The organism is Phenylobacterium sp. (assembly GCF_965284355.1).
Classification (GTDB): Bacteria; Pseudomonadota; Alphaproteobacteria; order Caulobacterales; family Caulobacteraceae; genus Phenylobacterium.
Map to the genome: position 1 here is coordinate 4485131 of NZ_OZ260078.1, position 53820 is coordinate 4538950.

Here is a 53820-nt window from a genome sequence, read left to right on the forward strand (position 1 = left end):
GAAGCGGCGAAATGTGGCGGCTGTGCGGAGGATGGGCTGACCCTTGTTCCGCCCGCGGAGCGACTGACCGTTGGCGGGGTGTTCGCCGACGCCGCCCTGGAGATGCAGGTGCTGCTCGCGCTGTTGATCCTCGCGGCTTTAGCGTCTCTGGCGATCTGGGCGCTGAACCTGCCGAAAGTTGGCAAGGGCGACGCCCGCGCGCTGGCCGGCGCGTTGGGCCGGCTGCGGATCGTGCGGTCGGGCGGCGCGCCGCTGGGCGCGTTGGGGGCGAGCTACGTGCTGTTCGCCGGCTTCGTGGGTCTTGCGAACGTGCGCCCGACGCCCAGCATCGGGGTGCTTGCGCCAGGCTGGGCCGAGGCGGCGCTGGCGCTCATGCTGGGCCTGCTGGCCACCACGGTGGGGGTGCTGTGCGAACGCCACCTCGAAGCGCGGATCCGGCGAGCGGCGGCTTAAGGGCGCCATGGCCATGCGCATCACCGAAGCGGAAATGCGGGTGATGGAGACGGTCTGGGCGGCGGGGTCCGAGGGACTTTCCGCCGCCGACCTGCTGGGCGCCGTGCTGCCGCAGACAGGGTGGAGCGAGAGCACGTGTCGCACGCTGGTCCACCGGCTGATGCTGAAGGGCGCTTTGGCCTCGACCCGGGCGCCGGGCGGCGGGGCGTCGTATGCGGCGCAGCTGACGCGTGACGCCTGGCTGACGGCCGAGAGCCAGGGTGTGGTCGACCGGCTGTTCGGCGGCCAGGTGGCGGCGATGGTGGCCCACGTCACCCATGAGCGACGACCGTCGCCCGACGACCTGGCGCGGCTGCGGCGGCTGGTGGCCGAGCTGGACGCCGGCGAGGACGAGTAGCGGCGCCGACCGCGCGGCGATGCCGATCTGAATGTCCGGAGGCGGATGCAGCGGGGCGGCCCAGGGGGGCGGCTCGGGACTGATCGGTGCGGACGCGTGGGCCTGAGGGGCGGGCGGTCCGATCCAGTGACATTTGACGCGGCGCTTCGGGGCCGCCTTCACCCGCCGGGCCTGGCCTTTCGCGGGCCTTAGCGCATGGGGCGAAGCCATTGTCTGACGACGACATTCTCGAGGGATTCATGGCTGTCGTGGCGGCCGCGTCGGAGTTGCGAACCCGCTGGCGCGACAGGGATGGGTCCGATGACCCAAGATGGCCCCCTACACTGGCGCCGGCGCTTTCAGGTCTCCGCGCAAGACCTGGCAGACCTTCGCCGAGGTTGGGCGGATGTGGGACGTCAGGTCTGGCAGTCCGGCACACGCGCGGGACGCGATATCAAGGCCCGAACGGAGCTTGAGCTTGAAGCGCTTGGACGCGCTCATGAACGGCAGGTCGAGCAAGCCCAACGAGCCGGCGATCGAGTGAAGGAAGCTGTGGGCGAAGGACTGCGAAGGGGTGAGCGCGCTGTCCGGCAATTCACAGCGGTTGCAGGTTCCGCCGTCACGTCGGCCGCTCGAGCGCAGACGCGTATGGCGCAGGTCCAGGAAGCCCAGCGGGTACGCGCGGCCGAGACTGGTGCTCGCCTTGTCACTATGCCGCCCGCACCGTTCCTGCGGCAAGGCGCCGTGGGCGATCCAGGGCCCGGTCGTCTCTACGAGGAGTTTCGCAGGGGCGACGGGCCGCAACGCCGCGTACTCGGGCCGCAATCCGCATTCTCAAGAGAATTTGCGATGGCGCCGAGTGTGCAAGAGCACGTTCAGGACACGCTTGGGCTCTGGAAACAGAGAAACGGAGGCGTGGACATGTTCGTCAACCCAAGGCGGGCGGATTTCGGCGTGAGCGAGTTCATTGAAGACGCTGTCGCGGGCAACCAGGCGTCGCATGTGATCGGCACCTTTGCCCTGGCGGGCCAGAGGCGAGGCGACGAGATCGACTGGTGGGCCGAGAACGACATGGATCGTACCTCCTTCTATGCTGGCCGGATCGCGCGCAAGGTCGGGCTCCCTGTCGTCCCGAAGCGGTCGCGCCCGGGCCCTCAGGGATCGACCGAGCAGACCATCCTGTTTCGTACCGATCTGCGAGGTCGCCCGCTCCGTTGATGCCCATTGCGCCGCGGATTAGTTCATGGTGTGTTCTGCGCATGACTGCAGGCCAACCGGACGAACTGGCGCTTCTGTTCAGCCGTGTTCGACGTTTCCTGGCCTGTTGGTTGGTGCTGCTTGCCGCCTTGGGTCTCGCGCCTTTGGTATTGGCGCTCTTGCTGGAACTCGCGGCCTTGATCGCGTTGGGCGGCGGCTGGGACGGCGGTGAACTTTACGCCCACCCTTTGGCGCTATCAGTATTCTGGTCCTACGGCGCAGTGATGGCTGGGCTGCTTCTGGGCGTCCCCGCAGTGCTGCTTCGCCAGCGCCTTATCCGACCGGATCCGCCTTTCCTGCGGCTTGGATATCTCGGCGCGGCGGCCACCCTCTTCATCGTCGAGACTGCGATCCATGGCTTGGAGCCTGACGGGTACGTGACCTCGGTCTACGTGCAGGTCGTCGCGCTGGCCGCGACGCTGATCTATGTCGCGCTGGCGCGAAGGTTCAGCCTGTTCGACGGTGATGACCACACGTCGTGATGTTCGCGCTTTGTTCTTGACATTTGCGCGCGAATTTGAGAGAGTTCTGTCAGAGTTGATTACTGCGTCCGGAGGCGGATGCGGCAGGGCGGCCCAAGGGGTGGCGGCCCGGGACTGATCGGTGCGGACGCATCGGCCTCAAGGGCGGGCGGTCTGGTTCAGTGACATTGGATGCGGCGTACGCAGCCGCCTTCACCCGCCGGGCCTGGCCCGCGCGGGCTTCTTCTTGACGCTTCGCCGGCAGGTCGAGCTTGCCGAGCTCCGCGATGATCTGAGTCCTTGGAGGACGGGATAGCGACATTTCTCGACGACGACTTGTCGACGGACGAATGGCAGAAGCGTCGAGGTCTGCAGGTCGGGAGCGGCGACCCCAATGGCGGCATCGATCCCGCCGCGCCGACTTGGGTGCTCGACGACGGGATGCCGACGGCGGAGTGGCAGCGTGTTCGTGCGCAACAGGCGGTAGGTGCGAAGCCGGTCGCTGGGCCTGCGACGTATTCGAAGCGGGACGCCGCCCGGGATCTGGGCGCGGGGACGCTCCTCGACCAGATCGGGATCGGAGAGCAGAAGGGTCGTACGCCGAGCTATGACGTGACCTACGGCTTCGGGGCCTTTGTGCCAGAAGGCTCCAAGAAGCTCACGGACATGACGTTTCGCGAGGTCGCGGCGCTTCAGAAGGAGATGCAGCGCCGTCAAGCCGGGGCCGATATGCGAAGCTCCGCCGTCGGCAAGTACCAGTTCCTCCAAGGCGAGGCCGAGCGGCTGAGGGTCAAACTGGGACTGAAAGAAACCGATCGCTTCACAGCCGGCGTCCAGGACATGATGGCGCGCGAGATCCTCGCCGAGAAGGGATATGGCGACTTCCTAACGGGGAAGATCGACGGGCCGACGTTCCAAGCGCGCATCGCGCCGAAGTGGTCGTCCATCCCGGAGCCCAGTACCGGGAAGTCTAGGCACCATCAGCCGCTCAGAATGACGACCCAAGACATGCAGAGGGTCTTGACGAAGAGCCGGCTGGAAGCCCAGGAGCGCATAACGACGTTCAACGCCGATCCTTACGCGCGCCGCTGGCGATGACGGCGTCATAGGGGATGTCGTCGAGCGTGGCCTTCTCGATCCCGTTGATGCGGATGCCGCGAAAGTCGGCGGGAAAGACCGCCGTGTCGGCTTCGCCAGACGTATGGACGATCAGCAGCTGCCCGTCGGACCGCCGACGGAACAGAAACATGCAGTGCTGCATCCAGCCCCCCACGCCGCACGCCACGATCTCCTTGTAGGTCTGGCAGAACAGCGTGTCGTAGGGGCAGGGCGCCAGGTGGCCGGGCCGCGGTCCGACGGGGACGGGATCGACGCCCGAGAGGATGAGGCGTCCGCGGGCTTCGGGGTATGGCGTGTTCTTGGGAATCGCCGGTAGCGGCTCCGCGACAGATGCGCGATGTGACGCAGGCTCCGCCGCGCCGGGGTTTGCGGCGCAGAGTGAAATCACCAGGGCAAGGGCCGTGAGCCGCATGTAACGGATCATCCGTGTGATGCGGCCGCAGAATAGCGAACCTCGCGCGTCGGCGCCACTGCCAATGTTCGTGATTCGTTCTTGATATCTGCGGGCGAATTTGAGAGAGCTCTGTCAGAGTTGATCCGTGCGTCCGGAGGTGGATGCGACGAAGCGGCCCAGGTGAGGGCGGCCCGGGACTGATCAGTGCGGACGCGCCGGCCTGAATGGCGGGCGGTCTGGTTCAGTGACATTCGATGCGGCGCTTCTGGGCCGTCTTCACCCGCCGGGCCTGGCTCGCGCGGGCTTTTTCTTGCTTCACCGGCAGATCGACTTTGCCGAGCTCCGCGATGATCTGACACCCTGGGAGGACTGGATGGCGACATTTCTCGACGACGACTTGGCGCCGGATGAATGGCAGAAGCGTCGGAGTCTGCAGGTCGGGAACGGCGATCCCAACGGCGGCATCGATCCCGCTGCACCGGTCTGGGTGCTGAATGATGGGATGCCGTCGGCCGAGTGGCAGCGTGTTCGTGCGCTTCAGCAAGGCGCTCCGGCGGCGACAGGGCCGGGACCCCGTCCACCGATGGTCGGCTCCGAGCCGTCGGGCGCCGTGAAGGCTCAAGTCCCGGGTACGAAACAGGGAATCTACACGAAGCGCGACGCCGCATTGGACCTGGGTGCGAGGTTCATCCTTGACCGGATCGCTGTTGGCGAGGCGCCCGACCAGCCGGTCAGTTACGACACCACGTATGGTTACGGGGCTTTCGTGCCGCCTGGATCCAAGCCTGTGACGCAGATGTCTTTCGCTGAACTCGCGGAACTGCAGGAAGAAATGCTGCGGCGGCAATCCGGCGCGAGCGGAAGGAAGAGCCGGCCCGTCGGCAAATATCAGTTCCAGCCCGAGACCGTCGAGCGCATGCGCAAGGCGCTGAGGCTCAAGTCGACGGACATCTTCACGCCTGGCGTACAGGACATGATGGCGCGCGAACTGCTCCAGCAGCGCGGTTACGGCGACTACTTGTCCGGCAAAATCGACGCGACAACTCTGCAGGAGAATCTCTCGGCCGAGTGGGCATCTGTCCCACAGATCAGCACCGGCAAGTCGCGGTACAACCAGCGCATCGGCACAACCACCGAGCAGATGCAGGCCGAACTGGCGAAAGCAAAAGCCGAGGCTCAGAGGCGGATCACCGAGACTGGGGCCGACCCTTACGCGCATCGTTGGCGATGACGACGTCCCGCAGATCATTCGAGGTCGCGGGAGACAGCAAGATGTAGCCGACCGTCGAGAAGTCCGGCGGTGTCTTGTAGTCAAGGGGTTCGCCGCCTGTGGTAACCAGGAACAGCCGTCCATCGGATCGCCGCTTGAAGAGCATCAAGCAGAAGAGCGCGCCGCCTCCGGTGCAGCTCACGATCTCCGGGAAGGTTCGGCACATCAGGTCCTCCGGCCAGCAGTTTACGTGGGCGCCGGGCCGGGTTCGAACGATCTGGGGCGTGTACCCCATCCGGATCAGCTGCGCACGCACGGTGGGGTAGGGTGTCTCCTCCCTGAATCGCGGCAGTCGCTCGGCCGCAAGCGGCGCCGTTGCGAAGGCAAGGGCGGATACCGCCACCAGGAATGCGCGCATGGGCCCTCGCTCGGATCATCTGCAGCATAGCGCGCAGGCGTTGGTGTCGCCAGCGAGTAGTTGCCAATTTGTTCTTGACGTTTGCGCGCGAATTTGAGAGAGTTCTGTCAGAGTTGATCAGTGCGTCCGGAGGCGGATGCGGCGGGGCGGCCCATGTGGCGATGACCCGGGATTGATCGGTGCGGACGCGTCGCCCTGAGGGGCGGCGGTCTGGTTCAGTGACATTCGATGCGGCGCTTCGGGGCCGCCTTCACCCGCCGGGCCTGGCCCGCTGCGGGCCTTAACGCATGGGGCCAAGCCATTGTCTGATGAAGATATTCTGGAGGAGGCCCGTGAGGCCTTTCAGCTGGCGGCGGACGCCGAGGCTGAGAACCGGCGCGAGGCCCTGGACGACCTGCGGTTCGCCCGGCTGGGCGAGCAGTGGCCCGAGCGGGTGCGGCGCGAGCGGGATCTGGAAGGGCGGCCGTGCCTGACGATCAACCGGCTGCCGGCCTTCATCCGCCAGGTCGTGAATGACGCGCGGCAGAACAAGCCGGCCATCGCGGTCCATCCGGTCGACAGCGCCGGCGACCCGGAGACGGCGGAGGTGTTCAACGGGCTGATCCGGCACATCGAGCAGTGCTCGGACGCCGAGGTGGCCTATGACACGGCGCTGGATTTCGCGGTGACGTGCGGGCTGGGCTATTTCCGGATCAACACCCGCTGGGCGCCCAACGACACCTTCAACCAGGACCTGGCGGTGGAGCGGGTGGCCAACCCGTTCTCGATCTATGGCGACCCGGACTCGACGGCTGCCGACAGCAGCGACTGGAACACGGCCTTCGTGGTGGACAGCCTACCGCGCGCCGCCTTCGAGGCGCGCTGGAAAGGCGCAGACGCGGTGGATTGGGCGGGCGATCGCGACGGCGGCGCCGTTTCGGCCGGCCGTGAAGCCGCAGACCGCGTCGCGGTCGCGGAGTTCTGGCGCCGCGAGCGGGTGACGCGGACGATCCTGGCGCTGTCGGACGGACAGGTGGTGGAGGAGGAAGCCTACGCCGCGCAGAAGGCGATGTTCGACGCCCTGGGCGTGACGGTGGTGGGCCGGCCCCGGGAGGTGGGCAGCCACCGGGTGACGCAGCGCATCCTGTCCGGCGCGCAGGTGCTGGAGACGGTGGACTGGGCCGGGCGGTTCATCCCGATCGTGCCGGTCTATGGCGAGGAGCTGATGATCGACGGGCGGCGTCGGCTGCGCAGCCTGGTGCGTGACGCCAAGGACCCCCAGCGGATGTTCAACTACTGGCGGACCACATCGACCGAGCTGGTGGCGCTGGCGCCCAAGGCGCCGTTCATCGGGCGCAAAGGCGCGTTCGAGACCGACGCGGAGAAGTGGGCGACGGCCAACGTCCAGAGCCACGCCTACATCGAGTACGACGGGCCCGAGCCGCCGATGCGGCAGGGGTTCGCCGGCGTACCGGCCGGGGCGCTGCAGGAGGCGATGAACGCCTCGGACGATATGAAATCGATCATGGGTCTGTACGACGCCAGCCTGGGCGCGCGATCCAACGAGACCTCGGGCCGGGCGATCATGGCCCGTCAGCGCGAGGGCGACACCTCGACCTTCCACTACATCGACAACCTGACGCGGGCGATCCGGCACGCCGGGCGCATCCTGCTGGACCTTATCCCCAAGGTGTACGGGACGGCGCGGGTGGTGCGGGTGCTGGGGCCGGACGGGACGGCGCAGAGCGTGGGGGTGGGGCAGGGCGTAGGAGGTGGGCAGGGCGGCCAGACCGGCGCGGGGCCGCTGAAGGCCGTCGCGCGGATCTACGACCTGAGCGCCGGGACTTACGATCTGACGGTGCGATCCGGGCCCAGTTTCACCAGCCGGCGGGAAGAGGCGGCGACCCAGATGGTCGAGCTGATCCGGGCCTATCCGGCGGCGGCGCCGCTGCTGGGCGACCTGCTCGCGCGGAACCTGGACTGGCCGGGCGCCGACGAGATCGCCCAGCGGTTGGGCGCGCTGTTGCCGCCGCAGCTGAAGGGCGCTTCGCCCGAGGCGCAGCAGGCGCAGGCGCAGATGGCGCGACTGGGCCAGGCGCTGGCGGCGGCGAAGGCCGAGATCGCCGCGCTGAAGCAGGACCGGGCGCATGAGGCGCGCAAGCTGGAGATCGAGGCGTTCGAGGCCGAGACGAACCGGATGCGGGCGATGCAGGCGCGGTCCTGACGGCGAAGCGGCCGCTCGCGAGGGGTGGCTAGTATTTGTAAGGCGTCCAGGGGCGCTGCGCCGAGAGCAGGACCATGACCGCAGCCAGGGCGGTCGCGCCGCTCAGCAGGACCAGGATCGGCGTGACGATGCGGGCTCCGATGCGGATGTCGGCCAGCAGGAAGAGCAGGAGGCCGGCCGCGACCACGGCATACGACAGTCCGCCGGCGACCAGGATCGCGGTGCGCCGACGCGGCGGCAGTCGCGCCGGCCACTGAAGCGCAGCCGCCGCCATCGCGCCGGCGCCCCAAAGGTACATCAGGGGAAAGCCGATCAGCGCCCCGGCGAGCGTGATCGGAGCGCTCGTGAGCGGGACCGCCACGACCCAGGGCAGGAGGCCCAGCCCCAGCACCGCGGCGGCGCGCGCCGTATCGCCCGTCGGTCGGCTCATCCGCACCCGCAGCACGATCCAGGGGGTCCAGATGACGACGGCGAGCAACCAGACCATGAGCCCAAACCCGATCGTTCCCGGGTCGCTGTCGAGCACACCGCCGAAGTCGCCGAACCAGGGCAGCAGCAGGACGCCGTCCAGCCGATTGTCCACGCGGGTGCGCGTCTGCTCCCAGGGCGGCTCATTGTTCGTCATTCGTTCACACTAGCTGCGCCGCTGCGAAGCTCAACCGCAATCCATGGAGGACAGATGGAACGACAAATTCAGACGCGAACTGACTGGGGACGTCGAAACGCGGACGCTTCGCGTTCGGCGGAACAGATCATCTCGCCCATCGCGCCGCCGCTGGTCAGGCCGCTGCTTCGATAACGCCCAGGCTTCAACGCCGCTCGACGGCGCAATCCCAAGGATACACATGCACAAGCACGACCCCATGATCGAGGGCGAGGATTTCGCGCGCCCGGACGACGCCACGCTCGAGGGCGAACTGATCGAGACCGACGGGCTCGAGGCTGAGCCGGAGATGTTCGAGCTGGACCTCGACGGCGAGGTCCACACGCTGCCGGCCTCGCTGAAGGGCGCGTTCCTTCGGCAGGCGGACTACACCCGCAAGACCCAGGAACTGGCCGAACATCGGCGCGGCCTGGACAGAGAGCGCGAGGCGTTCGGCCGAGAGGCGGCCGAAATGCGCGGCGCTCATCGCGATCAGCTACGCCTGATGGCCCTGGATGAGCAGCTGCTCGAGTTCGAACAGGTGGATTGGGAGGCCTTCGTCGAGGAAGACCCCAGCGCCGCCCACGGGCTGTGGGCGCGATATCAGGAGCTGGGCGACGCCCGGGATCGGCTGGCCTACGCCGTAAGCCACGCGAAGGAGCGTGAAGCCCTGAAAGCGGCGCGCGAAGCCGCCGACGCCATGGCCGCCACGGGCGCGAAGCTGCGCGAGGAGATCGAGGGCTGGTCGCCGGAGGTGGCGGCGAAGCTGGTGGACTACGCCCAGGCGTTCGGCGTCACGCTCGAGGAACTGGCGGAGATGGCCGACCCGAGGCTCTGGAAGCTGCTGCACAAGGCGTGGCGCGCGGATCAGGCCGGCGAGGCGGGCGCCAAGACTGAGGCGGTCGGTATTCGGCCGGCCATCACGCTGGCCGGCGGCGGCGCGGGCGGAGGCGGGGTGCGTGACGAACTGGGCACCCGGGAGTGGATGCGCCGACGCAACGCGCAGATGACGGGAGGCCGCTGACATGGCGAGGATCCTTTCCGACGTTCCGCCGCCTAGGTCGACCGGCGCGCTGACTACCGGTTCACCCCTCAGTCTTGAGACCTGGGCGGCGCTGCAGGCCGCGCCGCGCAAGACCGTTCCGCAAGGCACGATGGTAACCGTCCGCAGCTACAACATTCCCAGGAAGAACGGCGCGCCGCGCATGCCCAGAATCGTGGAGGACGCCTATCCCGAGCACATGTACGTGGAACTGGATGACGGTCACGAGCAGCTCATCGCCCGAGGCGGACCGAAAACCTCCGCCGGCGCCGCGCTGAGCGACGAGTGGACCGTTTCGGGCGGCGTGGGACCGGCGCGAGACAGCCGGGACTACGGGAAGGGCGAACGCGTAGTCCAGCGTGGATTTCTGCCCGATGTCGGCGCGCAGCGGGCCGCCGAAGTTGCTCGGCGGTTGGCGGCCGATCTCGCACGCGACCCTCGCCGCTATGGCGCGAACGCCAATTCCAACAGCTACGCGGCCGACGTGACCGAAGCTCTGACCGGCCAACGCCCGGGAGACGGGCGCACCTGGGGCTCCGGCCAACGCCTGAAGTCGGCCCATCGGGTCAGGTCTGAGCCGCTCGATATCTCGCCGGCGATGCGAGGCTCGCCCTACTGACGCGATGCAGAAGCCCTCTCAACGCGCCTTGTCATCGGGCGACCAGCTCGCCCGGAACAGCAGGACGAGAAGACCCGCGGGATCGGCGCCTATCGCCACCGCAAGCCACACCAAGCCGGCCAGCAGGACTGCCCCACAGAAGAGCGGCCCCCAGTCTGAGCCGTCTGCGACAAGCGTGATGACGAGGCCGGCCAGGGCGGCGACCGAGACGATCAAGGGAATACGGTAGCGCGTCATATCTTGTTCGCAATTTGTTCCGGAACGCTAGCCTCTGAAGCGCCGCTTGCGCAAGGGGGCGCCGCCACCTTGTGTTGTTCGTCGTCGCTTCGCTCGTGATCCGGGACGGCCGCCACGCTGCTTGTGCGCGCAGACCACTCCTGGCCGAACGGCGAGCGTTCCCGCGACGCCACCTCGCCAGCCGCCAAGTAAGACCTTCTTCGACCCGAGTTCGACCGCCTCCTCTCGCCCAATCGCGGGCGAGAACACCAGGCCTCGACTGCACACCTGCCCCGCCGCGCCGAACTTCGGCGGCGATCGAGCACGCGCGCATGCGCCTCGGACGCCGGTTCGCGGCCAGAACCCAACAATCCAAGGACATCACATGCCCAATACGATCCTGACCGCCACCGCCGTGACGCGGGAGGCGCTTCGCGTGCTGCACCAGAAGCTGAACTTCGTCGGCACCATCACCCGCGACTATGACGATCGCTTCGCCCAGCAAGGCGCGAAGGTGGGCGACACGCTCAAGATCCGCCTGCCCAACCAGTACAAGGTGCGCACCGGCGCCACGCTGGGCGTCGGGGCCGATGTCGACACCGTGGAATCGAGCGTCGACCTGAAGGTCCAGACGCAGAAGGGTGTCGACCTGAACTTCACCTCGATGGATCTGACCCTGGGCCTCGACGACTTCTCGGAGCGCATCCTGGAGCCTGCCATGAGCGTGCTGGCCGCCAACATCGAGGCGGACGCCATGAGCATGTACAAGGACGTCTACAACCAGGTGAACAACCACGGCGTGGCGGCTTCGTTCACGAAGGTGCTCGAGGGCCGCAAGATCCTCGTGGACAACCTGGCGCCGCTGAACGCGCGGACCTGCAACCTCAACACCCAGGACAACGTCGATCTGGTGGACGGCCTGAAGGGCCTGTTCAACGACAAGGCCACGATTTCGAAGCAGAATCGCGAAGGCTTCATGGGCCGCACCGCCGGCTTCGACTTCGTCGAGAACACGCTGTGGCCGCGGCACGTTCGCGGCGGCGCCAACGGGGCCTACACGACGAGCACGCTGATCGCCGCGATCCCGCTCTCGTCCACCCCGCTGTCGCAGATCACGGTGGCCACTGGCTCGGGCGCCTTCGCGGTGGGGGACGTGTTCGAGATCGCCAACGTCATGCGGGTGCACCCTGAGACCAAGCAGAGCACGTCGGTGACGCAGCAGTTCGTGGTGACCGAGGCGCTGGCCGGCCCGGGCGTGCTGAAGTTCGCCCCCGCCATCGTGACGGATGGGGCGTCGAAGAACGTGACCGTCGCGGTCACGTCCGCCACCGCGGCGGTGACGGTGGCCGGCACGGGCACGAACTCGCACGGCGTCAGCCTGGCCTACCAGAAGGGGGCGTTCGCCTTCGCCACGGCCGACATGGTGATGCCGCGCGGCGTCGACTTCGCCAGCCGTGAGGTGTTCGACGGGGTGTCGATGCGGATCGTGCGCCAGTACGACATCAACAACGACCGCTTCCCGTGCCGCCTGGACGTTCTCTACGGCTACAAGACGATCCGGCCCCAGCTGGCCTGCCGCCTGGCCAACAAGTAGCCGCCGGCGTCTCCCCCTCAGACCTGTTCCGCTGGCGCCGCCCTCCCCAAGGCGGAACGGTCTGGCGGCGGCGCGCGTGCGCGCCCGCCGCACCCTGTTTTCTCCAAATCGCGAGACCGACATGGCGATCACGACCTACGCCGAGCTCAAGGCTGCGGCGGCGAACTGGCTTGTGCGTGGGGATCTCACCGCGCGGATTCCGGAATTCATCACCCTGGCCGAGGCGCGGCTGAACCGCGTGTTGCGCACGCGGCTGGCCGAGACGGACGTGGCGCTGAGCGCCGTGATCGGGGTGCGAACCATTCCCCTGCCGGCCGGCCTCACCGAAGCGCTGGCGCTGTGGATCGTGGGCGGGGAGGGGCGCACGAAGCTGCGGTTCGTCGCCGCCGAGCTGATCGGCGCGGCGTCGCTGCAGGGCGAGCCCGCCGCCTGGACGGTGGACGGCGCCACCCTCGCGTTCGACCGGCCATGCGACCAGGCCTATCCGCTCACGCTGCGCATGCTGCGCGGCCACGCGCTGTCGGACTCGGCGCCGACGAACGGCCTGCTGGCCGAGGCGCCCGACGTCTATCTGTTCGCCACGCTGTGCGAGGCCGGCCCCTTCCTGCGCGACGCCGAACTGGCGGGCGCCTACGAGGCCAAGCTGGACCGGGCCATCGCCGAGCTGAACGCCAAGGATGCGCGGTCGCGGGCCCCGCGGACGCTGGGCGTCGAGCTTGCGGACCTATTCCTTGAGCGGGGTCGCTAGATGCTCACGCCCGTCGGACCCGGCGCGCCCGAGGCGGTGCGCGCGGTGCTGAAGTCGTTCCACGATGCGATCTCGGCGTTGCTGGCGCCGGCTGCGCCCACGCCGCTGTTCGCTGTGGCGATCGCGGCCCTGCCGCCAGCGGCCGACCATCCCCGAACCCTGGTGCTCGTCACCGACCTGAACATCCTCGCCCATTCGGACGGGGCCCATTGGATCCGCCAAGACACGGGAGCCGTGATCGTCTGATGCCTTCTTCCTGGTCTCCATCCCTCCGGTTCGAGCTGCAGTTCACCGGCGAGAACATCAACCTCTGGGGCGAGAAGCTGAACACGGCGCTGTCACGCGCCGACTATGCGATCGCCGGCTGGCTCACCAAGCCGCTGACCGGGCACGCCGCGCTGAGCGCGCTGAGCGCGCTGAACGACGGCGTCGACGAGGCGCGCGCGGCGATGATCAAGTTCACCGGGACGCTGACGGAGCCGGCGACCGTGTCGATCCCGGCGGTCAGCAAGATGTACCTCGTGTGGAACGCGACCGACCGGGTGGTGACGATCACCGCCGGCGGGACGTCGGTCGCGATCGATCCGGGCGACATCGTCTGGGTGGCCTGCGACGGCGCCAACGTGCGCACGCCGGGCTACGGCGGCCTTTCGATCAAGGACTACGTGGCCGCCGCGGGCTTCTCCGCCGTGGAGCTGCCGGCCCAGGCCGCCAACGCCGGCAAGTACCTCAAGACCGACGGGACGAACGCCACCTGGCAGGCGCCGTCCGCCGCCGACCTCGCCGATTACCAGACCGCGATCAAGGGCCTGCAGGTGGCCCTGGCGGTCGCGCTTTAGGAGCCGCAGAACATGCCCGTCACCCCGAATTCGATCATCACGCCGCAGACGCCGCGGGCCAGCGCCGTCGGCCTGACCACCGCGAACACGAACTTCACGGTCTCGCCGACGAACACGCAGCTTTTGGTGACGGCCGGCCCGAATGGCGCGCGCGTCACGCGCCTGTGGGCGGTGCCGCTGGAGCAGATCAACACCGCCAACAACATCCAGCTCTATCGGAGCTTCGACGGTGGGACGACGAAGTACCTCTTCGACTCGAAGCTGATGGCGACCATCACGCCAGGCGCGGCGGTCGCGAATGCGCCGACCGATTTTGGATACTCCGAAAGCAATCCGCTTGTGATGACAGCCAACGAGCGACTCTATGTTTCTGAAGGGCAGACAGAGGCGGTGAATGTCGTCGCTGAATGGGCCGACTACTAATGCGTGATCAACGGCTTCGTGGATTTGTTGGGCAGCGTCTGACTGCAGCGCGGTCTCAAACTGCCGTCACGCCCTTTGTCTTTAGCGCCGGAGCGCAGACATTCACGGTTCCGCGCGAAGGCACCGGGCTATGGAGGTTCGTCGCCTGGGGCGGGGGTGGAGGCGGGTCTCTAGAACCGGGAGGTGGTGGTGCGCTAGTAATCAAGGATGTTTACTTGCGTGATGGTCAGCAAGTCCCAATATTCGTGGGGGGTGTTGGACAATCAAGCACCGTAACGCTGCCAGGTGTGATACTGGTTGCCGGAGGTGGGGCATTCGGTTCTCCTGGCCTTGGCGGCACCGCCAGCGGAGGGGATACGAATATATCGGGTTCAAACAGCTCCGGTAACAGCGGCGGGGCCGCTGGGTCATTTGGTGAGTACTTAGGTGGTGCCGGAGGGAGCGGAATCGGACGCGTTGGTCAGGCACCTGGTGGCGGCGCTGGAGCCTTCAGCGGTACTGGCATCCAGGAGATGGGAAGTACCGGACTGGTCGTAGCCGTTCGCGTTAAAGCAATCTAGATGGCAAGAGCGCGGTCGACTACGCTTTCCCAATCTAAATCAGGACCCTGCCGTACAATGCGGACGCTTGAGTACCAGGGGCTGTCCGAGCGGTCTGTGAACCAACGCCAATCAGCTACGAATGGCAGCAGCACGATCGTCGGAATGCCGAGCCCGCCTGCCAAATGCGCGACCGCCGTATCGACCGTGATCACCATCTCAAGCGAAGTCACGATTGCGGCGGTCTCGCGAAAGTCACGAGCGCCAGTTGATTCCGGCGCGAGATTGATGGCACTGGGTAAAGACTCAAGGCGCGTGGCCTGATCTCTTGTCAACGTGCGTGGGCGACCTTCAATATTGTTGGGATTGCCGGCAGTCATCACCCCAATGAGCTGCCCGCGCCGATCTGGGTCTGGTCGAACCAAGTACGGCGTACCATCAATATTATCTATAGTGAGATTAAAGTGCAGCGGGAGTGTGCTGGAGGGACAGTAATAGTCGAAGTCGTTTAGTTTCACGCTTTGATCAACGGGAAGTGTTTCGATTCCCAAATCTGAGATCAGTGAAGCGAGTGCTCGAGGGCAAAGCCACGTGACAATTGCACCGGCCTTGCAGAGGGCCAAGGCGTATCTTGCCCACTGTATCTGATCGCCAAATCCATGCTCCGACCACACAAGGATCCGCTTCCCGGCAGGCGGTTCTCCGCGCCACCGCTGGTAGGGAAGCGCGGGTGCACTAGGACGCAACGCGCGCCAACGGTCAAAGAGGGGGAGGCCTTCTTGGAGTCGTCCCGACTTTAGCAGAGCCGCCCCCAAGGCGACTTCAATAGCTGCATTGCCTGGAGCTAGGTCCAACGCTCCGCGCAACATCGCAGCTGCCTGCAATACGTCGTTCCGTAGCCACGCCTCGCGCCCGGCGTGAAACAGTTCGGTCGCCTTCTGATCCATCGGTCTGGTTTTCTATTGGCTGGCCGCCACCTCCACCACTCCCGCCTTCAACAGCAGTGCGGCCGCTCTGGTGGTGAGGGCGAGGTTGGCGTTCAGGCGGGTGGCGGTTTCGGTGAGGGTGGCGGGGCCGGCTGACTCCAGGGCGCCGAAGACGTCCTGGGCCTTCGAGACGGGGAACGCCAGGCCGCTGAAGAGGGCGTGTTCCAGGACGGCGGCCAGGTCGACGCGGGTGACGCCGGGCGCGAGGGCCAGGCGGGTCTGCGGCGTCAGCAGCTCGGTCGGGTAGTGGCCGAACGCGTGGAAGGGGTCCAGGCGGGCGGACGACGCGCGGGGCATGCGCTGCAAATGGTCCTGAAGGGCGGGATCGGCGGCGGCGGCGCGGCGGCGTGCGTTCAGGTCGGCCCACAGCTCCTGATGCTGACGGAATACGACCGACCAGTCGTAGATCGCCCGCGCTCTTGCCCGGCCAGCCTCGCCCATGCGCCGTCGCAGATCGGAATCGGCGGCGAGCGTCGCGACCGCCTCGGCGACCTGACCGATATCGACCGCGGTCGCAGCGGTCGCGGCCCAGCAGTAGGAGTCATAGTTCAGCGTCTGGTTCTCATGCGCCCTCGCAAGCGCGACACCAGCGCCCGCGTCCGGCGCCCAGGTGCGAACGCGGAAGCCGTCTACGCCGTCCCGGACCGTGTCCTTGTAGCCGTCCCAGTCGGTGACGACGACGGGTAGGGCGGCGGCCATCGCTTCGATCGGCGTGAGGCCGAAGGTTTCCTGGATGCTGTCGGACAGCGATATGAACAGGTCGGCGGCGGCCCAGCTGTGCTCGCGCCCCACGGGTTGGCGGCCATCGATGACGATGAGCCTGACGTCGGGCGCGAAGTCTCGTGCGCCGTCGCGGAAGGCGGCCTCGATATCGGCGTTGGGGAACCAGCCGGAGAGGATCAGCGCCAGCCGCTTGCCGCTTCGCTGGGCCGCGAGCTGGAGGCCGCGGAACATGGCGTGCGGGTGGGCCTTGGCGTGGAACACCAGGCGGCCGGTGAACAGGCAGGCCACCTCATCCGCATCGAGGGCCAGCGCGGTTCGGGCCGCCGTCCGGGTCGCCTCGCTGAAGACGAAGTCGTCGCAATGGACGCCCAGCGGAATGAGCGGCAGCTGGGGCCCCTGGATCCGCACATCGGGGCCCAGGCGCCACCGGAGGTAGTCCGTCTCGGCCTCATGGATGCGCCGGACGGTCTCGGCGACCGAGGTCGAGGTGCAGATCAGGGCGTCCCAGGGCGCTACAGGCTCCCGCAGGAGCCCAGCAATCTCGTCCATCGCGCCTTGGGACGCGGTGGTGTGGGTCACGCCGCAGAATGAGAAGGCGGTGAGACCGACGCGCTGGCGCACCTTGGCGTGGGTCGCGACCGTAGCGTCCGCAAGGAACAACACGCCGACGTCGGCCACCCGGTGGAGATGCTCGGTGTGGATCCACTCGACCGTGGCTGTCGGGTCGATCTTGGCGACAATCGCCTTGAACCCCTCGGCGGCCCGTTTCGTGCCGGTGAACGCGTGGACGGGATTCTCGCCCCGGGCCTGGACGGCGGCGCGGAGGAACCCATGGCCCGCCGCCTGGCGTCCCATGAGCTGGATCTTGGCCATGTCGTAGCCGTCGGGCTCGGCGCGAATGACCGCCATCGTCGATGAAGCTTCGGACACGGACACCTTGGACGTCGTCTGGAATTGCGTCGGTTCAATGGGGCCTGCGGGGCCTCGACACAAGCGGCCGCGACTCGCGGTCGGCGACAGCGAGACACAAATGAAGATTCCCCTCGAGCTCGCACCGGGGTTGTACGGTGACGACACCACATTCGCCGCCGGCGGTCGCTGGGCAGATGGGTCGAACGTGCGATTCCGGCTGGGCCGACCCGAGACGATCGGCGGCTGGGAGCGGCTGATGAGCAACCCGCTGACCGGCGTGTGCCGAGCGGTCTTTCCCTGGACGGATAACGGCGGCGTGCTGAACGTCGGGTTCGGAACACATTCAAAGCTGCAGGTCTGGCGGGGCGGCGAGCTGTTTGACGTCACGCCCGCGTCGGGGTTCACGGCCGGCGCGATCGATGGCGCGGGATCGGCCGGCTATGGCACCGGCGGGTACGGCGTGGGCGGGTATGGCCAGCCGTCGGTGAGCGACTATTTTCCGATGACCTGGTCGATGGGCGCCTGGGGCCAGCAGTTGCTGGCGAGCCCGCGCGGGCAGACGATCTTCGCCTGGACCAACAATACCGCCGCGCCGGCCGCGGCGCTGGCCAATGCGCCGGCCAGCGTGACTCACATGCTGATCGCGCCCCTGAACGGCGGCTACCAGGTCTTCGCGTTGGGCTGCAACGAGGAGGTCTCAGGGACCTTCAATCCGCTCTGCATTCGCCACTCCTCGATCCGCAACAACACGCAGTGGAGCACCAGCGCCAGCGGCTCGACGTCGCGGGAGTACATCCTGACGGGCGGCGGCCGCATCGTGGCGGGCCGGATGGCCGGGCCTTACATGCTGGTCTGGACAGGCGACGCGCTGTTTCTGGGCACGTTCGTCGGGGCGCTGAACCAGCCGTGGCGGTTCGACCGCGTCGGTCGCAACTGCGGGCTGATCGGCCCGAACGCGGCGGTGATCGTGGGGCAGACGGCGTTCTGGGCCAGCCCTGACCGCCAGTTCTACAGCTATGCGATCGGCGGCCAGCCGGAGCCGGTATCGTGTCCGATCCGGCGCGACTTCGCCGAGGAACTGGCGGCGAGCCAGGGCGACAAGGTGGTCGCTTCGTCCAACGCCGAGTTCTCGGAGATCCGATTCGACTATCCCGACCGGCGGGACGGCTACGAGAACAGCCGCTACCTGGCGCTGGCGGTGGCCGGTTCCGACGCCGGGGCGTGGCATCGCGGTGTCATGGCGCGGACGGCCTTCGTCGACGCCGGCCCATCGGCCTATCCGATCGGGGTGGCGTACGACGGAACGGTCTACCTGCATGAGAAAGGCAGGTCCGCCGACGGCGGCCCCTTCAGCTGGTTCGTGGAGACGGCTGACAGCTATCTGGATCCCGACGCGACCCTGCTGGTCCGCGGAGTGTGGCCTGATTTTCGGGACCAGGTGGGGCCCGTCACCGTGACGCTGTCAGGCCGCATGCACCCGCAGGACCCCGAAGGCATCGTGCAGGCGTCGCCCGTGACGCCACAGCAGGCCAAGGCCGACCTGCTCGCTGCGGCGCGACTTTTCCGGCTGCGCTTCTCAGGCGCGAGTGCGCCCACCGGCTGTCGGATCGGCAAGCCGGTGTTCGACGCGGCGCCGGCCGGACTCCTTTGAGCCGGTGACGCAGCAGACCGACCAAGATTCCAATTCAGAAAGGTGGGGACATGCCTTCATTCGGCATCAACGGCTCGATCAGTACGGGCAAGCGAACGACCGACAGTTCTGGGACGTTCAACAACACGACTACATCCACATTGCCGGAATGGGGAGTGACGCCGGTTCAGGGCGCGGCTGCGCGCATCGGCGGCCTGCTCAACTACAAACCTGCCGACCTGACAGCTCCTGCGCACGACTTGCAGCGTCGCGCCGCCGCCGACACCACCGACCTGGGCGGCTATGATGGGAACTTCGGCTTGGCGACCGATGTGACCCGGGGCGTCGCGGACACCTCGTGGCTGCAACCTCACCTCCACACCAACGCGCCATTCGCATCGGGTGGCAAGGCCTACGACTACGTCCGCCAATATGAGCGCAATATCAACGACCTCCTGGGCGCGCACGAGGCGGAGTTCGACGCACACGCCGGCCAGGTCCGGGCCCAGCAGGCGCTGGATCTCGCGGGGGCGGGCGCATTTGGCGGATCCGGCGCGGCCCTGACGCAGAGCATGACCGAGGGCGAGTTGGCGCGGGGACGGGCTTCGACTTTGTCAGGCTTGCGGTCGCGAGCCTTCGAATCCGCCCTATCGGCGGCGGCCGGCGACGCTGATCGGGCCACCCAGGCGAGAATTTCGAATGCGAACACGGCGCTGCAGGATCAGGCTCAGAAAGTGGGGTTCGGGTTTCAGGCCCGGGGCCTGCAAATGAACGCCGCCAACCAGTTGGGCGCCCTGGCCACCGGTCTGGACGCAAACCGGCGCGCCAATATCGATGCGAGGGCCGCCCAAGGCGGGGTCCTGCGTGGAATTGATCAGGCCCAGCGAGACGCGCCGTTTACGAGCGTCGAGCGGATTGTGGCCAGCCTGAATGGGCTGCCGCTGAGCCTCTTCGGCGTCAAGAACGAGCAGGGCGTCGAGACGAAGCACTCGGTCGAGAAATCGAAGGATGTGAAGGTTGGCGGTGAGGTCGGCTGGTGATGACCACGCAATCCGAACGGCTGGCCGCGCTGGAGCAACGGCTGACCGACCATGAGGCGCGATGCGAGGAGCGGCTTCGCGAGATCAAGGCGACGGCCGCGTCGACGCTGCGGGCGGTGGAGGGTTTGAAGAGCCGTTCGTGGGGCGTCGCCGCGGCGCTGCTGGCCTGGGCGCTGGCGCAGGTCTGGAGTGCGAGCTCTGCTCGGATGGAGCGGCTTGAGGCCTCCCGTCCGGTCTTCGCTCAGGAGGCGATCGATGTCTCAGACCGTTGAGGTCCGCTGGCTCTGGCGGCGAATCTACGCGTGCGCGGCGACCCTGCTCAATAGCGCCGGCGTCGCGGCGATCATCTGGCGTCTGAGCGACCCGGACGCGCTCAAGTGGTTGGGGCTCTCTCTGGTGGGCGCCAACGTCGTGATGGCCACCCTCTACCTCGCCGGCGCCACAGTCACCGACTGGGCCAAGCTGGCCGCGGCTGCTCGCGGACCCCGCGACTAACCCACTTTCAAGGACATCGTCATGACCACCCGACTGACAGCGCACTTCGCGCTGGAAGAGCTCACGGCTACGCAGCATCGCGAGATCGACAACCGGCCGCCGCCCGAGGTGGTGGCCACGCTGCGAACCACAGCCGCGCGCATGGAAGAGGTGCGCCGGATTCTGGGAGATCGCGTGATCTCGGTCTCCAGCGGCTATCGATGTCCGGAGCTGAACAGGGCCGTCGGCGGGGCGCGGACCTCGGCGCACCTCACCGGGCATGCGATCGACTTCAACTGCTACGGATACGGCGCGCCCATCGACGTCTGTCGGGCGGTCGCCGGCTCGAACCTCGCCTTTGACCAACTGATCGAGGAAGGGTCCTGGATCCACCTGTCGTTCGATCCGCGCCTGCGGCGGCAGGTGATGACCAAGGCGCCAGGCGGTGGCTATGAGCTGGGGCTGCGGTCGTGACGCCGCGGCTGACGGCTGGGCTGGTCAGCGTCGCGATCCTGGCGACCGGCGCCACCGCGCTCTACTGGAAGGGTCGCCTTGAGGGCGCGGCTCGTGGGCGGCCGAAACTCGAGGCCGCCCGCGCCCAGGCCGCGATCGCCGGCCTGGAGACGCGGGGCGAGCGGGAAAGCGCCGCGCGGGTGGACGCCGCCGTTCGCACCCGGGTGGCCGCGACCCGCTCGATCATCCGGATCACTCATGACGCTCAGACATCGGAGGACGCCCATGCGCCCCTTGCCCCCGCTCGCGCTGCTCGCCTGCGCGCTCACGACGACCAGCTGTGCCTCGCGGCCCCCGGCCTCGCCGGCTGCGCCGCGGCTGGAGATGCCGACCGAGGCGCAGCGGCCCTGCGAGCTGCACCGCCTGCCGCCGAGCCCGACGCAGGCTGACCTTGAGGTGGGCTACGCGACGCGCGGCGCCCAGATCGTGGCCTGCGATGCGGCGCGTCGGCTGGCGGTCGAGACGCTGGACGCCGAGCATGCGCTGGAGGAGGAGGCGCGCAAGCGTCGGCCTTAGGCGGTCAGGGCGCACCGCGGGCGGCGCGGACCCGGTGGGCCAAGTTCGCAAGGTAGGCTGCGACGTCGGTCGGCCACGTCGCCAGCGTCTCATCCAGCCTCGTGTCGTCGTTGGCGAACAAGGCGCGACTGGCCTCCTCGAAACCTGGCAGGTCACCCGCGATGGCGGACATGACCCGGTACAGCGCCTCCTGAGCCTCGCGTGTGCTCTCCACGGCGCCGGTGGTTCGACGTGCGTCCTCCACGAGCCGGCGCAGCGCCGCTGAAGCCCCGCCAGGCTGGTTGGACAGCCAGTCCCAGTGACGGGGCAGGAGGGTCACCTCCCGAGCCACGACGCCAAGCTTAGGGCGCCCGCGGCCGGGACGAGGGGGGGCGACGTCTGCCCGGGCCGTGCGAGCCTGATACTCCGTCACTGCGCCCTGCGGTCCGTGGCGTAGGTCAAGGTCGATGGCGCGGCCCGTGGCGTCATCGAAGACCAGGACGGAGCCCTGAGGGTGACCGGACAAGGCCTCAGCGACGGCGGCAAGCCCCCCTTGGGCCAGCCGTCGGTGTCCCTGAAATGCTGTAAATGTCGTGTGATCGCTCATTCAGGCTTGGATGCGCCCGACAGCCGCTCGAATCAATAAGTTCCGGGTAAAATTATTCACCGGCCAGGCTCTGGATGATGGGTTCGCCCCGGGCTTCCTTGTAGGCCGACGTTAGCAACGGGCCGATCCAGTATTCCTTGAACCAGCGCCGTAGCCAGGGATCGGCGCCGACGAAGCCCTGCGCCTGGTCGGTAAAATCCAGCTGTTTGCGCGCATCATCCAGACTGACGCCCTGGCGAACGAGGGGCGTGACTCTTTTGCGGACCTCTTCAATGGCCGTGACGAGGCGCGCCAAGTAGGTGTGGTCATGCTGGGGTTCGCCGTGCCCGGGGATGAGCACCTTGAAGTCGTAGGCCTGGAGCTTCTCCAGGGTGCGAAGCCAGTCGCTCGGATAGCTGCCGAAGCCGAACGGGACGGGCGCGACCACGATGTCGCCGGCAATGAGCACCCTTTGCTTCGGCAGCCACACCATGGCATCGCCGTCGGTGTTGGCGCGTCCCAGATAGCGAACCTCAACGGGCGCGTGCGGATCGGGGATATCGAGTCGGTCGTCGAAGGCCTCGGTCGTCGAGATCGTGACCGCGCCGCGCATGTCCTCGGCATACTGAGCGAATAGCCGCGCAGCCGCAGACCAGCCGCCCTTGCTGGCGGGATCGGGGGCCTTATCCGCCATGGTCCGGGTGTGGGCGAGGAAGCGCTGGGTCTGCTTGTAGAAGGCGTCGTCCGCGGAAGGGTCGAAGACGGCCGGCGTGTTCATGGTCTTACGGTCGCGCAGGTGCGCCTGGGTGGCCTTCGTCGCTATGGTGCGCGCCGCGGGCCACGCCTTGAGAATCTCGGAGAGGCCCTGAGGGTGGTCGCCGTGCCAGTGCGTAATGATCACCGCCTTCACGGGCTTGGCGCTCAGGCGGCGGATCTCGGCGATCAGACGCCGGGCTGAGCCGGGCGACCCGCCCGAATCGACGAGCACCAGTCCGTCTGCCTGCTCGATCAAGGTCACGTTGCCGATCGGCTGTACTTGGAACCGTGGCTCGGCGAACGTCCAGACACCGGGCGCGACCTGGATTGTCTCCTGGAAGTAGCCGTCTTCGGGCCTCGGCCGTTCCGGGGTCTGTGCAACCGCCACCGGGGCGATGGCCAGGGCCAAGATCAGTGAGGCGAGGGCGAGCTTGAGCACGATCAAAGCGAACCCCGCGGTTGGCGGACGCGTCAAATGAATCGGCTTCATGAAGGACAAAGGGGCCCGGACGGATGTCCGGACCCCTTTGAGATGGTGCCGCCGGGCAGGATTGAACTGCCGACCTCAGCCTTACCAAGGATGCGCTCTACCACTGAGCTACGGCGGCGAAGGCGGGCGCTATAGCGGTAGCCGAGCGCGGCGTGAAGCCCCCAAATCCACCGGCCCGCGCTTGACGCACGAGACGCCTCGCCGCACCTGCAGGAGATGGCCGACCAGGACAAGCCCCCGAAAAGCGCCGTGGATTCGCGGGAAGCGAAGCTCGCGAAGGCCCTGCGGGCGAACCTTCGGCGTCGAAAGGGGGCTCCGGCTGCCCCTGCGCCGAAGGCGCAAGAAACCTCCACGGATTGACCGCTTTGCGCGTCAACGGCGCGCGCGCTAGATACGTCGTCTGCGGTCGCCAACGGAGGGCGGCCGACCCGTGCCTCGTAAGGATCGCTATTGGATCGCATCGCCATCACCGGCGGCGCGCGGCTGGAGGGGGAAATCCCCATCAGCGGCGCCAAGAACTCGGCCATCAAGCTCATGGCGGCCAGCCTGCTTACCGAGGAGCCCTTGCGCCTGACGAACATGCCGCGTCTGGCCGATACGCGGTTCCTGGGCCGGCTCCTGCAGCGCCTGGGCGCGGAAGTGATCGAATCGGATGGCTCCAACGGAGCCGAGACGCTGCTCACCACCCGTGAAATCGTCAGCGGGTTCGCGCCCTACGATCTGGTCCGCCAGATGCGCGCTTCGTTCAACGTTCTGGGCCCTTTGCTGGCCCGGAACGGCCAGGCCAAGGTGTCGCTGCCCGGCGGTTGTACGATCGGCGCGCGGCCGGTGGACCTGCACCTCAAGGCGCTGGAGGCGTTGGGCGCCAAGATCGATCTGCACGAGGGCTATGTCTACGCCCAGGCGCCGCGTGGGCTGACCGGCGGCGAGGTGGATTTTCCGTTCGTGTCGGTCGGCGCCACGGAGCATACGCTGCTGGCGGCCGTCCTGGCTCAGGGCGTGACGGTGATGAAGAACGCGGCCTGTGAGCCGGAAATCACCGACCTTGCCGACTGCCTGAACAAGATGGGCGCCAAGGTGACGGGCGCGGGCACGCCCACGATCACGGTCGAGGGCGTCAGCCGGCTGAGCGGCGCGACACACGCCGTCCTGCCTGATCGCATCGAGACGGGCACCTACGCCCTTGCTGCGGCCATGGCGGGCGGTGAGGTGCGGCTGACGCGCACGCGATCCGATTTCATCCAGGCGCTTATCGACAAGATGATCGAGGCCGGAGTCGAGGTAACGTTGCACAGTGACGGCCTGACGGTGAAGCGCGACGGCGGACGACTGAAGGCCGTGGAACTGACGACCGATCCCTATCCGGGCTTCGCGACCGACCTGCAGGCGCAGTTCATGGCCTTGATGACGCTCGCCGACGGCGAGAGCGTGATCCGCGAGACGATCTTCGAGAACCGCTTCATGCACGTCCCCGAGTTGGGTCGCCTGGGCGCGGACATCTCGGTGCATGGCGGCGAGGCCCGGGTTCGGGGCGTCGCCAGCCTTGAAGGCGCCCAGGTGATGGCGACCGACCTGCGGGCCTCGGTCAGCCTGGTGATCGCGGGCCTAGCGGCCAAGGGCGAGACGATCGTCAATCGTGTCTACCACCTGGACCGCGGCTTCGAGCGTCTCGAGGAGAAGCTCGGCGCGTGTGGGGCCATGGTCCGGCGCCTCAAGGGCGAGGGCGTCGAGGCGGAAGTCGAGTAGGCTGATGGCCGATGGCGCGATGCTCCACCTGTTGGCTGAGGATCCCGAGGATCTCAACGTAATCTCGGCTGCCCTCCAGGATGCTGTGGCCAAGGTGGGGGACATCTCTTACGAGGCTCGGGCGCGTCGGCTGACGGTCGTGCTCAACCGGTTCCGTTGGGAAGCCGGAGAGCGGCAGCGCGTTCGTTCGGCCCTGCAGATCGGCGGCGTGTTGTCGGTGCAGGCGCGAAGGATCCGGCGCGAGCGCCGTGAGGGCGTACTTGAGTTGCTCGCGATCGCCTTCGAGCCAGGTGAGCCGCCCGGTGGGATCCTGACGTTGAGCTTTGCCGGCGGCGGCGATCTGCGGGCGACGGTGGAATGTGTGGATGCCGTTCTGGCTGACGTCTCGCAGCCCTGGCCGACGCCGCGCGCGCCCCGCCACGAAGCGTGAACCGATAGCCTTGGACGCCTGGCGCCGCTAAGAGAGCGCGCCATGCGCCGCTTCCGATATGACCAGCCCGGCTTCGCCGACGCCTTCACCGCGTTTGTCTCCGAACGTCGCGAGACGCCTGAAGAGGTGGATACGATCGTTCGTGATGTGCTGGCGGCGGTTCGGGCCGAAGGCGTCGGGGCTCTGCTTCGCTATGCCCGCGAGTTCGACCGCGTCGAACTGACCGAGGCGACGCTACGGGTGAGCGCCGACGAGATCGCCGAGGGCGCCGCGAATTGCCCGGCGGACGTGCGCGAGGCGATCACATTCGCCGCCGAACGAATCCGCGTCTACCACGAGCGACAACGACCCGCCGACCAGCGCTTCACCGACTCGGCGGGAGTCGAACTCGGCTGGCGCTGGACGCCCATCGAGGCCGTTGGGATCTATGTGCCCGGCGGCCGCGCCGCCTATCCCTCGACGGTGCTCATGAACGCGGCGCCCGCCAGGGCGGCGGGCGTCGGGCGAATCGCCATGGTGACACCCCCTGGGCGCCTGCAGCCGGCGGTGCTCGCCGCAGCTCAGACCGCAGGCGTCACCGAGATCTGGCGCGTCGGCGGGGCCCAGGCCGTGGCGGCCCTGGCCTACGGCGCCGGTCCGATCCGTCCGGTGGACAAAATCGTTGGCCCAGGGAACGCCTTCGTGACGGCGGCCAAGCGGCGTGTGTACGGCACCGTGGGCATCGACGCCCTGGCCGGACCATCCGAGATCGTCGTGGTCGCCGATGGCATGAACAATCCCGCATGGATCGCCGCCGACCTGCTCTCTCAGGCCGAGCATGACCCCGCGGCCCAGTCCATCCTGATCACCGACGACGAGGACTTCGCCGCCAAGGTCGAGGCCGCGATCGAGTCGCAGCTTCAGGGGCTGGCGACCGGCGTCGACGCGCGCGCGTCCTGGGAGAATCACGGCGCGGTGGTGATCGCCCCGCTCGACGCAGCGCCTGGCCTCGTTGACGAGATCGCGCCCGAGCACGTGGAGTTCGCCTTGGACGAGCCCGAACGGTTGTCCGACCGTGTCCGGCACGCGGGGGCCATCTTCCTGGGTCGCCACGCGCCTGAGGCGATCGGCGACTACGTGGCGGGGTCAAACCACGTTCTGCCCACCAGCCGCGCAGCGCGGTTCTCGTCGGGGCTCTCGCTCTACGACTTCCTGAAGCGCACCTCGATCGTGAAGTGCGACGCCCGTTCGTTCGCCGCGCTGGCGCCTGCGACCATCGCGCTCGCCGAGGCGGAAGGCTTGCCGGCGCATGCGCGTTCAGCCGCCATCCGGATGGGCCAGTAGGTCGAGGGCGTTGCACCCCAGGGCGCTCAGGGGCTAAGCCGCTCTCGTGTTCGCCGCAGAAACCCCGACGACCGCCGCCGCGCCCCCGGCAAAACCTCCTGAGCCGGGCTTCACCGAGCGGCTGGTCGATTCCGTGACCGACGGGATCGACCACATCATCAGCATGGGCCCGCGAGAGGCGGGGATGAATCTAGTCGCCACTGGGGTTGTGGTGGTCGTCGCCTGGGCTCTGGTGTGGGGCAGCCGCCGCCTTCTGGACGGCTGGCTGGCGCGGGTCACCGTCAAGGGCGGCGATGCGCCGGATCGCGAGGAAGCCCGAACGCAGAAGGCGGCCCGCTTCACCTGGATGCTGTTCCGGCTTGCGATGACGGCGGCCGTCGTCGCGCTTGTCCTGCAGATTTGGGGCATCGATACCCGCGCGTGGCTATCCAGCGAGGTGGGCTTGCGCCTTGTGCGACTGGCTATGGTCATCGTCCTGGCGACCGGGCTGGTGGAGCTGGCCGGCTACACCATCAACAGATTGATTGGAGGCTTCGCGCGACGGAGCGGAGACGCGCGTCGGGCGGCGCAACTTCGGACCCTTGGCCCGATCCTTACCGGATGCGCGCAGACCGTTCTGATTGTCGTCGGGGCGCTGACCGTCCTGACTGAGCTGGGGCTGAAGGTGGGGCCGATCCTGGCCAGCGCCGGCGTCCTCGGGATCGCGATTGGCTTCGGGGCCCAGACCCTCGTGAAGGATTTCCTGACGGGACTGTTCCTGATCGCCGAAGATGTCGTGTCGGTCGGCGACAACGTCGAGATCGGCGGCTTTGCCGGCGTGGTGGAGGCGATGACGCTGCGGACGATCCGCCTTCGTGACGCCAACGCCACGCTTCACGTCTTCCCCTATAGCGAAGCCCAGGTGATCCATAACCGGACCAAGGTGTTCTCCTCGTACCTGGCCGAGATCCCCGTGAGCTACGACAACGACCTCGATCACGTGCTGAAGGTGATCCAGACGGTCGGCGATGGGCTTCGAAAAGATCGGCGATTCGGCCCGATGATCACGGAGCCGTTCGAAGTGATGGGGGTGGACCGCCTGGCCGACAATGCGGTTCATCTGAAGGCACGCTTCGTCACCGTGCCCCGCACCCAGTGGGACGTCGGCAGGGAGTTCAACCGCCGGCTCAAGAACGCCTTCGACGCAGAGCGCATCCTGACGCCGGTAAAGACAACGCCCGTGGCCGCCCAGCCCCTGGAAGATCGTCACGCGCCGGCGATGGAAGGGCCGGCGCCGCCGCCGTCGGAAACCAAGCCGTCAACCTGAACGGCTCCTAACTGCCGGGTCTGCGAAGCCGTTCAGGCTGGTCCGTCTAAACCTGCGTCATCGAATGAACGCAGAGGACGGAGATCATCATGCGTATCCTGAACACCAAGAGGATGGGGGGCGCCCTGACGGCGGCTGCACTGGCTGCGGGTCTGGCGCTGGGCGGCGCCTCGAGCGCCAGCGCCGGGGTGCTGGGCTGCTCCGCCCCAGGGGGCAAGCAGGAAGGCGGCGCGGTGATCGGCGCGCTGGTCGGCGGCTTCATCGGCAACCAGGTCGGCGGCCGTCATGCCACCGGCGAAACCGTGGCTGGCGCGGCCGCGGGCGCGGCTGCGGGCTCCGCGATTGGATGTGAAGCGCAGAAGAACCGGGCCCAGAAGCAGGGCGCGGCCACCTACAAGCGCGATGGCTACCGGCTGTACTCGAACGTTCAGCCCGCCAGCTACAACCGGATCGGCCAGACGTTCGTGGCCGAAAGCGGGGTGAACCTGCGGGCTGCTCCGACGACCAATTCGGCAAGGGTTGGACGCCTGCAGGCTGGCGAACGGTTCCAGGCCCTCGCGGCTGTCCGCGGCTCGGATTGGGTGCTGGTCGGCGTCAACGGCGTCGGCGCTGGTTATGTGCGCGGCGATTTTGTCCATCCGCTGGACCGCTACGCCTCCCGGTAACGGAACGGACTTGCTGATCTTGAACGACGCCCGGAGCCTCCGCGCTCCGGGCGTTTTTTCGTATCTGGGCCTTGCCGATGACGCGGTGGGATGACGCCGGCCCCCGGATTGCAATAAAGCTCGACCTGAAGCCCATGGTCGACGATCCGAAGAAGAGCCACCGCCTGCAATCCGTCGAGTTGGACGAGCAGTCCCTCGCGGCGGTTTCGCGCGACCAGGAACAGGAACGGCAGATCGCGATCTTCGATCTGCTGGAGGAGAATTTCTTCCACCCGGAGGGCGCTGAGGCAGGGCCGTACGACCTGCGGATGGGCCTTTTGGAGAACCGGCTGGTGCTGGATGTGCGAGGGCCGGCTTACGAGCGACGCCACATCCTGTCTCTCTCGCCGTTCCGGATGCTGATCAAAGACTACTTCATGATCTGCGACAGCTACTACCAGGCCATCCGCAACTCGACGCCGCAGCAGATCGAGGCCTTGGACATGGGTCGGCGCGGCCTGCACAACGAGGCGTCGGAACTCCTGCGCACGCGTCTCGCCGGCAAGGTTGAGACCGACATGGACACCGCGCGTCGCCTCTTCACCCTGATCTGCGCGCTGCACTGGCGGGGTTGACCGGCATGACCGGCTATCCTGCGAAGCGGCTGCCTGACGCGGTCCTCTTCTGCTGCAACTTCAATCAGGTCCGCTCGCCGATGGCCGAGTCGCTGCTGAAGCACATCGCGGGGACTCGGATCTTCGTCGACAGCTGCGGTCTGAAGCGCGCCGCGTTCGATCCCGATGAGGACGACATGGAAGTGGATCCTTTGGCGGCCGCGGTCATGCAGGAGATGGGCGTCGACCTGACGCGGCACCGGTGCAAGGTGTTCGACGACCTTGAAGACGACTCCTTCGACCTGGTCATATCGCTGACGCCCGAGGCTCAGCACCGCGCGATCGAGATCGCCCGCGGGCGCGACGCGGAGATCGAGTACTGGCCGACGATGGACCCGACCCTGAGCGAAGGCTCCAGGGAGCATCGGCTGGAGGCCTATCGTCAGGTCCGCGACAGTCTAGCCCAGCGGATTCGGACGCGATTCCGCGTCTAGGTCACGGCCCATCGACCTTTCCGCCGCCGATGCGCTATATGCGCACCCTGTTGGACGGCGCGCGTCGCCGTCGGATCGTCGAAGGATCAAGGGAGCCGCATGGCGAAAGAAGAACTGTTGGAATTTCCAGGCACGGTCAGTGAAGTGCTGCCCAACGCCACGTTCCGGGTAAAGCTCGAGAACGACCACGAGATCATCGCTCACACCGCCGGCAAGATGCGCAAGAACCGCATCCGGGTCTCTGCAGGCGACAAGGTGCTCGTGGAAATGACGCCCTACGACCTGACCAAGGGCCGCATCACCTTCCGCGTCCGCTGACCGGTCCGAGGTTGCGACTTGGCCTCTGAGCCGCGCCTCGTCCTGGCCTCTGCGAGCCCCCGAAGGCTCGACCTCCTGCGTCAGATCGGCCTCGCGCCCGATGCCGTCGAGGCCGCCGATCTGGACGAAGCCCCCCAACCCCATGAAACGCCGCGCCGGCTGGCGCTCCGTCTGGCCGAAGCCAAGGCGGCGCACGTTGCAGCGCGCGCGCCGGACGCCTACGTCCTGGGCGCCGACACGGTGGTCGCTGTCGGCCGTCGCGTGCTGCCCAAGGCTGAGGATGCGGCCGAAGTGCGCGCCTGCCTCCGCCTCCTGTCAGGGCGCGCACACCGCGTGCTGACAGGGGTGGCGGTGGTCGCGCCGGGCGGCCGGGTCGCTGCACGGCTGGTGGAGAGCCGTGTCCACTTCAAGCGCCTCAGCGAAGCGGACATCAAAGCATACGTGATGTGCGGAGAGGGAATCGGCAAGGCCGGGGGGTATGCGATCCAGGGGCATGCCGGCGCGCTGGTGATTTCTTTGCATGGCTCCTACTCAGGCGTCGTCGGGCTGCCCCTCTATGAAACCGCGAACCTCCTGGCTGGAATGGGTTTTCGGCGTCCATGAGCGAGCGACGCCTCTTCCTGGATCGCGGAATCGGGGTGACGCGTGGGGTCGTCACCGTCGACGGCCGCGCCGAACGCCTGCTCCTGCAACGCCACGATGACGAGCCTCGTCTGACCCTCGGCGCGCGCATGGTTGCGCGCGTGGCCAGCGTCGAACCGGCCATCGCCACCGCATTCCTGGACCTGGGCGGCGGTCACGAGGCGATCCTGCCTTTCAAATCTGAAGCGCGTCCGATTCGGGGCGGCGCGGTCGAGATCGAGATTCGGAGTGAGCCGCGCGACGGTAAGCTTGCCGTCGCCCGCCTGATCGGGGACGGGGAGGGCGCTCCGCGCCTGATCGCCCAGGCGCCGGATGTCGCCGGCGCCCTGCAGATGCTGGTCCACGATGTCTCCATCGTCGAGGGACGTCAGGCCCGTGACGTGGCCGACGACGCCGAGGCCGAGGCGCTGGAGACCGTGCATCCGCTACCGGGCGGCGGCACACTGGCCATCGAGCCCACGCGCGCGCTCACGGCAATCGACGTCGACCTGGGAGAGCGCAAGGGTGCGGACGCCAAGCGCGTCACCCGGCAGGCCAACCATGCGGCGCTTGCTGAATCAGCCCGTCTGCTTCGACTCAAGGGCCTGGGGGGACTGGTGGTGCTGGACCTCGTGGGACGCGGCCATGACGGTACGGCCCTGCTGGCGGCGGCGCGGCTCGCCTTCGGCCCCGACAATCCCGGTGTCGCGATCGGGCCGGTCGGCCGGTTCGGGACCATGGAACTCTCGATTCCGCGCCGTACGCGGCCGCTCCTCGAGCGCCTGCGCCAGGCTGACGGCACATTGAACGACCGCACGCTCGCCGAGCGGCTGATCCGGCGCGTTCAGGCTGAGGCCGAGGCGCAGCCGGGTGCGCGCCTAGTGGCCGCTTGCTCACCCACGGTGGCCAAGACGGCTGAACCCCTTGCCCGCTTGCTGGCCGATCGCATCGGCGCCCGTTTTGTAATCACCTCTGATCCCATGTGTCCGCGCGAACGCGTGGACGTGGCCGCGGCATGAGCGGCGCCGGTTGTCCGATCTGCGGCAGGCCGCGGGTCGTTGAGTACCGGCCGTTTTGCTCGCGGCGGTGCGCCGACGTGGACCTGCAGCGCTGGCTCAGCGGTAGCTACGCTGTTCCGGCCGAGGAGGATGAGGGTGGTCCAACCGCGGCTTCTGACGAGGATTGAGCCGCGGCGAAAATCCTCTCCGGACCTCGCTGGACTTCGCGGATCGGCTCCCTTATAGACGCGGCTCCCGCGGGCCTGGGTAGCTCAGTTGGTAGAGCAGCGGATTGAAAATCCGCGTGTCGGTGGTTCGAATCCGCCCCCAGGCACCACCGTTCTTCGAACGGTGTTTTCGTGTGTCATTTCAATCATCAGTCCTGATTTTCCGGCTTTTTCAAGCTGCCGGAGCTTGGATTTAATCTGGCGTAGTCTCTTCGGGCCTGAATCTCGGCGAGAGCCTCCGCGATCAGAATCACCGCCGCTTCGGCGAGCGCAGCGTCTCCAACGGGCTTTTTTGGTCGACCGCGTCGTTTCCCGGTCATGGAGAGTGAATAGTGACTATAGTCCCTAGAGCCAAATCAACTTCCTACACCCCATGCGCCGATGGATTGGCGCGCGGTCGTTGGGGGAATGTGCGGCGTTTGCGCCAGGCCCGCGGCATGACGCAAGAACAGCTCGCCCATGATGCGCAACTCGATCTTACCTATGTCGGCGGCATCGAGCGCGGTCGCCGCAACCCATCCCTACTCGCCATGGCTCGCCTCGCGGCTGCGCTAGGGGCCGAGCCGGCGGACCTCGTCCGGCCAAGGTAACGGATTTCGCGTAATGCGGATTCGGCGGTAACCGGACCTTTCGGATGGCCGGGAGCGTGTATGCTAATGCCCGCGTTCAGAACTGGGGGAGCAGGGGCGGTGCTGAGGAAGTTGCTCAACACGTTATCGCGGCACGCACTGAAGAAGCCTGAACCAAATAGGGAGCGGCCCAGGGGTCCTGTCCGACCTGCCGAGTGGTATTTCGAGGCGGATGGCCATTTCAAACTTACCCTCACCAGCCACTGGACTGAGCATGCGTCAGATGAGGCCGAACAATGGCTCTTCCATTCCGAGTTTCATCAGGCGAGCATCACACTTTCAATGATGCTCGTGGACCTACCTCTCGACAAAATGCGGGGCACCGCGGAAGTAATGGCCAATGCTCGGCGGGAGGCCGAACAGGACATCAGGGCGGCCCGCAACGTTAGGTTCTCTGACTACTGGACGCAGAAGGAGGACGATCGGCACGTCTGGCACGTCACCTACGAGGCAGCGGACGACGCTTCGATTTCGATGTTCACCTGCTGGGTCACGCAGCGAAAGGTGCTGAGCTTCTACATTGATGTTCAGACCCGGGACCGCAACTACGCCCGGCGACAGTTCGAGGCGCTCCACGCAGGCTTCGAATTCGCCGTGCCTTGAGACCATATCAGCGTCAGCGGCGCCTTCGTTACGCCCCTCCATCACGCGCTGGGGAGGCGAGAGCTCCTGGGGCCTGACGGCTAGGGCTGTTCCAAAGTCCGCTATCGTCCAACGAGGTCACCGATGTCCGTGCCAGGAGTGGCTAGGCCGTCAGTCCGTGAAGGGGATTGGTTTCAAGACACTTTCTCGGCCAAGCTTCTCTCAACTAGGCGGCCGCCCTCGGCGAGATCGGCCATTCGAAACAGATCCCTTTCAAAACATCCAAGGGAAGTGTGTTGGGGGCCCGCACTAAGCTGCCCCCAGGCACCACTTTTCCCGGACGGACGTCGAGCCTCGCGCCAGACCGCACGGTCTGTCGCTCGGTCGCGCCTTCGCCGCGGTGATGAGCGCGACCGCGCGTCGCGGCGACGGGCGTCGCGCCCTCACTATGGCCGTTTGACGTACTGCGGTTCCGCCTGCTGTTGCGCTGCAGCATGAAATTGCGACGAACGGTGCTGAATCCCGCGGCTCAAGACGCTTGTTGCGTGTGCAGCGCACAATCCGTGCGGATGCGTCAGTATTTTGACGCGGGATGGCAAGCTCATGCCCCTTGACGCCTCGACAAGGGGTTGCCAAAGGGTCCTGCCGCTCTCTTACAAGACGGTAAGACTTTGGGTTCCCCTCATGGGAGTTCAAGGCCGCTCGCACCTTCGAAACGCCATCCCTGCGCAAAGACGGGAGCCGCGTTCCGGGTCGGGCGCACGACAGCGCCTCTGGAGTCCTGGGCCCGCGAAAGCGGACTGGGTCGCCGGGCTTGTTTCAACTAGGGTGGAGACGCTCTCGCGCGACGACCCTCCGGCCAATCGTGCTAGACCAACCAGGAACTGGCGACAGATGCTCGACAACAAACTGAAGATGACCTTTTCCGCTCTCCTCGGCGCCGTGGCGCTGAGCGTGAGCGCACCGGCGTTCGCTCAGGACGCCGCCGCCCCGGCTGCTCCGGCCGCCGACGCCGCCGCCGCTCCGGCCGCTGACGCTGCTGCGGCCCCGGCCGCTGCGCCGGCCGCGCCGGCTGCTGAGGCGCCCGCCGATCCGCCGACCATCAAGGGCGCCGGCAAGCTCAACGTCGGCACCATGTTCATGGACGCCGACCCCGTCGTTAAGGTGATCATGATCGGCCTGGCTCTCGCCTCCGTGCTGAGCTGGACGATCCTCGTCACCAAGATCCTCGAGTTCAACGCGCTCAATAAGGTCTCGGACGGCTTCGTGGAGAACTTCCGCGGCGCCAAGTCGATCACCGACATGAGCCGCATCGCGCTCTCGGAAGAGTATGACGGCAACCCGCTGGCCGACATGGCCGCCGCGGCTGCTCAGGAGATCGAACTCTCCAAGCAGGCCGGCCTCCAGATCGCCGGCGAGCACCGTGACACCACTATCGATCGCGCCTCGCACGCGGTGAGCGCCGTCCAGGCCTCGCTGGCTCGTCGCCTCTCGGGCGGCATGCAGTACCTGGCCTCGGTCGGTTCGAACGGTCCGTTCATCGGCCTGTTCGGTACGGTTTACGGGATCATGAACTCGTTCATCGGGATCGCGAACACCAACACGACCAACCTCGCCGTCGTGGCCCCCGGCATCGCCGAGGCCCTGCTGGCGACCGGTCTGGGCCTGTTCGCCGCCATCCCCTCGGTTATCTTCTACAACTACTTCCAGACCCGGATTTCCGCCTACGGCGCCCGTTCGGAAGGCTTTGTGGCCGAGTTGATGAACGCGATCTCCCGGCAGCTCGACAAGGGGGCCTAACCTAGATGGCCGCCAAGATCTCCAGTTCCGGAGGCGGGCGATACGAGGAAGAGCAGAACGCCGAGATCAATGTTACGCCGTTCGTCGACGTAATGCTCGTGCTTCTGATCATCTTCATGGTTGCGGCGCCGATGGCGGCCGTGACGGTCAAGGTGGTTCTGCCACCCGCCGTCGCACCGCCCGGCACCAATCCGCCGAAACCCGTCTATATTTCGATCCAACCGAACGGGAACCTGTACATTCAGGACTTCAAGACGGACCTGTCGATGCTCGGCGAAGATCTTCGCAAGCAACTCGGCGATTCCCGGAATCCTGAAAAGGAACGCATCTTTATCCGCGCGGATAAGGACGTGATGTACGGGGACTTCATGGGCGTGATGAACATGCTGCAGGACAACAACTTCTACAGCGTGGCTCTCGTCGGCGAAGACGATAATTAGGTGGTGACCCATGTCTGAGACATCACCTCATTCCGACGCCATCGTCCGGCACAACCCGTTTGACGATCCCAAGCCGAAACGCCGGCCCGGGACCATCATCGCGCTGCTCCTGGCGGTCATCGTTCACGGCGCTCTGGGCGTCTATCTGTGGAAAACGCGGTTCGAGCCGAAGTACAAAGAGTACTCGGATGAAGTGACCGACGTGGACATCATCAAGCCTGTCCCGCCGCCGCCTCCACCGCCGCCTCCGCCGCCGCCGCCGAACACGCCGCCGCCGCCGCCGCCGAAGCTGCAGCCCCGGCCGCCCGTCGCGGTGCCCGATATGCCGTCGATCCCGCCTCTGCCGGTACCCCCGGTCGAGCGTAGGATCGAGGAGCCTCGGCCGCCCGCTGCGCCGCCGCCGGAGCCGCCGCGTCCGTCGGTTATCACCAATCCGGATTGGCTCCGCCGTCCGTCGGCTGATGACATGAACCGCTACTATCCAGACCGCGCGTCTCGGATGGAAGTGGAGGGGCGCGCGACCCTGAGCTGCACGGTTAATGCGCGGGGCACGCTAGACGGCTGCTCCGTTATCTCGGAGGATCCGGCTGACATGGGCTTCGGCGACGCCGCCCAGAAGATGTCGAGACTCTTCAAGATGCGGCCGCAGACCAAAGACGGCCAGCCCGTCGACGGCGGTACAGTGCGGATCCCGATCCGCTTCGTCCTGCCCAAGGGCTGACCTCGCGGTTCGCGAGAACTGACTAAGTCAAAGCCCCGGCCGCGCACGCGACCGGGGCTTTTTCATTGCCCGGAGGCTCGGCTAGCTGTGGCGGGCGAAGCGGTGGAGGTCGCTTGAGCGATCAGGCTTCAGCAAAGGATTGGTGGGGCCGCGACGCTGTGTTCGTCGCCACGGTGGCCATGGCCGGATGCGCCATCGCAATCGTTGGCGCATTCAGTGTCACCCATGATCGCGCTGAGGCAGGCGACCCCATCCCGCTCTGGGAGCCGCTGGTCTGGGAAACGACCAGCGTCGCGGTCATGACGGCGCTCGCGCCGGCCATCATGGCCTACGCCCGCCGCCTGCTTCCCTTCGCCGCGCCTTGGCCGCAGGTCATTGCAGGTCATCTGCTGGGAGCGGCCGTCTTCTCGGTTCTGCACGTGACGGCGATGGGCGTCCTGCGATGGGCGATCTATGCCTCGGTCGGCAAGCTCTACGTGCCGTGGTCCCCGCTGGGGGACTTCGCCTACGAGTTCCGAAAAGACCTCGTGGTCTACTTCGCGCTGGTGGCGACCTACGTGATCTGGCGCCGTCTGGCCTCCGCAGACGCCCCTTTGCCCGTCGAGGGTGTGGAGGCGGCCATTGAGGTCCGGGACGGCGCCCGCCGTCGCTTCGTGTGTCTGTCCGAGATCGAGTGGGTGGAAGCCGCCGGGAACTATGTCGAGCTGCACCGATGCGGAACGCCTATCCTTCTTCGCGCGCCGCTGTCCGAGATGGAACGGCGACTGCAAAGCGCAGGCTTCGTGCGAATTCACCGCTCGCGCCTTGTTCGTCGCACCTCCATCGCCGAGGTCGAATCCAAGCCGTCCGGCGACTATGTCGTGCGGCTTTCCGGCGGCCAGGAGCTCGCCGGTTCGCGCCGCTACAGAAGGCCGCTGCTCGACCCGTGAAGGCGCGGCTTGATCGGACCGCGCCTCGCGACTAGAAAGCGCGCTCGCGATGCGCCGCCCTAGCTCAGTTGGTTAGAGCGCCAGATTGTGGCTCTGGAGGTCTCCCGTTCGATCCGGGAGGGCGGTACCATCGTTTTCTCGGCAGATAATCGCTACATCGTGGCTCCGATGAGCCAGGGGACGAACTCGTCGGCGCCGTATCCCAGGGCCTCGCTCTTGCTGCGTCGGCCCGAGGCGACGTCCAGCAGATAATCCAGGATCTCCTCGCCCTTCTGCGGAATGGTGGCGGCGCCGTCGGCGATCGGGCCGCAGTCGACGTCGATGTCGCCTTCCATGCGCCGGTAGATGTCGCTGTTCGAGCTGAGCTTGATCGAGGGCGAGGGTTTGCAGCCGAACGCCGAGCCACGGCCGGTGGTAAAGGCGATCATGGTCGCGCCCGAGGCCACCTGGCCCGTGGCCGAACAGGGGTCGAATCCGGGGCTGTCCATGAACACCAGGCCGCGCGCCCGGATCTGTTCAGCATACTCAATCACGTCGACCAGCGGCGACGAGCCGGCCTTGGCCACGGCGCCCAGCGACTTCTCCAGGATGGTGGTGAGCCCGCCGGCCTTGTTGCCGGGCGAGGGGTTGTTGTCCATTTCGGCGCCATGACGGGCCGTGTAGGCCTCCCACCAGTCCAGCCGCGCGCGCAGCTTGGCCGCCACTTCATCCGTGGCGCGGGCGTAGAGCAGATGCTCGGCGCCGTAGATCTCAGGCGTTTCCGACAGCATCGCCGTACCGCCCAGGGCCACCAGTCGGTCGACGGCGTCCCCCAACGCCGGGTTCGAGGTCACCCCGGACCATCCGTCCGAGCCGCCGCACTGCAGACCCAGCACGAGTTCTGACGCCGGCGTCTCGGTGCGCCGGGCGCGGTTAGCGATCGGCAGCATCTCGCGCAGGCGCTCCAGGCCCGTTTCGACGGCCCGCTTCGTGCCGCCGACATCCTGGATCGTGTAGCTCTGGAAGCCCTCGCGGCCGGTCAGGCCGAAGTCCTCCGCGAACTTCGACGTCTGGATCACCTCGCAGCCCAGCCCCACCAGCATCACCCCGCCGAAGTTCGGGTTGGCCGCCGTGCCCCAGAGTGTGCGGCGAAGCAGGTCGAAGCCCTCTCCGCTGGAGGCCATCCCGCATCCCGAGGTGTGGGTGATCGGCACGACGCCGTCCACATTCGGGAAGTCGTCCAGCAGGCCGGAGCGCTCCGCCTCTCGCGCGATCAGCCGCGAGACGGTGGCCGAGCAGTTCACTGAAGTCAGTACGCCCACGTAGTTGCGAACGCCGACCCGTCCATCGTCTCGGCGGAAACCCATGAAGCTGCGCGCTGGCTCGTGGCGGGCCATGGGCGCCGCCGCCTCGGCGCCGCGGCGCTCGGCAGTGACGGCGAGATTGTGAGTATGCACGTGGGCGCCGGCTGGAATGGCCTCGGTCGCGACCCCGATCACCTGGCCATATTTGAGGATCGGTTCACCGGCCGCCACAGCGGCCACGGCGATCTTGTGTCCGGCGCCGATGTCGGCCAGCACGGTCACGGCCTCCACGACGGCGCCTTTGGCAACGCGACGGCTGGCCACCAGCACGTTGTCGTGGGGGTGCAACCGGATCACCGGCGGGGCGGGCTGAACGCTCAAGCTCACAGTTGGGCCTCCTGACGCCTCAGTCTAGCGCATCTTGCAGGTGTGGAGGAAACCGGTGTCATGTCGGGTTGAGGGGCGACGGCGGCGTGACGGGTTGACTGACGCTGCGCGAGTCCGCCTTCATTTAGAAGAGGCGGTACCCTGAGATGCCGTCAATCCAAGAGGGAGCGCCATGGCGGCCAAGAGATTTCCGGTGGAGGCGAGCCACATCCTCATGTTCGCCCGTTCGATCGGCGACGAGAACGTGGTCTACACCGATGAGGAAGCGGCGAAGAAGACCGAGGCCGGCGGCATCATCGCCCCGCCCACCTTCGTTCAGGCAAGCGCCCAGTTCGACCCGGATTACTTCCTGCGCCCCAAGGTGGGCCAGCCCTGGTTCGGCTCGGGCAAGAACCCGACCGGCATCGTCCGCGCGCCTGGCGGCGGCGGCGGGGGAGGCGGAGGCGGCGGCGGCCTGCACGCCGAGCAGCACTATGAGTATCACCGACCCCTGCGCGCCGGCGACGTGCTGACTGCGACCACGCTCCCTGGCAAGACCTGGGAAAAGGAGGGTAAGCGCTCGGGCAAGCTGGTGTTCTCGGAGAGCGTCACCGAGTATCGCGACCAGAATGGCGAACTCGTCGTCACCGCCCGCGGCGTCGGCGTCCGCACCGAACGCCCCGTCGAACAGCCTGCCAAGAAAGAGGAGGCCTGAGCGATGGCCCTTTCCGCCGCAAAGCTGAAGGTGGGCGACGTCCACACGGCGCGTTTGGTCGAGGACCTGAAGCGCACTCAGATCGTCCAGTACGCGGGCGCTTCGGGCGACTACAACCCGCTGCACACCGACGAGATATTCACGACCAAGGTCGCCGGCTATCCGTCGGTGTTCGCCCACGGGATGCTGACCATGGGCATGACCGGCAAGATGCTCACCGACTACGTCGGCGACACCCGGCTCACCAAGTACGGCGTGCGCTTCACCAGCCAGGTTTGGCCGGGCGACACCCTGGACGCCACCGCGACCGTCACCGAGGTGGCCAACGGTCTGGTGAAGTTCGATGTGTCGACGAAGAACCAGGACGGTGTCGAGGTTCTCTCAGGATACGCGGAAGCGCGGATCGACGCCTGATGCACCCCAGCGTCTTCGCGGAGACCACCCCGGACAAGCCCGCTTTCATCATGGCGGGCTCAGGTCACACGGTGACGTTCCGCGAGCTGAACGACCGCTCCAACCAGGGGGCCCAGCTCTTCCGGGCGCTGGGCCTTCGGGTGGGCGATGGGGTGGCCATCATGATGGAGAACCACCCCATCTACTATGAGGTGCTTTGGGCGGCCCAACGCTCAGGCCTGCGCTACACCGCCATCTCTTCGCGGCTGACGGCCGGCGAGGTCGAGTACATCGTGAAGGACTCTGGCGCGAAGGTCTTCGTGGTCTCCAAAGCCATGGCGCCGGTGGCGCTGGAGACGGCCGCGAACCTCTCCGGTGTGACCCTGTTGATGGTCGACGACGCTGTGGCTCCGTTCGGCTCGTTCGAGGCCGAGCGGGCCAGGCATCCAGCGGCGCCCGTGCCCGACGAAACGCCGGGCGCAGCCATGCTCTATTCGTCGGGCACGACGGGACGCCCGAAAGGCGTGAAGCGTGCGCTCGCCGGCGGATCGCTGCTCGAAGGCGAGGCGGTGACGGCCTGGGCCCGCGAGGGCTATGGGATGGACGCCGAGACGATCTACCTGTCGCCCGCGCCGCTCTATCACGCCGCGCCCCTGGCATGGTCGATGAACGTCCAGCGCCTGGGCGGCACGGTCGTGATGATGGAGAAGTTCGATCCTGAGGACTGCCTACGGCTGATCGAGAAGCACCGGATCACCCACGTCCAGTTCGTGCCGACCCACTTCGTGCGCATGCTCAAGCTGCCCGAGGCCGTGCGGGCCAAGTACGACCACAGCTCGCTGAAGGTGGTCTTCCACGCCGCCGCGCCGTGCCCCGTCCCGGTGAAGGAACAGATGATCGCGTGGTGGGGCCCGCTCATCCACGAGTACTACGCCGGCACCGAAGGCAACGGCCGGACCGTGATCAACAGCCACGAGTGGCTGGCGCACAAGGGCTCGGTGGGGCGCGCGACGCTGCCCGTCGAAGTGAAGATCTGCGACGACGATGGCGAGCCGCTGCCGCCCCGATCCGAGGGAATGGTGTTCTTCGCGGGTGGCGGGAAGTTCGAGTACCACAACGCGCCTGAAAAGACGGCCGACAGCACCAACCGCCACGGCTGGACGACCCTGGGCGACGTGGGCTGGCTGGACGAGGAGGGTTACCTCTACCTCACCGACCGCAAGAGCTTCATGATCATCTCGGGCGGGGTGAACATCTATCCGCAGGAGATCGAGAACCTCCTGATCACCCATCCGAAAGTGGCAGACGCCGCGGTGGTGGGCGCGCCCGACGAGGAGATGGGTGAAAAGGTGGTGGCGGTGATCCAGCCGATGGACTGGGCCGACGCCGGCGACGACTTCCGCGCCGAACTGACCGCCTTCTGCCGCGGCAGCCTGTCGGGCGTGAAGCTCCCGCGGCAGATCGATTTCATGCAGGAACTGCCGCGCCACCCGACGGGCAAGCTCTACAAGCGCCTCATCCGCGACGCTTACTGGGCGCAGGCCAAGGCCGCGGCGGGCGGCTGATCGCGGTTCCATTCCCCTGCGGACGGCCGCCACAGTGGCCGAAACGCGAGGGAACGGCATGACCCACGAGCTCTTCGACCTTTCGGGCAAGGTCGCCCTGATCACCGGCGGCAGCCGCGGCCTGGGCCTGCAGATGGTGCGCGCCTTCGCGAAGGCCGGCGCCGATGTGATCATCGCCAGCCGCAAGCTGGACGCCTGCGAGGCCGTCGCCGAGGAGGTGAGGGCGATGGGACGCCGCGCCCTGGCCCTAGCTGTCCACGCCGGCCGCTGGGACGAGATGGATGGCCTGATCGCGGCCGCCTACGCCGAGTTCGGGCGGATCGACATCCTGGTCAACAACGCCGGCATGAGCCCCGCCATGCCCAGCCACGAAGTGACCGAGCAGCTATTCGACAGCGTGCTGAACCTGAACTTCAAGGGCCCGTTCCGGCTGGCCTCGCAGGTAGCGCACCGGATGGCCGAGGGCGAAGGGGGCGTGATCATCAACATCTCGTCGACCGGCGCGCTGGTGCCGCTGCCGCGGGTGATTCCCTATTCCGGGGCCAAGGCGGCGCTGAACGCGATGACCGTCTCGCTGGCGCACGAGTACGGGCCGAATGTTCGGGTCAACACCATCTCGGCCGGGCCGTTCCTCACCGACATCTCGAAGGCCTGGACGCCCGAGGCGCGGGAGACCTCGGACAACGCCCTGCGCCGCCCCGGACGCCCCGAGGAGATCGTCACGACGGCGCTGTACCTGGCCAGCCCGATGTCCTCGTTCACCACGGGAACGATCGTGCGAGTCGACGGCGGACAGCACTAGGCCTGTCCAGCGGGATCGCCCCGCGCCTGAACAATTCGGAGAACTTCCCTCTACCGGCGAGCGAGCTTGCCAAGCTCAACCACAAGGGATGAACTCGCGCCGCCTTGGGGAGGCCGGTCGCGCGGGGCGTCGCGCGCCCGCGCAGGTATTGGGGATGGGCGCGCTTGCCGACGGTGACCACGTTTGACGCGCTGATCTCCGGGATCAGCTGGAACGGCGTGGGCGTGGCCGGCCGGCCCGTGTTCGTCACCTATTCCTTCGACGCCACGTTCTCATCGGCGTTCACCAGCAGCTTCTCGGCCGCCTTCCTGAGCAGCTTTCAGGCGTTCACGCCGGCCGACCAGGACGTGGCGCGCCAGGCGCTCAGCGCATGGGCTGACGTAAGCGGACTGACCCTCATCGAAGTCCCGGCGGGGATGGGCGACATCCGGTTCGGCGTCTACGACTTTCGCTTCGGCCCCGAGAGCATCCAGGACAGCGCGGCGTTCGCCTACAATCCCTACGTCCTGAACCTGCCCGATGGCGCCTGGGAGGAGGACTTCGGCGGGGACGTCTTCGTCGATCTCGGCCAGGTGAACTTCGATATCCTGGTGCATGAAATCGGCCACGCGCTGGGGCTCAAGCATCCTTTCGAAGGTGAGCCGACGCTGGAGACCGCGATCGACGACCTCGTCCATACGGTGATGACCTACAATCCCGTGGGCGGCCCGGCGACGGCGCTGGGCAGCCTGGACGTGCTGGCCATCCAGCATCTCTACGGTCTGCAGTCGGCCGACGGGACCCAGGCGCAGAGCTGGTCGTGGGACGCTCCATCGCTGACGCTGACTCAGTCGGGCGGCGCCGGCGACGATACGCTGGCCGGCGTGGCGGTGAACGACCGGATCCGGGCGGGCGCCGGGTCGGACTACGTCATGGCGCGCGCCGGCGCAGATCGCCTCGACGGCGAGGAGGGCGCCGACACGATGGCCGGCGGGGCGGGCGACGACACGCTGAACGGCGGCGCCGGGAACGACATCCTCGACGGCGACAACGACAACGACACCATGTTGGGCGGCGCCGGCGACGACGAGCTGTGGGGCATGGCCGGGGCTGACACGCTGGATGGCGGCGAGGGCGACGACTACGTCAGTGGCGGTTCGGGCGTGAACCGTCTGTTTGGTGGCGCCGGCAGCGACACGCTGACCATCTCGGCCGGGACCAGCTTCGTGGACGGCGGGGAGGGCTACGACGAGCTCTGGTACTTCGCCGCTGGGCCCGGGCTCACCACCTACGCGACCCTGACAGCCGGGGGCGGGACCTACGCCAACATCGAGGCCATCGCGCTGTACGGCGGCCAGGGCCTCGACACGATGGTCGGCGGCGATCTGATCGACTTCCTGATGGGCTACGCCGGCGCCGACTCCCTATCGGGCGGCGGGGGCGGCGACGAACTCTATGGCGACACCGGGAACGACACCCTGTCGGGCGGAGACAGCTCCGATCTGCTGGATGGCTCGGCCGGCGACGACGTGATCCTGCCCGGCGAGGGGGCGGATGAGATCTGGGGCGGCAGCGGGATCGACACGGTCGACTACTCCGGCGAATTGTCGAGCATAGAGGTCACGATCAACGGGGCCCGCGCCACCGCCGGGCAGACCGAAACCATGAACGGCGTCGAGAACCTGATCGGCTCTGCGTTCGCGGACAACCTCACAGGCGACGCGGGCGACAACCGCCTGTTCGGCGGGGGCGGCAATGATACGGTCCGCGGTGGCGACGGCGCGAACTACCTGCGCGGCGACGATGGGGCCGACAGCCTGGGTGGCGGGATCGGCTTCGACGACATCAACGGCAACGTCGGTGACGACACCGCCTCCGGCGGGGCTGGCGACGACTGGGTGGTGGGCGGCAAGGATCGCGACCTGCTGTTCGGCGACGACGGGAACGACCTCGTCTACGGCAACCTGGGCGCGGACACCTGTGAGGGCGGATCGGGGAACGACACCCTGCGCGGCGGTCAGCAGGACGATGTGCTGCTGGGCGGGTCGGGCGACGATTTCCTGTCGGGCGATCGCGACAACGACACCCTGACCGGAGGGGCCGGGGCCGACGTCTTCCATACCTTCGCCGAGGCTGGCGTCGACCGCGTCACCGACTTCAGCGCGTCGCAGGGCGACCGCGTGATGCTGGTCGCGGGCACGCAGTACACGCTGGCTCAGGTCGGCGCCGACACCGTCATCAGCATGAACGGCGGCGGCCAGCTGATTTTGGTGGGCGTGCAGATGAACACGCTCACCGCCGGCTGGATCTTCGGGGCCTAGGCGCTCGCGGAGGCCGGCTTCCGCTTCACGAACGGCTGGCGCTTCCACTGCACCAGAGAGCGCCAGACCCACTCGAACGGGCCGTACTGGAAGCGCGCCAGCCAGGGCTGGCTCCAGGCCAGGATGAAGGCCCAGACGCCCGCCACCACCCACAGCTGCTGGGCGCGCGACAGCTCGCCGTAGAGGCCCAGGCCATAGCCGCAGAACACCAGGCTCGTGATGATCGAGGTCATCAGATAGTTGCTGAACGCCATGCGCCCGGCCGCCGCCAGTCGGTTGATGAGCCACGTCAGGGCGCCCGCCCGGATCACCAGCAGCAGCGCCGCAGCATGCGCCAGCGCGATGAGCGGACGGCCAATCTGCTGCCACACCTCGTTCTCGTGCAGCACCTTCGCGTCGAAGCAGCTCTGGACGATGCCGTAGGCCAGCCAGGCCGTGAACGGCGCCGCCAGCAGGTAGCCGACGACGACGGTCAGGGCATAGGCGCGGCTGGACCATCCCAGGGTGAAGAAGCCTGTTCGGAACAGCGCCATGCCCAGGAACATCTGGCCGATCGCCTCCGGGATCGTGTCGAACGGATGGATGACGAGGTAGAACAGCACCAGCATGTTCAGCCGCGCCTGCGTCGCCTCCACGAAGCCGCCGCTGAAGCCCTTGAGCTCAGCTTCCTTGGCGCCGGGAGGGACCGACAGGATCTCGTGGCTCATGGCGTTCTTGGCCAGCAGCGCCGCCAGGATCGTCACGCCGATCGCCACTTGCACCCGCGGGCTCAGCTTGCGGAACGGGAACACCAGGACGCCCGCGATCGCGTAGGGGACAAGGATGTCGCCGAACCAGAAGAAGACAGCGTGGATCAGCCCGATCAGCAGCAGCCAGAGCATGCGGCGATAGTGGGTGGCGGCTGGGCTGAGGCCGGATCCCGCCTCGGCGCGATCGGCGATCAGCACCATCGAGGCGCCGAACAGCATCGTGAACAGCGCCCGCATCTTGCCGTCGGTCAGCACGTTGTTGACGGCCCAGGTCCACATGTCGGCGCCCGTCGAGCCGCCGGCGTAGGTGGGGTCGAGGTAGGCGAACGAGGGCAGGCCCATGCCCACGATGTTCATCAGCAGGATGCCCAGCACCGCGAAGCCGCGGACGGCGTCGATGGAGAGGTGCCGTTCGGCGCTCGCGCTGGTCATCCGATTCCCCCGTCCGCCGTCAGATCCGCAACTCTGGTCCAGGCCCGCGCGCTGTCAACGCGGGCGAACAATGCTAGCGATGCGCCGGCGGCAAGGTGGAGAGACGGTTGGCCCGGGCGGACGGACAGGCAGGGGGCGCGCTGCGCGGGCGGCGTCCGAAGGGGCAGGGCCCCGACCTGCGCCAGTCTATCCTGGACGCGGCCGAGGCGCTGTTCTCGCGCCACGGCTTCTACGGCGTCACCGTCCGCCAGGTGGCCTCCGAGGCCGGCGTCGATACCGCGCTCATCCACTACTATTTCGGCGCGAAGCGCGAGCTGTTCGACAGCGTGTTCGCCCGCCGCGCCGAGATCCTCAACGACGAGCGGGTGGCGGCCATGCAGGCCTACGCCGACGCCCACGTCGGAGCCATGACGCCTGAGGGGATCATCGGGGCGTTCATCGACCCCTTGATCCAGCGCTCGATGACCAATGACGAGGGCTGGACCAACTACTTCCGGCTGGTGGCGTTGGTGAACAACACCCCGGCCTGGGGCGGCGAGACCATGCATCGCTTCTTCGATCCTGTGGTCCATCAGCTGGTCGACATGCTGAAGATCGCGCTGCCGGGCGCCGAGATGCGCGACCTCTACTGGGGCTATCAGTTCCTCACCGGGGCGATGATGCTGACCCTGTCCGAGACCGGACGCATCGACCAGCTGTCGGACGGTCTGTGCCGGTCGACCGACCTGGAGGCGGTGCGGGACCGGCTTTACGCCTGGTGTGCGGCCGGCCTGACCGAGGTGGTGCGCCGCCGGCACTGAACGGGCAGGGCGGAAACTGTGCCATAAATTCATCACTTACTTAAAATGTGCGCGACCCAGGCATCAGCCCCCTGGCGGATCGCGCGCGCTTGGCTCACAACGGCCTCCAATTCACTGGTCAGTGAAAATGTGCGGCGCCGCTCCAGCCATCGGGGCAGGTCGGCGCTGGGAGGAAGAACATGAAAAGCTTCGTGAAAGCCGCCCTCCTTGCGGGCGCCGCCTGGTCCGTCGTCCCCACGCTCGCGTTCGCCCAGGCCGCCGAAGAGGGCTCCGGTGTCGAAGAGGTGGTGGTCACCGCCCGCCGCCGTGAGGAGAGCCTGAAGGACGTGCCGGTCGCCGTGACCGCCGTGACCGGCGAACGTCTGGCCGCCACCGGCGCGGTCGACATCACCACCCTGCAGCAGACCACGCCCAACCTCACCGTCCAGGTGGCGCGCGGTTCGAACTCGACGCTGATCTCGTTCATCCGCGGCGTCGGCCAGCAGGACCCGCTGTGGGGCTTCGAGCCCGGCGTCGGCCTCTACATCGACGACGTCTATGTGGCGCGTCCGCAGGCCGCCGTGCTCGACATCTTCGACGTCCAGCGCCTGGAAGTGCTGCGCGGTCCGCAAGGCACGCTCTACGGCCGCAACACCATCGGCGGCGCGATCAAGTACGTGACCGGCAAGATCGAGGGCGACCCGCAGTTCAAGATCAAGGGCGCTTACGGCTCGTACGACCAGAGGGATCTCGTCGCCTCGGCGAAGGGCCAGGTCACCGACTGGCTGGGCCTGGGCCTGACGTGGGCCACGTTCAATCGCGATGGTTTCGGCAAGAATCTGACGACCGGCGCCGAGCACTACGACAAGGACGTGGTCGCCGCCCGCGCCACCGTCGAGGTCACCCCGTCCGAGAGCCTGTTCTTCCGCCTGTCGGGGGACATCGTCACCGACCGCTCGAACCCGCGTCACGGCCACCGCGAGGTTCCGGCCCTGAACGCCCTGGGCCAGCCGATCGCCGGCGGCGAGGTGCTGTCGGACATCTACGACACCCGCGCCGGCGCCGGTGACAAGAACAAGGTCGAGGCCCGCGGCGTGTCGCTGCTGGGCGAGTGGAAGGCCAGCGACACGCTGACCTTCAAGTCGATCACGGCCTACCGCGCCGGCGAGACCGAGGGCGTCATCGATTTCGACACCCTGCCGGCGGCGATCCTGGACATCCCGGCACGCTACAACGACCACCAGTTCACCCAGGAATTCCAGCTGCTCTACACGAGCGACCGGATCCAGGGCGTGTTCGGCCTGTACTACCTGAACGCCACGGCGGCGGGCGCCTTCGACACCGTGCTGAGCCAGGCCAATCTGTCGATCGCCACCGCCGGCGCCGTCGACACCAAGAGCTATTCGGCCTTCGCCGACGTGAGCTACGACGTGACCGACCGCCTCTCGATCTCGCTGGGCGGCCGCTACACCAAGGACAAGAAGACCGGGCAGGTCTATCGCCAGAACTTCACCGGCCTGAAGAGCCCGCTGTTCGGCAACCGCCTGGCCGTTCCCGGCCTGATCCGCTCGAACTTTGTCAGCTCCGACACCTACGAGCGGTTCACTCCGCGCGTCAGTGTGAAGTACGACATCACCGACGACGTGAACGGCTATGTGTCGTTCAGCCAGGGCTTCAAGTCGGGCGGCTTCGACATGCGCGCCGACGCGATCCTGACGCCCACCTCGGTCAATGGCTACGACCCCGAGAAGGTCGACAGCTACGAGGGTGGCCTGAAGGGCTACTTCTTCGATCGACGCCTGTCGCTGAACACCGCGGTCTTCTACTCGAAGTACAAGGACCAGCAGATCACCCAGCAGACCCCTGTGGGCGCATCGATCGCCTCGCAGGTGCTGAATGTCGGCAGGAGCCACATCTACGGCGCCGAGTTCGAGGGCCAGGCCAACTTCACCGATAGCCTCTTCGCCAACTTCTCGCTGGGCTACACCAAGGCCGAGTTCGACGAGTACCGGGCGCTGGACCTGACCCGCACTCCGCCGGTGGTGCGCGACTTCGCCGACGAGCGGGTCTTCCAGAACACGCCGAAGTGGAACGGCTCGGTCAGCCTGACCTACAAGGCCGACCTGGGCGACAGCGGCTCGATCGCCTTCATCCCGTCGGCGTCCTACCGCTCGTCGTTCAACATGTTCGAAGTCCCCTCGCGCCTCGACCAGGATAGCTACTGGCTGCTGGACGCCAGCGTGGTCTGGACGTCCTCCGACGACCGCTACCGCGTCGGCCTGCACGGCAAGAACCTGGGCGATGAGGAGTACCGCATCGGCGGCTACAACTTCCCGCAGTCGGCCGGCGTCCTCTTCGGCAACTCGGTCAACGCCTACTATGGCCCGCCGCGCACCGTGAGCCTCACGGTCGAAGCGAAGTTCTGACATAGCGAGACGCCCGGATCCCACGGAGCCGGGCGTCTTTCGTTTTGCGGGTGGCCTCAATGACCCAGCGCTACCGGATCGTCGTGCTGGCGGTCCTGATCCTCGCCTACACCTTCAACTTCCTGGACCGGCAGATCCTGGGGATCCTGGCTGGGTCGATCAAGAAGGACCTGGGCCTGACCGACAGCCAGTTGGGCCTGATGGGCGGGCTGGCGTTCGCGCTGTTCTACACTGGCCTGGGCGTGCCTATCGCCGCGCTGGCCGACCGCTCCAGCCGCACCTGGATCATGACCGGGGCGCTGACGATGTGGAGCGGCTTCACCGCCCTCTGTGGCCTGGCGACGGGGTTCTGGCAGCTGTTCCTCTGCCGGATGGGCGTCGGCGTCGGCGAGGCTGGCGGCGTGGCCCCGGCCTATTCGCTGATCAGCGACTACTTCCCCAAGGAACAGCGGGCGAGGGCGCTGGCGGCCTACTCGTTCGGCATCCCCATCGGCTCAGCCCTGGGCATCCTGTTCGGTGGGCTGATCGCAGCCACGATAGACTGGCGGGCCGCCTTCATCATCGTGGGTCTGGCCGGCGTGCTGCTGGCGCCGATCTTCCGGCTGGTCGTGAAGGAGCCGCCGCGCGAGACCCCCGTCGCCGCTCCCACGCCGGTCGTGGTCGGCCTGCGCGCGCTGCTCGCCAAGCCCAGCTTCTGGCTGATCTCGCTGGGCGCGGCCGCCTCGTCGGTCTGTGGCTATGGCGTCGCGTTCTGGCTGCCCAGCTTCTTCGAGCGCAGCCTGGGCATGGGCCTCGTGGACCGGTCGCTGTTCCTGGGCTCGATGACCCTGGTGGGCGGCGTCATCGGCGTCTGGGCCGGCGGCGTGCTGGGCGACCGGCTGGGGCGCGCGCGGCCGGCGGCCTACCTGCTCGTGCCGGCCGCGGCGTTCCTGCTCGCGTTGCCGTGCTTCGTTCTCGCGGTGCAGGCCCAGTCGCTGGCGGTGGCCTTCGCGCTGTTCCTGATCCCGACCGGACTGAACCTGGTGTGGCTCGGCCCCGTGATCACGGCGGTCCAGCACCTTGTCCCGGCCGCCCAACGCTCGACCGCCTCGGCCTGCTTCCTGTTCGTCAACAACCTGATCGGGCTTGGCCTTGGCACCTGGTACTTCGGCGCGGTGTCGGACGTGCTCACCCCGCGCTTCGGGGCCGAGGCGCTGCGCTACGCCATCTACTCAGGTCTGGGCTTCTATGTCGTGAGTGCGGCCCTGTTCGCGCTCGCCGCCCGCGGCCTGAAGCGAGACTGGGTCGCCTGATCCATCACTACGCTGCGATGCAACAGACGGCGCCGTAACGGCATCTCCCTCGGTGAGGGCGGAATGACACCGGTTTCCGAAAAATTCTCGCGGCGATGATATTTTTCACTTGCGTGCAGTGCAGCAAAGGCTCATTAGTGGCCTTGCCCTTTTGGGCGTTTCCTCCCTAATGAACTGCCGCGCCTTCGGGCGCGGCTTTTTTTTAGACCGGTTTGGCCTCGCCATCCTGCCTGCGGGCAGCCCGCGCGAACCGGTCGAGGACGTCGGCTCGGCGGCGGCCGGGCCCACGGCGATATAGAGCCGGTCGCGCAGGTGGATGACCCTTCGATCTAGGTGGCCTTCGCTATAGCCCTTGGAGAACTCCCTACGCAGTCGATGGCGGCGGCGATCTGCTTGCGACATCGGCCCGATACTCGCGAGAGAGGCATGTGGGGCGCGTCTAAAGGTTGAGTCGGGCGTCTTGCCGGCTGTTGGGCTGTAAGGGCTTGTTTCTATGTCCAATTCGAATCCGCCGACGCGGAACGCCCGGACGTCACTGATGGGCCTGCCCGCTCGGTAAGGGCGTTCTCAGGCGCGTCTGGCAGGCTTTGAGCACCACCTAACTACCCGAAATGGGGTGTGGACAACCCTCGCGAGCGAGCCGTTTGAGGGCCGCTGCGAGCCGGCGGGCATGGGCGCGATCCATCTCGTCGTCGCGAAATCCCGACGACAGTTGATCCGCCAGTTGGATCAGTTCGACGGCGTCGCCGCCGGGTGCGAAAACGCGCGCGACGAGCCTCGCCTCCCGGAGGAGATCCGAGAGGATTTCGGCGTTGCAAGCCTGCAGCATGACCGTGTCGAAGTCGACGATTTCGCAGGCCCGTGAGGGCCTTTCAGCGTGGTGATCGGAGTTCATTGGCTGCGGTTAACCCTCTGATCGTCCGAGAGTTCCGGCCCCATTGCGACGAATGATCGCTGTTACCCCAGCCGCTCGCTGCGGTTGCTTGCAATCCCCCAGGTGATGGTCGAGTTTGCGACAAAAGGGGGCCAGATGATTCAGGACGAGGAGCACGGCAAAAGGCTGGCCCAGAACCTGGTGGAGCTGCTGGCGCCCTATGAAGAGGAATTGATCCTCCTCGAACGCGAAGCCCCGGTCTTTGCTTCACTGCGACGGGCTGTGGGCATCGCAATGGCGGAGGCTTGTTACGTCATCTCCGACCTACCCTCGCCGCAGGCAAACCTGGTGCCGCCGGCGGACGGTCTATCAAACCAGGAGCAGTAGGCGTTAAACCCCCCAAAGTACCGCGTTCCCCCCAAGTGCGAGCTACCCAAAAAACAACAACCTGCCCCCCGCTAAGAAGACAAGAGCACCCATGGCCAATAAACCTGAAGCCGCTGCCGACCCTGTCGATGTTGCGGTAGGCGCGCGGATCCGGCTGTTGCGAAAGGTACGGGGCCTTTCACAGCAAGCCCTCGCCGAAGCCGCCGGCGTCACCTTCCAGCAGATCCAGAAGTACGAACGCGGCGCCAATCGCGTCTCTGCGTCGATGCTGACCCGCATCGCCAAGACTCTGAACGTGCCGGTCGCCGAGATGTTCGGCGAAGCGTCGGCGTCCAGCGGCGCGGTGGACGAGGTCGCCGCCCTCCTGGCCGAGCCGGGGGCGCTGGAACTTCTCAAGGCTTACGCGGGCCTGCCCCGTGGCGTCTCCCGCTCGGCTCTCGTAGAGTTCGTGAGAAGTCTCCGCCAACCGAGCTGATCTATGCGTCATCGAGTTCCGGGCGCGGCTGTTCTGGCCGCGCTTACGCTTTGCGTTCCCGCCGTCGCGGCCCCCAGGGACGCCGCCGAGGCGAAGATGGTCGCCGCCGTCGAGGCCGACCACGCCCGTAACGTCAAGCTGCTCGAGACGCTGGTCCTGGTGAACTCCGGCACCATGAACCTGGCCGGCGTCGAACAGGTCGGCCGCATGCTGACGCCGGAGTTCGAGCAGCTGGGCTTCACGGTCCGCTGGGTTCCGATGGCCAAGGTGGGCCGGGCCGGGCACCTGATCGCCACCCACAAGGGGAACGGCAAGGGCAAGCGCATGCTGCTGATCGGCCACCTCGACACGGTGTTCGAACCCGACAGCCCCTTCCAGGGCTGGAAGCGCACGGGCGACATTGTGGAAGGGCCCGGCGTCGGGGACATGAAGGGCGGCGACGTCGTGATCGTGGCCGCGCTGCGCGCCATGCATGCCGCCGGCACGCTCAAGACCGCCGACATCACGGTCGTACTCACAGGTGACGAAGAGAAGCCGGGCGAGCCGCTGGCCGACGCCCGCGCCGACCTGATCGCTGCGGCCAAGGTCAGCGACGTGGCGCTCGACTTCGAGGGCCTTTCGCAGAGCGGCGGCCAGGACATCGGCTCGATCGCGCGTCGCTCCTCGACGTCTTGGACGATCACCGCGACGGCGAAGTCCGGGCACTCGTCCGGGGTCTGCAAGCCGTCGGCGGGTTGTGGGGCGATCTACGAGCTGGCGCGCATCGTCGATGCGTTCCGCGTCGAACTGCCCGAGCCCAATCTGACCTACAACGTCGGCCTCATCGTGGGCGGGACGTCGGCCGAGCTGAACGCCGGCGACACCGGGGGCGGCGCGACCGGCAAGCCCAACGTCATCGCGGCGCAGGCCATCGCTCGCGGCGATATCCGCACCCTGTCGCCCGAGCAGGAAGAACGCGTGCGCGCCAAGATGCAGGCCATCGTCGGCCGTCATCTGGACAAGGCGCAAGCAGAGCTCGAGTTCTCGGACGACGGCTATCCGCCTATGGCCCCGACCGAGGGCAACAAGGCGCTGCTGTCCAAGCTGAATGAGGTCAACGCGACGCTGGGTCTGCCGCAGATGCCGGCGGGCGACCCGGCCAACCGCGGCGCGGGCGACATCTCGTTCGTGGCCTTCATCGACGGTCTGGTCGGCATGGGCATGGCCGGGGAGGGCAGCCACGCGCCCGGGGAGACCGCCGACCTCAAGAGCCTCGATCGCCAGGCCAAGCGCGCCGCGCTGCTGATGACCCGGCTGTCGAAGGAGTCGCGTCCGAAGCGTTAGAGGACGTAGGGGATCAGCCGCCCCCGCACCCGGCGCGCATAGTCGGCATAGGCCGGCAGGCTCTGGCGCAGGTAAGCCTCTTCCATTCGGATCCGCCATAGGGTGGCGGCGAGCTGCGCCACGGTCGCCAGCGCCGCCGCCGTGCTGCCCAGCCAGAGCGCGCCGCCCGCGAACAGCATGAGGTTTCCCGCATAGAGCGGATGGCGGACCAAGGCGTAGACGCCGCTGTCGATCACCTGCTGGCCAGCCTGGTCATGGATGGTGGGGGCCGCAAACTGGTTTTGCCAGACGGCGGCATAGGCGACCGTGACGCCGGCGAGCGCGGTGACCAGGCCCAGCCCTGCGACCCAACCGGGCGGTGGCGGAAGAAATTGAAAGGCGAAGGTGTCTAGAGGGATGAAGACTAGCCAGGACACCAGCAACACGAAGTAGGCCGACAACGCGATCACATCGAGCAGGGGCTGCCGCTTCGCCTTGTCGGCGACGAGCCCCTGTTGGCGCACCTCGAAGCTGGCGGGCCGGTATACGGCCATCGCCACCTGGGCGCCGATGACGACCGTCGACAGCAGGCCGAGGAACACCAGCGCCTGGGGCCATATCCACGACCCGCCGGAGACGAGGCCCGCCGGCGCAAGCAAGAGCACCGCCACCGGAACCAGGAACGTAAGCGCCGAGCGC

At 67.2% G+C, this 53820-nt stretch carries 61 protein-coding genes and 3 tRNA genes (2 of these 64 only partly in view); 51 read left to right on the plus strand and 13 right to left on the minus strand.

What is annotated here, in order from left to right:
* A protein-coding gene (locus ACQ66R_RS21975; protein ID WP_430425564.1) for a hypothetical protein crosses the window boundary here: on the plus strand, window positions 1-453 show its 3' portion. The gene continues 75 nt to the left of window position 1, outside the view; the window shows 453 of its 528 coding nt (coding positions 76-528); its start codon lies off the left edge, out of view; its stop codon occupies window positions 451-453.
* A 7-nt stretch (window positions 454-460) separates the two neighbouring features.
* Complete coding sequence (locus tag ACQ66R_RS21980) at window positions 461-850, plus strand: BlaI/MecI/CopY family transcriptional regulator (protein WP_430425566.1); 390 nt, start codon at window positions 461-463, stop codon at window positions 848-850.
* Between the two features lie 318 nt (window positions 851-1168).
* On the opposite strand, the gene ACQ66R_RS21985 is transcribed toward ACQ66R_RS21980, so the two are convergent.
* On the minus strand, window positions 1169-1654 hold the full coding sequence (locus tag ACQ66R_RS21985; RefSeq protein ID WP_430425567.1) for a hypothetical protein: 486 nt from the start codon (window positions 1652-1654) through the stop codon (window positions 1169-1171).
* 96 nt (window positions 1655-1750) lie between these two features.
* Between ACQ66R_RS21985 and ACQ66R_RS21990 the strand changes: the two genes are divergently transcribed.
* From ACQ66R_RS21990 to ACQ66R_RS22000, 3 genes are all read left to right on the plus strand, one after another.
* Entirely contained in the window at window positions 1751-2047 is a 297-nt protein-coding gene (locus ACQ66R_RS21990) for a hypothetical protein (protein ID WP_430425569.1), read from the plus strand.
* Between the two features lie 41 nt (window positions 2048-2088).
* Window positions 2089-2568: a hypothetical protein gene (locus tag ACQ66R_RS21995; protein ID WP_430425571.1), complete on the plus strand. Its 480-nt coding sequence runs from the start codon at window positions 2089-2091 to the stop codon at window positions 2566-2568.
* Window positions 2569-2847: 279 nt separating this feature from the next.
* Window positions 2848-3645: a hypothetical protein gene (locus tag ACQ66R_RS22000; protein ID WP_430425573.1), complete on the plus strand. Its 798-nt coding sequence runs from the start codon at window positions 2848-2850 to the stop codon at window positions 3643-3645.
* Here ACQ66R_RS22000 and ACQ66R_RS22005 read toward each other — a convergent pair.
* Complete coding sequence (locus ACQ66R_RS22005) at window positions 3611-4078, minus strand: hypothetical protein (protein ID WP_430425574.1); 468 nt, start codon at window positions 4076-4078, stop codon at window positions 3611-3613. The genes ACQ66R_RS22000 and ACQ66R_RS22005 overlap by 35 nt on opposite strands.
* A gap of 226 nt (window positions 4079-4304) precedes the next feature.
* On the opposite strand from ACQ66R_RS22005, the gene ACQ66R_RS22010 reads away from it, so the two are divergent.
* Window positions 4305-5291, plus strand: a complete 987-nt coding sequence (locus ACQ66R_RS22010; RefSeq protein WP_430425576.1) for a hypothetical protein — start codon at window positions 4305-4307, stop codon at window positions 5289-5291.
* Here the strand turns inward: ACQ66R_RS22010 and ACQ66R_RS22015 are convergent.
* Window positions 5248-5688, minus strand: a complete 441-nt coding sequence (locus ACQ66R_RS22015) for a hypothetical protein (protein ID WP_430425578.1) — start codon at window positions 5686-5688, stop codon at window positions 5248-5250. The genes ACQ66R_RS22010 and ACQ66R_RS22015 overlap by 44 nt on opposite strands.
* A 301-nt stretch (window positions 5689-5989) precedes the next feature.
* On the opposite strand from ACQ66R_RS22015, the gene ACQ66R_RS22020 reads away from it, so the two are divergent.
* Entirely contained in the window at window positions 5990-7891 is a 1902-nt protein-coding gene (locus ACQ66R_RS22020; RefSeq protein WP_430425580.1) for a portal protein, read from the plus strand.
* 28 nt (window positions 7892-7919) lie between these two features.
* Here the strand turns inward: ACQ66R_RS22020 and ACQ66R_RS22025 are convergent, their stop codons facing one another.
* Window positions 7920-8516: a hypothetical protein gene (locus tag ACQ66R_RS22025; protein ID WP_430425582.1), complete on the minus strand. Its 597-nt coding sequence runs from the start codon at window positions 8514-8516 to the stop codon at window positions 7920-7922.
* A 220-nt stretch (window positions 8517-8736) separates the two neighbouring features.
* Between ACQ66R_RS22025 and ACQ66R_RS22030 the strand changes: the two genes are divergently transcribed.
* Both ACQ66R_RS22030 and ACQ66R_RS22035 read left to right on the plus strand, forming a co-directional pair.
* Window positions 8737-9558, plus strand: coding sequence for a hypothetical protein (locus ACQ66R_RS22030; RefSeq protein WP_430425583.1), 822 nt, complete (start codon window positions 8737-8739; stop codon window positions 9556-9558).
* Window position 9559: 1 nt separating this feature from the next.
* On the plus strand, window positions 9560-10195 hold the full coding sequence (locus ACQ66R_RS22035; RefSeq protein ID WP_430425585.1) for a hypothetical protein: 636 nt from the start codon (window positions 9560-9562) through the stop codon (window positions 10193-10195).
* Window positions 10196-10213: 18 nt separating this feature from the next.
* Here the strand turns inward: ACQ66R_RS22035 and ACQ66R_RS22040 are convergent, their stop codons facing one another.
* The gene (locus ACQ66R_RS22040) at window positions 10214-10432 is read right to left on the minus strand and encodes a hypothetical protein (RefSeq protein WP_430425587.1); all 219 of its coding nucleotides are present in this window, start codon (window positions 10430-10432) and stop codon (window positions 10214-10216) included.
* A gap of 364 nt (window positions 10433-10796) precedes the next feature.
* On the opposite strand from ACQ66R_RS22040, the gene ACQ66R_RS22045 reads away from it, so the two are divergent.
* From ACQ66R_RS22045 to ACQ66R_RS22065, 5 genes are all read left to right on the plus strand, one after another.
* Window positions 10797-12005: a P22 phage major capsid protein family protein gene (locus ACQ66R_RS22045; RefSeq protein WP_430425589.1), complete on the plus strand. Its 1209-nt coding sequence runs from the start codon at window positions 10797-10799 to the stop codon at window positions 12003-12005.
* A gap of 121 nt (window positions 12006-12126) precedes the next feature.
* Window positions 12127-12753 carry a phage adaptor protein gene (locus tag ACQ66R_RS22050; protein WP_430425591.1) on the plus strand — a complete coding sequence of 209 codons (627 nt, stop codon included), beginning with the start codon at window positions 12127-12129 and terminating at the stop codon, window positions 12751-12753.
* Window positions 12754-12999, plus strand: coding sequence for a hypothetical protein (locus ACQ66R_RS22055; RefSeq protein ID WP_430425593.1), 246 nt, complete (start codon window positions 12754-12756; stop codon window positions 12997-12999). It begins immediately after the preceding gene.
* Complete coding sequence (locus tag ACQ66R_RS22060) at window positions 12999-13592, plus strand: hypothetical protein (RefSeq protein ID WP_430425595.1); 594 nt, start codon at window positions 12999-13001, stop codon at window positions 13590-13592. The genes ACQ66R_RS22055 and ACQ66R_RS22060 overlap by 1 nt, the downstream gene beginning before the upstream one ends.
* A 12-nt stretch (window positions 13593-13604) precedes the next feature.
* Window positions 13605-14015 carry a hypothetical protein gene (locus ACQ66R_RS22065; protein WP_430425597.1) on the plus strand — a complete coding sequence of 137 codons (411 nt, stop codon included), beginning with the start codon at window positions 13605-13607 and terminating at the stop codon, window positions 14013-14015.
* A 556-nt stretch (window positions 14016-14571) separates the two neighbouring features.
* On the opposite strand, the gene ACQ66R_RS22070 is transcribed toward ACQ66R_RS22065, so the two are convergent.
* Together ACQ66R_RS22070 and ACQ66R_RS22075 are read right to left on the minus strand one after the other, a co-directional pair.
* Window positions 14572-15177 (minus strand): glycosyltransferase family 9 protein, encoded by a 606-nt coding sequence (locus ACQ66R_RS22070; protein ID WP_430425599.1) that lies wholly within the window; start codon window positions 15175-15177, stop codon window positions 14572-14574.
* A gap of 336 nt (window positions 15178-15513) precedes the next feature.
* On the minus strand, window positions 15514-17172 hold the full coding sequence (locus tag ACQ66R_RS22075) for a glycosyltransferase family 4 protein (RefSeq protein WP_430425601.1): 1659 nt from the start codon (window positions 17170-17172) through the stop codon (window positions 15514-15516).
* A gap of 121 nt (window positions 17173-17293) precedes the next feature.
* Between ACQ66R_RS22075 and ACQ66R_RS22080 the strand changes: the two genes are divergently transcribed.
* The 6 genes from ACQ66R_RS22080 to ACQ66R_RS22105 all read left to right on the plus strand — a co-directional run bounded on the left by ACQ66R_RS22080 (window position 17294) and on the right by ACQ66R_RS22105 (window position 21348).
* The gene (locus tag ACQ66R_RS22080; protein WP_430425602.1) at window positions 17294-18826 is read left to right on the plus strand and encodes a hypothetical protein; all 1533 of its coding nucleotides are present in this window, start codon (window positions 17294-17296) and stop codon (window positions 18824-18826) included.
* A gap of 50 nt (window positions 18827-18876) precedes the next feature.
* Window positions 18877-19845, plus strand: a complete 969-nt coding sequence (locus ACQ66R_RS22085; RefSeq protein WP_430425604.1) for a hypothetical protein — start codon at window positions 18877-18879, stop codon at window positions 19843-19845.
* Window positions 19845-20117: a hypothetical protein gene (locus ACQ66R_RS22090; protein ID WP_430425606.1), complete on the plus strand. Its 273-nt coding sequence runs from the start codon at window positions 19845-19847 to the stop codon at window positions 20115-20117. The genes ACQ66R_RS22085 and ACQ66R_RS22090 overlap by 1 nt, the downstream gene beginning before the upstream one ends.
* Window positions 20101-20340, plus strand: a complete 240-nt coding sequence (locus ACQ66R_RS22095) for a hypothetical protein (RefSeq protein WP_430425607.1) — start codon at window positions 20101-20103, stop codon at window positions 20338-20340. Before ACQ66R_RS22090 ends, ACQ66R_RS22095 begins: the two co-directional genes overlap by 17 nt.
* Window positions 20341-20361: 21 nt before the next feature.
* A complete protein-coding gene (locus ACQ66R_RS22100; protein ID WP_430425609.1) occupies window positions 20362-20793 on the plus strand; it encodes a D-Ala-D-Ala carboxypeptidase family metallohydrolase in 432 nt (143 codons plus the stop codon).
* A gap of 264 nt (window positions 20794-21057) precedes the next feature.
* Window positions 21058-21348 carry a hypothetical protein gene (locus ACQ66R_RS22105; protein WP_430425611.1) on the plus strand — a complete coding sequence of 97 codons (291 nt, stop codon included), beginning with the start codon at window positions 21058-21060 and terminating at the stop codon, window positions 21346-21348.
* 4 nt (window positions 21349-21352) lie between these two features.
* Here the strand turns inward: ACQ66R_RS22105 and ACQ66R_RS22110 are convergent, their stop codons facing one another.
* From ACQ66R_RS22110 to ACQ66R_RS22120, 3 genes are all read right to left on the minus strand, one after another.
* Window positions 21353-21934, minus strand: a complete 582-nt coding sequence (locus tag ACQ66R_RS22110) for a DUF2239 family protein (protein WP_430425613.1) — start codon at window positions 21932-21934, stop codon at window positions 21353-21355.
* Between the two features lie 52 nt (window positions 21935-21986).
* A complete protein-coding gene (locus tag ACQ66R_RS22115; RefSeq protein ID WP_430426382.1) occupies window positions 21987-23108 on the minus strand; it encodes an MBL fold metallo-hydrolase in 1122 nt (373 codons plus the stop codon).
* Between the two features lie 94 nt (window positions 23109-23202).
* Window positions 23203-23277: transfer RNA gene (locus ACQ66R_RS22120), tRNA-Thr, on the minus strand.
* Between the two features lie 332 nt (window positions 23278-23609).
* On the opposite strand from ACQ66R_RS22120, the gene murA reads away from it, so the two are divergent.
* The 19 genes from murA to ACQ66R_RS22215 all read left to right on the plus strand — a co-directional run bounded on the left by murA (window position 23610) and on the right by ACQ66R_RS22215 (window position 37111).
* Window positions 23610-24905 carry a UDP-N-acetylglucosamine 1-carboxyvinyltransferase gene (gene murA, locus ACQ66R_RS22125; protein WP_430425615.1) on the plus strand — a complete coding sequence of 432 codons (1296 nt, stop codon included), beginning with the start codon at window positions 23610-23612 and terminating at the stop codon, window positions 24903-24905.
* Between the two features lie 4 nt (window positions 24906-24909).
* Window positions 24910-25335 (plus strand): DUF2948 family protein, encoded by a 426-nt coding sequence (locus ACQ66R_RS22130; protein WP_430425617.1) that lies wholly within the window; start codon window positions 24910-24912, stop codon window positions 25333-25335.
* Window positions 25336-25377: 42 nt separating this feature from the next.
* Complete coding sequence (gene hisD / locus ACQ66R_RS22135) at window positions 25378-26658, plus strand: histidinol dehydrogenase (protein WP_430425619.1); 1281 nt, start codon at window positions 25378-25380, stop codon at window positions 26656-26658.
* Window positions 26659-26704: 46 nt separating this feature from the next.
* The gene (locus ACQ66R_RS22140; RefSeq protein WP_430425621.1) at window positions 26705-27964 is read left to right on the plus strand and encodes a mechanosensitive ion channel family protein; all 1260 of its coding nucleotides are present in this window, start codon (window positions 26705-26707) and stop codon (window positions 27962-27964) included.
* 89 nt (window positions 27965-28053) lie between these two features.
* Window positions 28054-28629 (plus strand): SH3 domain-containing protein, encoded by a 576-nt coding sequence (locus ACQ66R_RS22145; protein ID WP_430425623.1) that lies wholly within the window; start codon window positions 28054-28056, stop codon window positions 28627-28629.
* Between the two features lie 134 nt (window positions 28630-28763).
* Window positions 28764-29243: a UPF0262 family protein gene (locus ACQ66R_RS22150; protein ID WP_293363548.1), complete on the plus strand. Its 480-nt coding sequence runs from the start codon at window positions 28764-28766 to the stop codon at window positions 29241-29243.
* A gap of 5 nt (window positions 29244-29248) precedes the next feature.
* Complete coding sequence (locus ACQ66R_RS22155) at window positions 29249-29716, plus strand: low molecular weight phosphatase family protein (RefSeq protein ID WP_430425625.1); 468 nt, start codon at window positions 29249-29251, stop codon at window positions 29714-29716.
* Window positions 29717-29815: 99 nt separating this feature from the next.
* Window positions 29816-30034: a translation initiation factor IF-1 gene (gene infA, locus ACQ66R_RS22160; RefSeq protein ID WP_111458197.1), complete on the plus strand. Its 219-nt coding sequence runs from the start codon at window positions 29816-29818 to the stop codon at window positions 30032-30034.
* A gap of 18 nt (window positions 30035-30052) precedes the next feature.
* The gene (locus ACQ66R_RS22165; protein WP_430425627.1) at window positions 30053-30637 is read left to right on the plus strand and encodes a Maf family protein; all 585 of its coding nucleotides are present in this window, start codon (window positions 30053-30055) and stop codon (window positions 30635-30637) included.
* A complete protein-coding gene (locus ACQ66R_RS22170; protein ID WP_430425629.1) occupies window positions 30634-31674 on the plus strand; it encodes a ribonuclease E/G in 1041 nt (346 codons plus the stop codon). The genes ACQ66R_RS22165 and ACQ66R_RS22170 overlap by 4 nt, the downstream gene beginning before the upstream one ends.
* Window positions 31671-31841: a DNA gyrase inhibitor YacG gene (gene yacG, locus ACQ66R_RS22175; protein WP_430425631.1), complete on the plus strand. Its 171-nt coding sequence runs from the start codon at window positions 31671-31673 to the stop codon at window positions 31839-31841. Before ACQ66R_RS22170 ends, yacG begins: the two co-directional genes overlap by 4 nt.
* 73 nt (window positions 31842-31914) lie before the next feature.
* Window positions 31915-31990 (plus strand) — tRNA-Phe (locus tag ACQ66R_RS22180).
* 300 nt (window positions 31991-32290) lie between these two features.
* Entirely contained in the window at window positions 32291-32470 is a 180-nt protein-coding gene (locus ACQ66R_RS22185) for a helix-turn-helix transcriptional regulator (protein WP_430425633.1), read from the plus strand.
* Window positions 32471-32569: 99 nt separating this feature from the next.
* On the plus strand, window positions 32570-33112 hold the full coding sequence (locus ACQ66R_RS22190) for a hypothetical protein (protein WP_430425635.1): 543 nt from the start codon (window positions 32570-32572) through the stop codon (window positions 33110-33112).
* An 873-nt stretch (window positions 33113-33985) separates the two neighbouring features.
* Window positions 33986-34891, plus strand: a complete 906-nt coding sequence (gene exbB / locus ACQ66R_RS22195) for a tonB-system energizer ExbB (RefSeq protein ID WP_430425637.1) — start codon at window positions 33986-33988, stop codon at window positions 34889-34891.
* A 5-nt stretch (window positions 34892-34896) separates the two neighbouring features.
* A complete protein-coding gene (locus ACQ66R_RS22200) occupies window positions 34897-35331 on the plus strand; it encodes an ExbD/TolR family protein (RefSeq protein ID WP_430425639.1) in 435 nt (144 codons plus the stop codon).
* A 10-nt stretch (window positions 35332-35341) separates the two neighbouring features.
* Window positions 35342-36052 carry an energy transducer TonB gene (locus tag ACQ66R_RS22205; RefSeq protein WP_430425641.1) on the plus strand — a complete coding sequence of 237 codons (711 nt, stop codon included), beginning with the start codon at window positions 35342-35344 and terminating at the stop codon, window positions 36050-36052.
* 113 nt (window positions 36053-36165) lie between these two features.
* Window positions 36166-36981 (plus strand): LytTR family DNA-binding domain-containing protein, encoded by an 816-nt coding sequence (locus tag ACQ66R_RS22210; RefSeq protein ID WP_430425643.1) that lies wholly within the window; start codon window positions 36166-36168, stop codon window positions 36979-36981.
* Between the two features lie 53 nt (window positions 36982-37034).
* Window positions 37035-37111: transfer RNA gene (locus ACQ66R_RS22215), tRNA-His, on the plus strand.
* Window positions 37112-37133: 22 nt separating this feature from the next.
* On the opposite strand, the gene ACQ66R_RS22220 is transcribed toward ACQ66R_RS22215, so the two are convergent.
* Complete coding sequence (locus ACQ66R_RS22220; protein WP_430425645.1) at window positions 37134-38651, minus strand: UxaA family hydrolase; 1518 nt, start codon at window positions 38649-38651, stop codon at window positions 37134-37136.
* 172 nt (window positions 38652-38823) lie between these two features.
* Between ACQ66R_RS22220 and ACQ66R_RS22225 the strand changes: the two genes are divergently transcribed.
* The 5 genes from ACQ66R_RS22225 to ACQ66R_RS22245 all read left to right on the plus strand — a co-directional run bounded on the left by ACQ66R_RS22225 (window position 38824) and on the right by ACQ66R_RS22245 (window position 44405).
* Window positions 38824-39345 (plus strand): FAS1-like dehydratase domain-containing protein, encoded by a 522-nt coding sequence (locus ACQ66R_RS22225; RefSeq protein ID WP_430425646.1) that lies wholly within the window; start codon window positions 38824-38826, stop codon window positions 39343-39345.
* Window positions 39346-39348: 3 nt separating this feature from the next.
* Window positions 39349-39759 (plus strand): MaoC/PaaZ C-terminal domain-containing protein, encoded by a 411-nt coding sequence (locus ACQ66R_RS22230; RefSeq protein ID WP_430425648.1) that lies wholly within the window; start codon window positions 39349-39351, stop codon window positions 39757-39759.
* Window positions 39759-41303: an acyl-CoA synthetase gene (locus tag ACQ66R_RS22235; protein ID WP_430425650.1), complete on the plus strand. Its 1545-nt coding sequence runs from the start codon at window positions 39759-39761 to the stop codon at window positions 41301-41303. The genes ACQ66R_RS22230 and ACQ66R_RS22235 overlap by 1 nt, the downstream gene beginning before the upstream one ends.
* A gap of 58 nt (window positions 41304-41361) precedes the next feature.
* Window positions 41362-42105, plus strand: a complete 744-nt coding sequence (locus ACQ66R_RS22240; protein WP_430425652.1) for an SDR family NAD(P)-dependent oxidoreductase — start codon at window positions 41362-41364, stop codon at window positions 42103-42105.
* 173 nt (window positions 42106-42278) lie between these two features.
* On the plus strand, window positions 42279-44405 hold the full coding sequence (locus tag ACQ66R_RS22245; RefSeq protein ID WP_430426385.1) for a matrixin family metalloprotease: 2127 nt from the start codon (window positions 42279-42281) through the stop codon (window positions 44403-44405).
* Here ACQ66R_RS22245 and ACQ66R_RS22250 read toward each other — a convergent pair.
* Window positions 44402-45586 (minus strand): DUF418 domain-containing protein, encoded by a 1185-nt coding sequence (locus tag ACQ66R_RS22250; RefSeq protein WP_430425654.1) that lies wholly within the window; start codon window positions 45584-45586, stop codon window positions 44402-44404. The genes ACQ66R_RS22245 and ACQ66R_RS22250 overlap by 4 nt on opposite strands.
* Window positions 45587-45693: 107 nt before the next feature.
* Between ACQ66R_RS22250 and ACQ66R_RS22255 the strand changes: the two genes are divergently transcribed.
* The 7 genes from ACQ66R_RS22255 (at window position 45694) to ACQ66R_RS22285 (ending at window position 53142) form a co-directional block, all read left to right on the plus strand.
* On the plus strand, window positions 45694-46386 hold the full coding sequence (locus tag ACQ66R_RS22255; protein WP_430425656.1) for a TetR family transcriptional regulator: 693 nt from the start codon (window positions 45694-45696) through the stop codon (window positions 46384-46386).
* Between the two features lie 179 nt (window positions 46387-46565).
* Complete coding sequence (locus ACQ66R_RS22260; protein ID WP_430425658.1) at window positions 46566-48791, plus strand: TonB-dependent receptor; 2226 nt, start codon at window positions 46566-46568, stop codon at window positions 48789-48791.
* Window positions 48792-48850: 59 nt separating this feature from the next.
* Entirely contained in the window at window positions 48851-50083 is a 1233-nt protein-coding gene (locus tag ACQ66R_RS22265; protein WP_430425660.1) for a spinster family MFS transporter, read from the plus strand.
* 670 nt (window positions 50084-50753) lie between these two features.
* Window positions 50754-50948: a hypothetical protein gene (locus ACQ66R_RS22270; RefSeq protein WP_430425662.1), complete on the plus strand. Its 195-nt coding sequence runs from the start codon at window positions 50754-50756 to the stop codon at window positions 50946-50948.
* Window positions 50949-51113: 165 nt separating this feature from the next.
* The gene (locus tag ACQ66R_RS22275) at window positions 51114-51344 is read left to right on the plus strand and encodes a hypothetical protein (protein ID WP_430425664.1); all 231 of its coding nucleotides are present in this window, start codon (window positions 51114-51116) and stop codon (window positions 51342-51344) included.
* A 91-nt stretch (window positions 51345-51435) separates the two neighbouring features.
* Complete coding sequence (locus ACQ66R_RS22280) at window positions 51436-51819, plus strand: helix-turn-helix domain-containing protein (protein ID WP_430425666.1); 384 nt, start codon at window positions 51436-51438, stop codon at window positions 51817-51819.
* Between the two features lie 3 nt (window positions 51820-51822).
* Window positions 51823-53142 carry a M20/M25/M40 family metallo-hydrolase gene (locus ACQ66R_RS22285; protein ID WP_430425668.1) on the plus strand — a complete coding sequence of 440 codons (1320 nt, stop codon included), beginning with the start codon at window positions 51823-51825 and terminating at the stop codon, window positions 53140-53142.
* On the opposite strand, the gene ACQ66R_RS22290 is transcribed toward ACQ66R_RS22285, so the two are convergent.
* Window positions 53139-53820, minus strand: the 3' portion of a protein-coding gene (locus ACQ66R_RS22290; RefSeq protein ID WP_430425669.1) for a methyltransferase family protein. The gene runs 20 nt beyond the window's last position; 682 of the gene's 702 nt are visible here — the last part of the coding sequence; its start codon lies beyond the right edge, outside the window; it ends in the stop codon at window positions 53139-53141. The genes ACQ66R_RS22285 and ACQ66R_RS22290 overlap by 4 nt on opposite strands.

What these genes read in the sequence shown, in the direction of transcription:
- ACQ66R_RS22265 (WP_430425660.1), top strand. Translation starts at nt 48,851, where the DNA reads ATGACCCAGCGCTACCGGATCGTCGTGCTGGCGGTCCTGATCCTCGCC.
- ACQ66R_RS21995 (WP_430425571.1), top strand. Translation starts at nt 2,089, where the DNA reads ATGACTGCAGGCCAACCGGACGAACTGGCGCTTCTGTTCAGCCGTGTT.
- exbB (WP_430425637.1), top strand. Translation starts at nt 33,986, where the DNA reads ATGCTCGACAACAAACTGAAGATGACCTTTTCCGCTCTCCTCGGCGCC.
- ACQ66R_RS22250 (WP_430425654.1), bottom strand. Translation starts at nt 45,586, where the DNA reads ATGACCAGCGCGAGCGCCGAACGGCACCTCTCCATCGACGCCGTCCGC.
- ACQ66R_RS22075 (WP_430425601.1), bottom strand. Translation starts at nt 17,172, where the DNA reads ATGGCGGTCATTCGCGCCGAGCCCGACGGCTACGACATGGCCAAGATC.
- ACQ66R_RS22030 (WP_430425583.1), top strand. Translation starts at nt 8,737, where the DNA reads ATGCACAAGCACGACCCCATGATCGAGGGCGAGGATTTCGCGCGCCCG.
- ACQ66R_RS22260 (WP_430425658.1), top strand. Translation starts at nt 46,566, where the DNA reads ATGAAAAGCTTCGTGAAAGCCGCCCTCCTTGCGGGCGCCGCCTGGTCC.
- ACQ66R_RS22110 (WP_430425613.1), bottom strand. Translation starts at nt 21,934, where the DNA reads ATGAGCGATCACACGACATTTACAGCATTTCAGGGACACCGACGGCTG.
- ACQ66R_RS22045 (WP_430425589.1), top strand. Translation starts at nt 10,797, where the DNA reads ATGCCCAATACGATCCTGACCGCCACCGCCGTGACGCGGGAGGCGCTT.
- ACQ66R_RS22090 (WP_430425606.1), top strand. Translation starts at nt 19,845, where the DNA reads ATGACCACGCAATCCGAACGGCTGGCCGCGCTGGAGCAACGGCTGACC.
- ACQ66R_RS22035 (WP_430425585.1), top strand. Translation starts at nt 9,560, where the DNA reads ATGGCGAGGATCCTTTCCGACGTTCCGCCGCCTAGGTCGACCGGCGCG.
- ACQ66R_RS22275 (WP_430425664.1), top strand. Translation starts at nt 51,114, where the DNA reads ATGATTCAGGACGAGGAGCACGGCAAAAGGCTGGCCCAGAACCTGGTG.
- ACQ66R_RS22080 (WP_430425602.1), top strand. Translation starts at nt 17,294, where the DNA reads ATGAAGATTCCCCTCGAGCTCGCACCGGGGTTGTACGGTGACGACACC.
- ACQ66R_RS22270 (WP_430425662.1), top strand. Translation starts at nt 50,754, where the DNA reads ATGGGCGCGATCCATCTCGTCGTCGCGAAATCCCGACGACAGTTGATC.
- yacG (WP_430425631.1), top strand. Translation starts at nt 31,671, where the DNA reads ATGAGCGGCGCCGGTTGTCCGATCTGCGGCAGGCCGCGGGTCGTTGAG.
- ACQ66R_RS22155 (WP_430425625.1), top strand. Translation starts at nt 29,249, where the DNA reads ATGACCGGCTATCCTGCGAAGCGGCTGCCTGACGCGGTCCTCTTCTGC.
- ACQ66R_RS22065 (WP_430425597.1), top strand. Translation starts at nt 13,605, where the DNA reads ATGCCCGTCACCCCGAATTCGATCATCACGCCGCAGACGCCGCGGGCC.
- ACQ66R_RS22230 (WP_430425648.1), top strand. Translation starts at nt 39,349, where the DNA reads ATGGCCCTTTCCGCCGCAAAGCTGAAGGTGGGCGACGTCCACACGGCG.
- ACQ66R_RS22240 (WP_430425652.1), top strand. Translation starts at nt 41,362, where the DNA reads ATGACCCACGAGCTCTTCGACCTTTCGGGCAAGGTCGCCCTGATCACC.
- ACQ66R_RS22050 (WP_430425591.1), top strand. Translation starts at nt 12,127, where the DNA reads ATGGCGATCACGACCTACGCCGAGCTCAAGGCTGCGGCGGCGAACTGG.
- hisD (WP_430425619.1), top strand. Translation starts at nt 25,378, where the DNA reads ATGCGCCGCTTCCGATATGACCAGCCCGGCTTCGCCGACGCCTTCACC.
- ACQ66R_RS22200 (WP_430425639.1), top strand. Translation starts at nt 34,897, where the DNA reads ATGGCCGCCAAGATCTCCAGTTCCGGAGGCGGGCGATACGAGGAAGAG.
- ACQ66R_RS22145 (WP_430425623.1), top strand. Translation starts at nt 28,054, where the DNA reads ATGCGTATCCTGAACACCAAGAGGATGGGGGGCGCCCTGACGGCGGCT.
- ACQ66R_RS21990 (WP_430425569.1), top strand. Translation starts at nt 1,751, where the DNA reads ATGTTCGTCAACCCAAGGCGGGCGGATTTCGGCGTGAGCGAGTTCATT.
- ACQ66R_RS22130 (WP_430425617.1), top strand. Translation starts at nt 24,910, where the DNA reads ATGGCCGATGGCGCGATGCTCCACCTGTTGGCTGAGGATCCCGAGGAT.
- ACQ66R_RS22225 (WP_430425646.1), top strand. Translation starts at nt 38,824, where the DNA reads ATGGCGGCCAAGAGATTTCCGGTGGAGGCGAGCCACATCCTCATGTTC.
- ACQ66R_RS22015 (WP_430425578.1), bottom strand. Translation starts at nt 5,688, where the DNA reads ATGCGCGCATTCCTGGTGGCGGTATCCGCCCTTGCCTTCGCAACGGCG.
- ACQ66R_RS22005 (WP_430425574.1), bottom strand. Translation starts at nt 4,078, where the DNA reads ATGCGGCTCACGGCCCTTGCCCTGGTGATTTCACTCTGCGCCGCAAAC.
- ACQ66R_RS22040 (WP_430425587.1), bottom strand. Translation starts at nt 10,432, where the DNA reads ATGACGCGCTACCGTATTCCCTTGATCGTCTCGGTCGCCGCCCTGGCC.
- ACQ66R_RS22095 (WP_430425607.1), top strand. Translation starts at nt 20,101, where the DNA reads ATGTCTCAGACCGTTGAGGTCCGCTGGCTCTGGCGGCGAATCTACGCG.
- ACQ66R_RS22280 (WP_430425666.1), top strand. Translation starts at nt 51,436, where the DNA reads ATGGCCAATAAACCTGAAGCCGCTGCCGACCCTGTCGATGTTGCGGTA.
- ACQ66R_RS22085 (WP_430425604.1), top strand. Translation starts at nt 18,877, where the DNA reads ATGCCTTCATTCGGCATCAACGGCTCGATCAGTACGGGCAAGCGAACG.
- ACQ66R_RS21980 (WP_430425566.1), top strand. Translation starts at nt 461, where the DNA reads ATGGCCATGCGCATCACCGAAGCGGAAATGCGGGTGATGGAGACGGTC.
- ACQ66R_RS22100 (WP_430425609.1), top strand. Translation starts at nt 20,362, where the DNA reads ATGACCACCCGACTGACAGCGCACTTCGCGCTGGAAGAGCTCACGGCT.
- ACQ66R_RS22055 (WP_430425593.1), top strand. Translation starts at nt 12,754, where the DNA reads ATGCTCACGCCCGTCGGACCCGGCGCGCCCGAGGCGGTGCGCGCGGTG.
- ACQ66R_RS22025 (WP_430425582.1), bottom strand. Translation starts at nt 8,516, where the DNA reads ATGACGAACAATGAGCCGCCCTGGGAGCAGACGCGCACCCGCGTGGAC.
- ACQ66R_RS22105 (WP_430425611.1), top strand. Translation starts at nt 21,058, where the DNA reads ATGCGCCCCTTGCCCCCGCTCGCGCTGCTCGCCTGCGCGCTCACGACG.
- ACQ66R_RS22205 (WP_430425641.1), top strand. Translation starts at nt 35,342, where the DNA reads ATGTCTGAGACATCACCTCATTCCGACGCCATCGTCCGGCACAACCCG.
- ACQ66R_RS22150 (WP_293363548.1), top strand. Translation starts at nt 28,764, where the DNA reads ATGGTCGACGATCCGAAGAAGAGCCACCGCCTGCAATCCGTCGAGTTG.
- ACQ66R_RS22060 (WP_430425595.1), top strand. Translation starts at nt 12,999, where the DNA reads ATGCCTTCTTCCTGGTCTCCATCCCTCCGGTTCGAGCTGCAGTTCACC.
- ACQ66R_RS22170 (WP_430425629.1), top strand. Translation starts at nt 30,634, where the DNA reads ATGAGCGAGCGACGCCTCTTCCTGGATCGCGGAATCGGGGTGACGCGT.
- ACQ66R_RS22285 (WP_430425668.1), top strand. Translation starts at nt 51,823, where the DNA reads ATGCGTCATCGAGTTCCGGGCGCGGCTGTTCTGGCCGCGCTTACGCTT.
- infA (WP_111458197.1), top strand. Translation starts at nt 29,816, where the DNA reads ATGGCGAAAGAAGAACTGTTGGAATTTCCAGGCACGGTCAGTGAAGTG.
- ACQ66R_RS22235 (WP_430425650.1), top strand. Translation starts at nt 39,759, where the DNA reads ATGCACCCCAGCGTCTTCGCGGAGACCACCCCGGACAAGCCCGCTTTC.